Here is a 57,671-nt window from a genome sequence, read left to right on the forward strand (position 1 = left end):
ATCTTTGCTCCGTTTTGCAACGCGAGCGACGAGACTGGCTTTTGGTAAGATTGGCCATGCATCATGCGCCGTTCCTGACCAAAAGGGCAGAAAACGGAAACTGCGATTTCGAGAGCGCGAGTGCGAGCCAAACCAGTGCGGGCAAACAGATAAAGGTCAGCACAGTGGATGCGACAACGGTGCCTGCAACTTGTTCGGGATTGTATTGAAAGCGTTCCGCGAGCACATAGTTGATGATCGCGATTGGCATGGTTGCTAATAAAAAGACGACGCCAGCCGACGCGCCGCGTAGGTCTAAGAGTATTATAACGATGAGCGCACTGACCACACCGAGCAGCAACCGTATCACCGCGATCACCAGCGCTGGGCCCAGATCTGAGGTCTTGAGCGTGGCAAGTGATGTGCCGAGCAGCAAAAGCATCGCGGGGATCATCATGCCGCCTAACATTTCTGTCGTGGTGACGATGACCTGCGGCACGGGAATTGCGAATGCGGTGACGAGTAACACAGCGATTATGGAATATATCAATGGTTGGCGCAGCAGCGTTTGCACGCGGATTGAGCCTGCATAGATCGACAGACCCAAGGAATGTTGCGCAAGTGCGATGATAAAGAAGTAAGCAACGCCGAGCAGTGCACCCTCGTCACCGAATGTCAGGATGACCAGTGGCAAGCCCATATTGCCCGAATTGGGGAACATGAGGGTCGGTAGAAAACTACGTATCGATTTGCCGAGGACCTTGAGCGTTAGAAACCCGATTGCTGCCGAGATTAACAGGCATAGGAATGCCGCTGTTGCCATTGAACCGATCACGTCTAAGGAGACGTTTAGCGAGGTTAATGCGCTAAAGATCAGCGCAGGCGTGGCGACAAGGATCACCAATGCGCTCAACGTTTGTGTTTCTAGGCGCACGGACGAGCGGCCAAAAAGATATCCGATGGCAGTGATGACACTGATCGGGCCGAGGATATTGATCATCTGTAACAACAAAAGAGTTCCTCCCTCAGCTGTGTGTTTCGACATACGATATGAAAGGGGTGGTGAGACCTAAAGCACGTCCTCGCGTTGAAAAACGTCTGAATTTAAGGTGTTAACTGGTGCCATTTTTCGTCCTCCCGGTGTGTCCGCAGGCTCAGAAATGGTTCCCTCTGACCTGCAGTAAGCGTTAACGACATCGCCTCTGATGTTGCTCGACGCGCATCTGGCGAACCCTCCTCGATTCGCCGTCTGTGTTTTATGACCATGGCAAAGAAATGCCATCAGCGGTAATGGCGATTGTTGCTATCCTCTATCAGGTTTTTAGCTAGCTACACCCGTCGGGCGGCTATCTGCTTTGTTGAAGGATGTCATCAGGATACATCACTTGTTTAGATGGGGTGAACGTGGCTAGGCTTTGCAAACGAGGGGCCAGAAAGGCCGATTTTGATCGGAACTTAGGGCCACTCAAAAACCATACCACCATAACGCAAAGCCCAGCGTTGACTACGGAGTAGCCAAAATGACTAATGAAAATCAACCGTTTACTGTCGCGATCGTGGGGTTTGGCTGGTGGGGGCAACATATTGCGAAACGCCTTGCCGGACATGCGACGTTAAAAGTTGCGGGCGTCGTCGAACCGGTCACGGCCAACCATCAAGGTATCGCTGATTTAGGTTTGACGGCATGGACTGATCTGGCCGAACCACTGGCTGTGGCCGAAGTTGATGCAGTCATTCTGACGACACCAAACCCGCTGCACGAAGCGCAGATCACGCAAGCCGCTGCTGCCGGAAAGCACGTGTTTTGCGAGAAACCGCTGGGACTGACCGCAAACAGCGCGCGACGTTCTGTTAAGGCTTGTGAAGATGCGGGCGTCCAACTCGGCATCGGTCACGAGCGTCGCTTTGAACCTGCGATGCTCGCGCTGAAAGAAGCGCTGGATGCGGGCGATCTCGGAACGGTCATGCATGCCGAAGCTGCATTTAGTCATGACAAGCTGATTGGCGTGCCTGCTAACGATTGGCGCACCCGTAAAGAAGTCAGCCCCGCTGCGGGTATGACGGCGATGGGCATTCACCTGTCCGATTTGTTGATTTCGTTCTTTGGTCCGATCCGTGCGCTGCATGCGTTTACGGCGGATCGGTCGCTTGGTTGGGAAACTGGCGATGTGGTCACGGTCCAGATGTCATTCGAGGCGGGCATGACCGCGACTTTCAGCGCCGTCCTGCATACACCGCATTTCATTCGGATGCATGTTTTTGGCACAGATAAATGGGTCGAAGTGCTGAACGACAGCCACCCCGATACGCCGGACGGCATCGTGCGGGTTTTGACTGGCGAAAGCGGCCAGCCCGTCGCCCAACGGAACTACAATTGGGAAGACGCGGTGACATCAAACCTCGAAGCGTTCGCTGCCGCCGCGCAAGGCTGTGCGCCTTATCCGTTCACCACGGAAGAAATGGTGCACAACATTCAGGTGTTAGAGGCCATCGCACTGTCGGCTGAGACTGGCCAAGAAGTGAAATTGGCGGACATCTAAAAAGAAGTTTGGGAGGATTTGTAAATGGGTGAGGTGCTCAAAGCTGAGTGGTTCGATCTAGACGACGATACACGTGCCGTTACTTGGGCGTGGATGCATGAGACGTATCTGCCCGCGTTGCAAGCGGCGCAGGGTGTCAGCTGGGTTGGTCATTACGATATCGTTGAACTGCCAGATCGCCCGTACATTGAGGGCGCGCCAAATAAGAAAGTCACCCAAGATCCATTGGTCCCCACGGGTTGGCAGAACGTGATTTTGACGGCTTCGGCATCGCCAGAGGTTTTCTTTGGACCGAACAACGCGGTTAATGCTTTAGAAGCCGCGCATGCTGACAAATTGTCTGTGCGTCGCAATTACCGCTCTGCTGTGTTCATCGAAGAACAGGTGATCAATTCACCAGAGCAACGCGCGTTTCCGTATGGCATGGGGCCACCGCCTGCGATGCAGCTTGGCAATTATAACGCCGATAAACCGGATGACGAGATCGAACTGGCCCGCTGGTATCGCGCTGAACGCTTTTCGCGGGTGTCTGTGACGCCGGGGATGATCCGTGGGCGCAAGATGATTTCGATGGCGGGTTGGCCCAAGCACGGTGTGTTATGGGAATTTGCTGACATGCCTGAGGGCGACAGCAGTTTTGAACACCGCTTTATCGCGGCTGATCGCGAAGAAAATTGGACGGGCCGTCACGTGCTTGAATATGTGACGCACACTTACGGCGGCCCGCATGCCGGGCGCCGCGTTTGGCCTGCCGTTTAACGACACGACAACGACCCCGCATCAAAACCGTTGATGAGGATCAAGGATGGTTTGATGGGGATTTTTCAGGAGGTGCTGGCGCAAAGGTCGCTGGTGTAAATCAAAGGGAGAAGACAATGTCACAACGTATTTCTGGACTGAGCCATGAAGAGGCCACCGGCACAACAAAGCTGATCTACGAAGGCTCTGACCGGTTTCTGGGCCGGACGGCCAACCTGCAACGCATCTTAGGCACTCATAGCCCGTATATTGCACGTTGGTTTGGCGGGCTTGTCGCGTCGGTGCGCCAGCCTGATCTTGGTGCAACGACAGAGCCGCGCCTGCGCGGGCTTGCCAGCATCAAGACGTCAATGGTGAACGCATGTGCATATTGCACGGCGCATACTTCTGTCTTCGGTCAAGGTTTGGGCGTGTCGGAAGCAGAACTCGAAGCGATGATGGACGATAGCTACAAGACCAGTGATCTGTTCGATGCGCGTGACAAGGCCGTGATCGCATGGAGCGAGGCGATGACCTTGAACAAGGCGCAACGTGATCCCCATGCTTGGCAAGGCATGAAAGATAACTTTAACGACACGGAAATCGTTGAGATTTCAATGGCCTGCGCGATGTTCAACATGATCAACCGCTTGAACGACAGTTTCTGGACCGATCTTGAATCCGAAGAATACAACCAAAAGCAATGGAATGCGGTTAAAGGTCTGTCCGTGGACGAAATCGAAGCCTTTGCTGGCAAGTTTGCCGAAGTTGGTGCCGCTGAACGCACCGCAAAATAAGTGATCATCGCCGTCCGACCGTGGCACCTGCACAGGTCGGACGGCGATAACGATACCCCCACACGCACTTCAAATCTATTTCAGCGCAACTGATGGTCGCGCTGCCCCTAAACGTCACCTTGGAGACACCAATGGCCGAAACGAAACACACCAAAGTTCTGATCATCGGGTCCGGTCCCGCGGGATATACCGCCGCCGTTTACGCCAGCCGCGCATTGCTGGAACCGGTCTTGGTCCAAGGGATTGAACCGGGCGGGCAGTTGACCACGACAACCGAAGTCGAAAACTGGCCCGGCGATTCAGAGGTACAAGGGCCGGATTTGATGATCCGAATGGAGGCCCACGCGCGGGCGATGGGCGCAGAGATCATCGGCGATATCATCAGCAGTCTCGACACCAGCAAACGGCCTTTTGTCGCGCAAAGCGATAGCGGCACGGTTTATACCGCTGACGCCGTCATCTTGGCGACAGGTGCGCGTGCGAAATGGTTGGGCCTGCCGACTGAGGAAAAGTTTAAGGGCTTTGGCGTGTCGGCCTGTGCGACCTGCGACGGATTCTTCTATCGCGGCCAAGAGGTTGTGGTTGTAGGTGGTGGCAACACCGCTGTGGAAGAGGCGCTCTTCCTCACCAACTTTGCATCCAAGGTCACGCTCGTACATCGCCGCGATAAACTGCGTTGCGAGGCTATTTTAGAGAAACGCCTGCTGAATAACCCCAAGATCGAAGTCGTCTGGGATCATGCGCTTGACGAGGTGCTCGGCACCGACGCGCCGCTTGGCGTGGAAGGTATCCGCGTTAAACATACGACATCTGGCGAGATCAAAAGCATTGATTGCAAAGGCGTGTTCATTGCCATCGGCCACGCGCCAAGTAACGAATTGGTCAAAGACGTGCTGGAAACCCATATGGGCGGCTATGTCGTCACGCAGCCTGATAGCACCGCGACGTCGATCCCGGGCATTTTTGCGGCAGGTGATTTGACGGATTTCAAATTCCGCCAAGCTGTGACCTCGGCTGGCATGGGCTGCATGGCCGCACTCGAGGCCGAGCGGTTCTTGTCAGAAGCCGAATGACCGCCGCAGGGCAAGTCGGCGCGGGGTTCTGGCAAATTGCCACCCGCCGACAGGTGATCAAACGGGCGGGCCGCATTGCCCTGATCGTTGGCGTCATTTTGGCGGCGATCAATCATGGCGACCGGATTTTGAATCTGGATATGAACTGGGCGGCATTCGCCCGCATCGCGCTGACATTTTGCGTGCCTTATGCTGTATCAACCTATTCTTCGGTTCTCGCCATTCGCGAATCCGAAGGCTGAGACGAGCCAAGAAAAGGCAGCCCCATTGCGGGCTGTCATTTCGGTGTTAGACTTTGACGATATCGCCTCAATGGTAGCCCATAGGAGAAATCATCATGTCTTTCACACTCAATCGTCGCGGCTTTCTGGCAAGCACTGCAGGTTTTATCGCCCTTCACCCGTATTCCGCAAATGCGGCCACCAATCAGGCCCACTTGCGCATTATGGAAACAACTGACCTGCATGTGCATGTTTTTCCTTATGATTATTATGCGGACCGCCCAAGCGACACTGTTGGTCTGGCCCGTACCGCAAGCCACATCAAAGCAATCCGCGACGAGGCGTCCAATTCGCTGCTGATCGACAACGGTGATTTCCTGCAAGGCAACCCGATGGGCGATTATATCGCCTATGAGCGCGGTATGAAGGACGGTGATGTGCATCCAGTGATTGCCGCGATGAACACGCTTGGCTTTGATGCATCGACGCTGGGTAACCACGAATTTAATTACGGCTTGGACTTCTTGATGAAGTCGCTGGCAGGGGCGAATTTCCCTGTTGTAAACGCAAACGTCGCGCTGGAATTGGGTAGCGACCCGACCAAAGACAAAACGCTGATCCCGCCTTATGTGATCTTGGATCACACGGTGATTGATGGCGCTGGCAACACACATCCAATCAAAGTTGGCCTGATCGGCTTTGTGCCACCACAAGTGATGAACTGGGACCGCCAGCATCTGGAGGGCAAGGTGCAGGCGCGTGATATTATCGAAACCGCAAAGGCGTATTTGCCGCTGATGAAAGAGCAGGGCGCGGATATTATCGTCGCCTTGTCCCACTCTGGTATCGGCGCTGCTGATGCGAGCGACGGGATGGAAAACGCCTCTGTGCCGCTCGCGGGACTTGAGGGCGTGGATGCGATCTTGACCGGTCACAGCCACCTTGTGTTCCCGTCGCCCGGTTATGCCGATTTTGCTGGCGCTGATATTGATGCGGGCACGTTGATGGGGACGCCGGCGACGATGGGCGGATTCTGGGGCAGCCACATGGGGCTGATTGATCTGTTGATCGAAAAGGACGGCAACGCGTGGCGTGTTGTGTCCGCTGAATCCGAAGCCCGCCCGATTTCGCAACGCAACGAAGATCGCAGCGTGACCGCGCTGGTCGAAGACGACGCCGAGGTGATCGCCTCAGTCCAGCAAGAACACGACGAAACGCTGACATATGTACGCCGCGCAGTTGGGAAAACCGACGCGCCGTTGCACAGCTATTTCGCGCTGGTCGCGGATGATCCGTCTGTGCAAATCGTGTCGATTGCCCAAATTTGGTATATCGAGCAGATGATGAAAGGCACTGAACACGAAGGCTTGCCAATTCTGTCCGCTGCCGCGCCGTTCAAGGCGGGTGGCCGTGGTGGTCCTGAGTATTACACCGACGTTCCCGAAGGCGATGTGGCGATCAAAAACGTGTCTGATCTGTACCTCTACCCGAACACAGCACGCGCTGTGCGTGTGACAGGGCAACAGGTTAAAGACTGGCTGGAACGCTCTGCGGGCATGTTTAATCAGGTCGAAGCGGGCGCGCAGGATGTCGTGCTGCTGAATCCTGAATTCCCAAGCTATAACTTTGATATCATTGATGGCGTCAACTATCAGGTCGATCTGTCACAACCGTCAAAATACGATCCTTCGACGGGTGATGTGCTGAATGCTGATGCGAACCGGATTGTGAACTTGACGCACAACGGCGAGCCGCTTGATATGGCTGCGGAATTCATCATCGCGACAAATAATTATCGTGCAGGTGGCGGCGGGAACTTCCCCGGTGCGACTGAGGAAACAACCGTGTTTGAGGGTCCAGACACCAACCGCGACGTGATCGTGCGCTACATCGTCGAAAAGGGCACCATCAGCCCGCGAGCCGATAACAACTGGTCGTTTGCGCCTTTGGAAGGCACGACGGTTCTGTTCGATACGGGACCAGCGGCAAGCGCTTATCTTGATCAGGTTAACTTAGATATCGAGCCAGCAGGCGACGGCCCTGACGGGTTTGCGCGCTACCGCATAGCACTTTAACACAATCGTGAATTGAGCATTGCTGCTTGGCCGTTATTGGTGGCCAAGCAGCGCCACGTCGGGGCTGGTAAAGAGTAGATATATCATATTTTGAAACGTATCCTGAAAATCGCGCTGGGCGTTGTGGCCATTCTGGTCACGGCTGTTGGCTGTCAACTTGTTCGAAATTCAGGCGATACGCCTTTGCCTGACACGTCGCAGGACACGCTGCGTGTCGCGACGTACAACGTTCACTACATCAACATGCGTAAAGAAACGGGCGCTTGGTCGCGTGGTGATTGGGAGCGTCGTAAAGGTCCGATGGACCTTGCGTTCAAGGAAATTGGTGCCGATGTGATCGCTTTTCAGGAAATGGAGAGCTTTGGTGGGCGAAACGTCGATGCTGGCAATCTGACGTTGGATTGGCTTCTGGCGAACAACTCTGATTACGCGGCAGCGGCTGTCGGCGAACGGGCTACGTTCCCGTCTACACAACCAATTTTGTACCGCAAAGATCGGCTCGAAATGCTGGATCAGGGTTGGTTCTTTTTCTCCGAAACGCCTGACGTAATTTACTCGCCGACGTTCAACGGGTCGTTTCCCGCCTTTGCATCATGGGCGGTTTTTCGTGATCAGCAAAGCGATGACGTGTTCCGTGTCGTGAATATCCACACGGACTACGCGAGCCGGACCAATCGGCTGCGGTCTGTCGAATTGGTAGCAGAACGCATAACGCCTTGGGCCGATGCGGGTGAGGCGTTGTTCATCGTCGGTGATCTGAACGCGCGATTTGGCGACCAGACGGTAGAAATTCTTCAAAACGCTGGTGTTAACTTTGCTCCTGTCACGGGGACGACTTATCACCTGAACCACGGGATAAATCTGTTCAGCGCGATTGATCATATCGGGGTGATGGGGAGCCCGACAGTTGTGGGCGATCCGATCGTCCTGCGACGTCAGTTTGATGGTGAATGGCCGACGGATCATTATCCGGTGATCGTGGATTTTGATCTGCAATAACGTGCCGCATCACGGCGGATTTGCATCCTGCTGAAAACAAGGCCACCATTCTGAATGTACGCCACGCCTCAGATTTGGATTTGATATGACCGCATTCAACGCCTCTCCACGCGAGTTCCTTAGTGATCTTTTCAAAGAGGCGGTCGCGGTTGCGGACCCGATGCGGGTGGTTGCCGCACATTTGCCGGGACGTCCCAAAGGGCGGCTAATGATCATCGGGGCTGGCAAGGCCAGCGCACGGATGGCCGAGGCCGCAGAGGCGCATTACGGCCCTAGCGAAGGGCTGGTCATCACGCGCTACGGATATGAACGCCCCACCCAAGGCATTGAAATCGCACAGGCGTCGCATCCGGTGCCAGATGTGGCTGGCGAGGTAGCGACCAAACGACTGCTTGATTTGGTCTCGGGTCTGGGCGCGGATGACATGGTTGTTGCGCTGATTTCTGGCGGCGGCTCTGCCTTGCTTTGCGCACCAGTTGAGGGCGTGTCGCTGGACGATAAAATGGCGGTGAACCGTGCGCTATTGGCGTCGGGCGCGCCGATCGCTGAAATGAATGTCGTCCGTAAACATCTTAGCCGCGTGAAGGGCGGGCAGCTTGCCGCTGCCTGTTATCCGGCGCGGTTGCTGACGCTTTTGATTTCCGATGTGCCGGGCGACAATCCGGCCGATATCGCGTCCGGTCCGACTGTTGGCGAAAGCAGCACTCCGCAAGATGCTATCGACATTCTTGAGCGACGGAGAATCGCGCTGCCAGATCATCTGCGCCGTGCGATTTGCGACGCTTCGTCGGTTGTACCGCCGAGCGATGCGCGCTTAAGCCACGCCGAGACACGGATCATCGCGGCACCGTCTCATTCTCTTGCTGCGGCGACGCAGATCGCGAAAGCTGCAGCTGTTGACGTGCGTGATCTTGGCGATGCACTGGAAGGTGAGGCGCGTGATCTGGGCGCAGAACAAGCGCGGCAGGCAATGTCGTTGCAAGCGGCTATGACACCGACCGACAAACCTATTTTGTTGCTATCAGGTGGTGAGTGCACGGTTACGCGGCGCGGCGATGGTGTCGGTGGGCCGAACGCGGAATACGTGCTGGCGGCGGCGATTGCGTTGAACGGGCAATCGGGCATTCACGTCCTTGCTTGCGATACGGACGGCGTGGATGGTGCCGCCGAAGTGGCCGGAGCATACGCGGGGCCAGACGTTTTGAGCGACGCGGTGAGCAACGGAATTGACGCGAATGCAGCATTGGCGATCAACGACGCTCACAGCTTTTTCGACGCCGTGGGCGGTCAGATTGTGACGGGACCGACGCTGACCAATGTGAATGATTTTCGGGCGATCTTGATTTTGCCAGCGTCCGCCTAGCCAAGTCTCTATCGCAAATCATCCTACTCCAGCGGCAAATCTTCGCCTGAATTATCGCAATCTTACCGATCTTGATCTTTTGTTTAATTAAGTTTGAACATACTGTAGTGCGCAAGAACGCCATACAGGCGCATACGTTGGGGTGATTGCACATGACGCAAAGCATTGAAGAAACACGCAGTGAATTCATCGAAAAGATCGGGGTCATGGCGCAGACGGACGGCTTGCCTCGTATCGCAGGGCGGATGCTGGGTTTGTTCGTGTGGGACGTCGAAGCGATTGCTTTTGGTGATTTGGCCGAACAATTGCAGGTGAGCCGTGGCAGCATCAGTACGGCCACGCGGATTTTGGAAGAACGGCGTCTTATCAAAAGGGTAGCAAAGCCGGGCGATCGGCAAGACTATTTTCAACTCGCCGAGAACCCATATGCGAAAATGCTAGACTATTACGCCGAGACGCTCGGGCATACGCAGGCAGAAATCACCGACACAATTGAAAAAATTCCTGCTGATGAAGCGGTCATTCGGGCGCGAGTGACGGCCTATGCTGATTTCTACAAATCAATGGCCGCGGCGCTTACCAAGATCTCCAAGGACCTTGATCGCACTTAGTTACCTTTCAGTGCTGGGAACGCGATTTCAGCAAGCGACGGCGCGGTGCGCGTCGGGTTGTTTGCAAATGACGAATTCCGCAAGCCGCGCAGCAACGAAATTGCGGACGGCGATGACGCGGCGGTGATGTGGTGGGTTTCCCCCGTGTCATCGAAATCCGACAGATCAATGACGTTCACACCCAAAGCTTGCAGGCGGCCAATTTCTGTCGTGCTGCCCAATCGGTCTGTGTCCCCGCTGAGCAGGCTCGACAATTGCAACGCACGATCCGCCGTGGAAATCATCACGGTGAAAGGGTCTGGCAGCACGCCGATGCGTGTGACTTGGCGCTCAAACAGGTCCATGTCGATGTCGGGCGCGATCAATACAACGCTGGAAAACGCGGGAAATCCTGCGTGATCGTGCTTAATCGCCATTTGCCGTAGTGTTTCCATCAACAACAGGCACCCCATAGAGTGGGCGAAAATACTGATCTTGCGGGTGTTGTTTTGTGACAAGGCCGTCAGCAGGTTTTCGAGCCCATCGCGCGAAATCAAGACGCTGTCGCGGTCAGACAAGTATCCGAAAGAACTACCCGCCGAAGGCCAAGCATAACTGATCTGCGGTCCCTCAAGGTCATAGTCATGGGCGATTTGGGCGTGCCGATAGATGCCTTCAGCCATGGTGTTGTTGTAGCCATGTATAAAGACCTGCACGTCTGCGCCTGTGTTCTCAGTGTCATTGATTGCGGCGATCAGGCTTGCTTGAGTATCGTAACGCTGGGTCTGCGTGATGCCAAAGGTGGCAGCATTGTCGTTGTCGTCTGGATCGGGGTATTCGACTTGTCCGACGACATGACTGGCCGGAACACGCACGTCGAAGCGTCCGAATGACGTGGTTAGGCGGCCACCGTCAATAGGGCGGAAATCGGGGTCGACCATCCGATCTGTCACTACAAAGATCGGGCGGATGGTATCGTTCGGGGCAGGCACCACAGGCGTTAGCGTGCCCCGAGCGGCGCAGGCGGATACCATAGATGCCGAGGATAGCAGGACAAACCGACGTCTGTTCAAAAGGGAGGAAGATGTCATGTGTAAGCCCTGTGCGTGAAGCCCATTGGTAGGATCAATTGCAAAACTGCGCAACTCGATGGTGCCGCGATATGAGACGAACGCCGCCCCGAACGCCAAAGGCTTATAAGTGTGTTAAGAAAGTATTCTGGAAATGCGATTAACCGCATAGGCCGCTGATTGAACCGACATATAACGTGCCGCCCTTTCCTTTGCGAAAGTGTGACACATATAACGGTGAGCGTTTGTCACGTATACGTTATGTTTAGTCGCGACAAAACAAACTTGACGCAACGCCTGTGACAAACTAGATGCCGTCAAGATCAGAAAACAGAACTACAGATGGTCGTGCTCACCGCAGAGTTTCGCGCCGCTTGCCTCAGAGGACAAAAGCACATGACCAAAGACGTAATCGCGATCAAGCCGCCAGTGTCGGATGACGCCGCGCCGTCTGAAAACGTGCAGACCGGCAAATTGGTCAACCCAGCGCCGACAGATGCCGAAAAGGCCCAAACGTTAACGTTCACCAATGACAAGGGTGCGTCGCGCTCGACGTGGGTTGCAGCAGTTTTGGTGATCGGCATTGTCGGCTGGATGGGCAGCGGTTTCATCATTCCATCCGACACCGAAGATGAAGTGGTCACCCGCGAGGACCCGAAACCGCTGGCCGTCGGTGTCAGCGCATCGGCGTCTGAAACGGTGACGCAGTTCTACGAGGCCGAAGGTCAGGCGCTGCCAGATCGCGACACGATGATGCGGGCCGAGACGACTGGCGACATCTCGGAAGTCGTTGTGAAAAAAGGCCAAAATGTCGAAGCGGGCGATGTAATTGCGCGGTTCGATCCAACCGGAAATAACGCGGAGATCGCGCGCGCGAACGAAGAATTGGCACGCACCTTGCGCGATTTTGAGAACGCCAAGCAATTGCGTGAACGTGGGGTCGGGACTGCAGATCGTGTGTCGGAAACCCAAGCCGCTTATGTGACCGCCCAAGCCCAAGTCACCAGCGTCGAAGAAGCCGCAAAGTCGCTTGTGATTACCGCACCTTTCGCGGGCCGGATCGAAACGCTTAACCTTGATGCAGGCGAATTTGTCTCGGCTGGCACCGAAGTTGGCCGTTTGGTCGACATCACGCCGCTGACCGTCGCCATTCAGGTGCCGCAACAATCCCTCACGCTATTGTCCGTAGGCCAACCCGCGACTGTGAACTTCATCACGGGCGAAGAACGTGAAGGCATCGTCACCTTTGTTGGCAGCTCTGCCGCCGCTGAGACGCGCACGTTCCTGACCGAGGTTGAAGTGGAAAACGCAGATGGTGCAATCCCTGCGGGTATCTCGGCTGAGGTCGTGATCCCGACGGGTGAAATCACGGCGCATTTCTTGTCACCGTCGATTGTCTCGCTGAACACCGCAGGTGATCTCGGCGTCAAAACGGTGAACGCAGACAACGTCGTCGAATTCTACCCAATTCAAGTTGTCAAAGCGCAGATCGATGGCATCTGGGTCACGGGGCTGCCCGAAGCGGTCGATGTGATCACTGTCGGTCAAGGCTTTGTAAATGAAGGCGAAACCGTTGCACCTGCGACTGAGGTCACAGAATAATGGACAGCATAATCTCAGCCGCATTTTCGCGGTCTCGCGTCGTTATCATGACCTTGTTCATGGTGTTGATCGTCGGCGCTTATGCCTATGTTGCGATCCCGAAAGAAGCCAACCCAGAAATTCCGCTGCCATTCTTCTACATCTCGACCGGCCTCGACGGGATCAGCCCATCGGACGCCGAGCGCTTGCTTCTTGAGCCCATGGAAACCGAATTTGCGTCGATTGCGGGCCTCGACAGCATCAAGTCAGACGCAAGCGAAGGGTTCGCGAGCATCCAGCTTGAATTCGCCCCAGGCGGTGACAACCAAGAGGCGTTAGACAAGGTCCGCGTTGCCGCAGACCGTGCGCAAAGTGAACTGCCGGACGACGCATACGAGATCACAATTACAGAGATTAACACGGCCCTGTTCCCGATCATCACGGCGATCCTGTCGGGTCCAGTGCCTGAGCGGACATTGAATGAATTGGCCGAAGATCTGCAAGAAGGTGTCGAGGGACTGAGTGGCGTTCTAGAGGTCGATATTGGCGGGCAACGGTTTGAATTCCTTGAGGTTCTGATCGATCCGACGGTGTTTCAGACCTACAACCTTTCCTTTGACGAATTGATCGGTCAAATCCAACGTAACAACCGCCTGATTGCGGCGGGTGCGATTGAAACCGGTTCTGGTCGGATCGTTCTTAAAGTCCCCGGATTGATTGAAGATCTTGATGACGTGATGGCGATGCCGGTCAAAGTTCGCGGCGATGCCGTCGTGACATTTGGCGACGTTGCGACCATCCGGCGTGTGTTCGAGGACCCGACGTCTTTTGCGCGGATCAACGGGCAGCCGGCCTTGGCGCTTGAGATCACAAAACGGTCTGGTGCGAACATCATCGACACCGTGGCCGAGGTGAAGGCCATGGTCGAAGAACTGCGCGTCGATTGGCCCGAAAGCGTCGAAATGACCTATCTGCAAGATCAGAGTAAACAGGTCGAAGACATGCTGAGCGATCTTGAGGCGAACGTCATCGCTGCGGTCATTCTCGTGATGATCGTGATTGTATTCGCGCTGGGCACACGATCTGCGATCCTTGTCGGCCTGTCGATTCCTGGTGCATTTCTGGCGGGTGTGATCGCGCTATGGGTAATGGGGTATTCGATGAATATCATCGTGCTCTTTGCTCTGATCCTCGTAGTCGGCATGTTGGTGGACGGTGCGATTGTGACCACCGAATTGGCGGACCGAAAACTGCAAGAAGGCCTGCCACCCAAAGAAGCTTACGCTTTCGCGGCCAAGCGGATGGCGTGGCCAATTGTTGCCTCGACTGCGACGACCTTGAGCGTGTTTTTCCCACTACTGTTCTGGAGCGGGATGGTCGGTGAATTTATGAAATTCCTGCCCATCACTGTGATCCTGACGCTATCGGCTTCGCTGTTTATGGCGCTGATTTTCATTCCAGTCATGGGCGGGATCATCGGCAAATGCCCACCACAAACGGCGAAAGCCAAAGCTGCACTGCACGCTGCCGAAATTGGCGATCCACGTGATATGGGCGGCTTTACGGGGGCTTACGTGCGTTTGCTCGAATGGGCTGTGCTGCGGCCTGCGGCGACATTGCTGTTCGCGATCGCGCTGCTACTGGGTGGCTTTAGCCTGTATGGTCAATTCGGCAAAGGGGTGACTTTTTTCCCAGCCGTCGAGCCTGACTTTATGCAGGTTCAGGTCCGCGCGCGTGATAACTTTTCGATCTTCGAGCGTGATGCAATGGTTCGCGCTGTCGAAGATCGCATTCTCGGTTACGACGAAATTGCCAGCATTTACGCCCGTTCAATGATGAGCGCGGGGCAGGGCGACGAAGAAACCATCGGGACGCTGCAGCTGGAACTGATCGATTGGGATAAACGCCGGACTGCTGCCGAAATTGGCGTCGATATCCGGCAAAGCGTCTCGGATATTTCGGGCATCGACGTGCAGGTGCAGACCGAAAGCGGCGGCCCGACGTCGGGCAAGCCGGTCAACCTGCAAATCACAGCACGTAATCCTGATGTTCAGGCCGAGGCGGTACAGCAAATTCGCGATATTATGGACGGTCAGGGCGGCTATACTGATGTCACCGATACGCGTCCGGTGCCGGGTGTCGAGGTTTCGATCCTCGTCAATCGTGCCGAAGCTGCGCGGTATGGTGCTGACGTCAGTTTGCTGGGACAAGCCGTGCAATTGCTGACCCAAGGGATCACCGTTGCGGATTACCGTCCTGATGACATTGACGGTTCTCTCGACATCCGTGTTCGGTTCCCGCGCGAAGAACGGTCCTTGGCCGAGCTTAGCGGTCTGCGGGTGCCGACGACGGCAGGGTTGGTTCCGATCTCGAACTTCGTGACTTTCGCCCCGTCAGAACGTACGGGCATCATCCGCCGGATTGATGAAAAACGCGTTAACACGATTGAGGCAAACGTCGCACCGGGCGTATTGGTAAACGATCAAGTGATTGCGCTGACCGAAGCGTTGAACAACGCGGATTTACCCGACGGCGTCGAGTTCAGCTTTGCGGGCGAAGCCGAAGACCAGCAAGAAAGCATGATCTTTTTGGTGGGTGCATTCCTATCGGCGATCTTCTTGATGTTTGTGATCCTTGTGCTGCAATTCAACAGCTTTTTCCAAGCCTTCGTGGTGATGAGCGCAATCGTCTTTTCAATCGCGGGTGTGCTCTTGGGGCTGATCGTTACGGGCCGCCCATTTGGTGTGGTTATGGGCGGGATCGGTGTGATCGCCTTGGCGGGTATCGTTGTAAACAACAACATCGTGCTGATCGATACCTACAATGATCTCAAACGGTTAGGTCAATCGCCATTGGAAGCAGCATTGCGGACAGGCGCACAACGCTTGCGGCCTGTGGTCCTGACGTCTGTCACAACGGCGCTGGGATTGATGCCAATGGTGATCGGGTTGAACTTGAACTTTTTCACCCGTGAAATCGTCTACGGTGCGCCGTCAACGCAGTGGTGGACCGAACTATCGTCGGCCATCGCAGGCGGTTTGGTGATTGCGACGATCCTGACGTTGGTCGTGACACCCGCGATGCTGATGCTCGGTGAACGCAAATCAAAGCGGGCTGAACCGACGATGCAACCCGCAGAGTAAGTGTGAATGAACGGTTTGCCCATCGACCATTTGGTGGATGGGCAAACCTGTTTTTTGTTTACACGAACCGCAAATCAATCGTCCAAAACTGATGCTTGTTCGCGCGAGGTGCAATTGGATTGTAGCTCATCGGGGTATGCTGTCCGGGGACGAACCGCACGCGTCTGCGCCCTTCGGCCTCTAGGTCGTTAACGGGTCGCGTTTCATGCGAACGCCCGCCGACATGAGATACGAAATACGTCAGACCGCCAACAGAACGACCAACGGTTTTATCATATATATCAAAGACAAGCGGCGCATGAGACGGGATTGTCGGGTGCAATGAAGACCATGGTTGCCAGCTGCGGAAACGCACACCCGCGCCCTTCAAGTTCGGGCCATAATCGCGCAACGGGACTTCGACTTGGTTGCAGGTCAGGACGTAGCGATCTGACCATTCGCCTTCGATTGTCGCTTCGACACGTTCGAGCGAGCTGTCGACGTAGCGGGATGTCCCGCCGCCGCTGTTTTCTTCGCCCAGCACTAACCATGGTTCGATCGCGTTGCGCAGGCGTAAGGTCATGCCTTCGACCTGCACCGATCCGACTTCCGGGAACCGGAATTCGAACTGTGCGTCGTACCAATCGGGACGGAACGGGAAGCCGTGGGCTGATGATAGGTCTGACAAGACCTCTTTAAAGTCGGTCCAAACGTGGTGCGGCAACAGATGTTTGTCGTGTAGTTCGCTTTCCCACGGGATCAGTGGCTCGGTATAGGGCTTGTCCCAGAACCATGCGAGCAACGACCGGATTACGAGCGCTTGCGCCATCGACATTTGCCAATGCGGAGGCATTTCAAAGCCGCGGAATTCGACGAGACCTAGCCTGCCAGTTGCGCTATCCGGTGAGAACATCTTGTCGATGCAAATCTCGGCGCGATGTGTGTTTCCGGTCAGATCGGTCAACAGATGCCGCAGAATGCGATCAGCGAGCCAAGGTGCCGATTGGCCGGTTTCCTGCATGCGTGCGAGTTCGCGCAGCGCGATTTCCATCTCGTAAACGTTGCCAGAGCGACCTTCGTCAAAGCGCGGAGCTTGCGACGTTGGTCCAATAAACGTGCCGGAAAACAGATATGACAACGACGGATGCCGCTGCCAATAGCGGATGACAGAGGCGGCCAAATCGGGGCGCCGCAGGAACGGGCTATCGGCAGGCGTTTCACCGCCAACGACGATGTGGTTCCCGCCACCAGAGCCAGTTAACCGCCCGTCTACCATAAAAGTAAAGCTATCGAGGCCGGATTGCCGTGCCTCTTCGTATAGCGCTTCGGTGATTTGGCGCAGGGCGTTCCAATCGGCGGCGGGGTGGATGTTAATTTCAATCACGCCAGGATCAGGGGTGACGCGGATCACGTTCAAGGACGGATCGCGCGGCGGTTCGTACCCTTCTACGCGGATCGCAAGGTCCATATCGCGCGCGGCCTCTTCGGCGGCTTCGATCAGGTCGAGATACTCGTCGGCTGATCCAGTTGGCGGCATGAAGACGTGCAAAATGCCGTCGCGGGCTTCGACTGTCAGGGCGGTGCGGATCGGCATGCCTTCTTCCCAGAAGGTAGCACCACCATCGACCCAATCGTCTGAATTGATGTCGCTGCGCAGATACTGATCGGAATTGTAGTCTTGCGCAGGGCCCGACGCGCCGTCGCCGTTTTGCAAGACGTGTTTTGGCGGAGCAGGCGGGCGGTGCCGCGTCATCGGATCGCGGGTAAACGGTTTTTCAATCCGCATACGTTTGCCCCGTTTATCCTTGTCGCCCTTACGTAGCGTCGCGAGCGGCAGACGCAGACCAGCAGGGCTATCACCCGGCGTCAGGAACAGTTTGCCTCGGCGCGTTGTCCAGCGCTCGGACGCCCATTTGAAGCGGCGTTGACCCGTTGCTTTGGCCTGCGCGAGCTGAAGTGGGATTGCGTAGCTCGACGCTACTTTCAGCCCGTTATTCATCATGCGAATAAGGCGCGCACGTTCCTGCGGATCGTCGAGTTCGCTGTCTTCGGGGGTGACATCTTCGGGCAGTAGCGCCTCTGTCCCCATAAAGTGCATGGGGTCCTCGTAGACATCGTGAACGTAATCTTCGCCAAGGCCTAGATTGTCCGACAGTTTCGTCGCAAATGTGGCGGCGTCTTTGGCGTCCGCTTTGCCTGTGCCCTCTTTGGCGATCAGATCGACGTCGGACCACAACGGAAGGCCGTCGCCACGCCAGATGATCGAATAGGCCCACCGCGGCAAAGGCTCGCCCGGATACCACTTGCCTTGGCCGTGATGTAGGATGCCGTGGGGCGCAAAGCGTTCGTGTAAGCGGCGCAGCAGGTCGTCTGCATAGGCACGTTTCGTCGGACCAACGGCGTCGGTGGTCCATTCGGCACCGTCGCGATCATCGGCGGAGATGAACGTCGGCTCACCGCCCATTGTCAGGCGCATGTCTTGTTTTTTGAGTTTATTCTCAATGGACTGACCCGCGCGGTCAATCTCGGCCCATTGTTCGGGCGACAGGGGCCGTGTGACGCGGGGCGGTTCTGCGATCCGTGTGACCGACATCTCAAAGCCGAATGTGACTTCGGCGCGGTCATGTGCGCCAGAAATCGCAGCAGCAGAGCTGGGTTCTGGGGTTGCGGCCAGTGGGATGTGCCCTTCGCCCGCGAACAAGCCAGACGTGGGGTCCATGCCGACCCAACCCGCGCCGGGCAGGTAGACCTCGGTCCATGCGTGCAGGTCGGTGAAGTCTTCGGTTGGGCCTTCGGGGCCTGTGATGGGTTTTTGGTCTGCCGTCAGCTGAATAAGATAGCCGGATACGAACCGCGCCGCGTAGCCTAATTGACGGAACAGGGCGACCATCAGCCATGCGCTATCGCGGCATGATCCCAACGCTTTACGAATGGTTTCGGTCGGTTTTTGGACGCCCGGTTCCATGCGAATTGTGTAATCAATGGCGTCAGCGACATATTGATTTAATGCTACGAGCCAATCGTTTGTCGTACCGTTTTGAGCGGGGGCATTGGCGACGAAATCGTCGAACAAATCGCCACGCGCGACTTTTTTCAGATAGGGACGCAGATCCTTCAATAATGCTTTGTCGTAGCTGAAAGGGACGTTTTCGGCGGACGCATCCAAAAAGAAATCGAATGGGTTAATCGCGACCAAATCCACCACCAAATCGACAGTGACGGATAGCTCGCGTGCAGGCTCAGGAAACACGAGCCGTGCTTGCCAATTTGAATAGGCGTCTTGCTGCCAATTCAGATAATGGTTTTTGGGTTCAACCTTGAGGCTATAACTCTGAATTGTTGAGCGTGCGTGCGGGGCTGGCCTAAGTCGGACAATGTGCGGCGCTAGCGTCACTGATCTATCGTATGAGTACGTTGTCTTGTGCGAAAGTGCCACTTTTATCGACATTGGTGTGTTTTTTCCCTAAAGTTTCATCAACTCGTAGTTGTTGGTTTTAACATGGGTTGACGATGAGCATATTGTTAACAGATCATCATTTAGTGCGTCCGCACAAGAAGAATACCGCCAAGAGACAGGATTATGAATGTATAACGAGATGTTTCGCCAATCTGATTTGCGCAAAGAGTATTCTGTCATCGACGCTTGGCTTCGAAAGCATGGTCCTGAGGCACTTTTAGAACGACAGGCTGAAGCAGAGGCGCTTTTTCGCAAGATCGGGATCACTTTTGCTGTTTATTCTGAAGGGGATGACACAGATCGCTTGATCCCGTTTGATATGGTGCCGCGCGTGTTTAACAACGCGGAATGGTCCATCGTGGAGACGGGATCAGTCCAGCGGGCCAAGGCATTGAATTGTTTTATCGCTGACATTTATGGCGACCGAAAAATTATTAACGAAGGCATCGTGCCTGCTGAAATTCTTGAAAATAATCCGGCATATCTGAAAGAAATGAACGGGTATCGTCCGCCAAATGATATTTGGTCACACATTATCGGCGTCGATATCGTACGGACTGACGAAGACACGTTTTTTGTGCTCGAAGATAACTGTCGCACCCCGTCAGGCATTTCATATGTACTGCAAAACCGCGAAGTGATGACGCGGATTTTCCCTGAATTGTTCGAAGGTGGTTTGGTCCGTCCTGTTGATGGATACGGCGAGCATCTCGCCACAGCGATGCAAGAATCTGCACCGGTCAATTGCAAAGGCGAGCCGACGCTTGCCTTGTTGACGCCAGGTCAGTTCAACTCTGCTTACTACGAGCATTACTTTTTGGCGGATTTGATGGGGATCGAATTGGTCGAAGGGTCCGATTTGTTTGTGGCCGATGACAAAGTGTTCATGCGGACCACAAAAGGGCCGAAGCAAATCGACGTTTTGTATCGCCGGATTGATGACGAATTCCTCGACCCCGAAGTGTTCCAAAAAGACAGCGTTTTGGGCGTCGCAGGGCTTATGCGGGCGATGAAGGCTGGCAATGTGACCGTTATTAACGCACCCGGCACAGGGATTGCGGACGACAAGTCGATCTATACCTATGTGCCTGATATGATACGATTTTACCTCGATGAAGAACCAATCATTCCCAACGTGCCGACCTATTGTTGTGAACGCGAAGAAGACTACGCTTACGTGCGGGCGAACCTCGCTGATCTTGTGGTAAAAGAGGTCCACGGATCGGGCGGTTATGGCATGCTTGTCGGTCCGACATCGACACAACAAGAGATCGATGACTTCGCGCTAAAGCTCGCGGCTAACCCTCGAAATTACATCGCGCAGCCGACGCTTGCCTTGTCCACGTCGCCAATTTTGACCACGGACGGCATGTCGCCAAGGCACGTTGACCTGCGTCCCTATGTGATTTCCGGCAAAACCACGTCGTTGATCCCGAGCGGGTTGTCGCGTGTTGCCTTGCGAGAGGGGTCGCTGATCGTGAACTCTAGCCAAGGTGGCGGCGTCAAAGATACGTGGGTTCTAACCGAGGGGAATTCCAATGCTTAGTCGTACCGCTGAAGGCCTGTTTTGGATGTCACGCTATGTTGAGCGGATGGATTTCATGGCGCGTTTGCTGGACGCAGGGCGCCGTTTGGATTCACTGCCGCGCCGAGATGGCATTCCGTTGAATGAATGGACGTCTATTGTAGTGGCGTCAGGGTCGTCTGACACGTTTCCGAGTGATCCCAAATCAGCCGATGCGTTGTCGGTTTGCGAACATTTGATCCGCGACACGTCCAATCCGTCGTCGATCGTGTCATGTATCGATGCGGCTCGGTTTAACGCCAAAGCTGTGCGTACATCGCTGACGGCAGAAGTGTGGGAAGCGATCAACCAGACGCAAGCCGAGTTGAAGCAAGACCTCGCGAATGGCTTGGACCGCAAGCATCTGACCCAGTTTCTGGACAAAGTACGCAGCCGCACGATCTTGATTGGCGGGGCAATCACCGAAACCATGTTGCGCAATGATCGTCACGGGTTTGTGCAGCTTGGCAAATGGTTCGAACGTGCTGATTCCACCGCGCGTCTGTTGGACGTCAAGTACCATATCCTACTGCCGCGTGTATCCGATGTCGGTGGTGGTCTGGACTACCTACAATGGCTGCAAATCCTGCGTGCTGCGAATTCTGCGGGGGCATTCCGCCAGATCTACGGACGTAATCTGGATGCCGAAGGTGTCGTGGACCTGCTTGTGCTGAATAGTGACAGCCCACGGTCACTGCGCACTGCACTATCACATGTTTACGGTGAAATCCTGACGCTGGCCTCGGACCACGATCACCGACACAGGGACTTGGTGCACCGTTTGCGAGCGAACTATACACAGTTGATGGACCTTTCGGTTCCCGACATTTTCGCGGAAGGCCTGCACGAATGGCTGACCAAGTTTATCGTTGAATTGAATGGCACCGCGATCGAGACGGCCAATGTCTTTGGCTTTGGTGCCAAAGAAGTGTCCGAAAGTTTGTAAAATATTTAACATTTTGCCGTATCCAGCCCTTCGGTAACTTGCGGGGAATGGCTGCTTGCCTCATAGATCAGCGCTTAGTGCACCTTTTGGATGGATCGACAGATGACGTATTGTGTGGCAATCAAACTGGACGAAGGTTTGGTTTTTTTATCTGACACGCGCACGAACGCGGGTATGGATAATATTGCCAAGTTCAAAAAGATGTTCTCGTGGGAAATTCCCGGTGACCGCTGCATCACGATGATGACGGCTGGCAACCTTGCGATTACTCAGGCGGTGATTTCGCTGTTGCAGGAAAATATTGATCGTCCCGACAATGGGCTTGAAACCATTTTGTCTGCGCCATCAATGTTCCGGATTGTCGAACTGGTCGGCGATGCGATGCAAGTTGTTCAAAACCGCTATGGCCCAGGTCTGTCGCAATCCGGCGAAAGTACTGCAAGCTCAATTTTGGTTGGTGGACAGCGTAGTGGCGGCGAGCATCGCTTGTTCCACGTCTACTCGGCAGGCAATTTCATCGAGGCGACGACTGAAACACCCTATTTCCAGATCGGTGAACATAAGTATGGCAAGCCGATTCTGGACCGGATTATAGCGCCTGATACGCCGTTAAACGTCTGCGTCACTGCGGCGCTTCTGTCGATGGATTCGACGCTGCGCTCTAATCTTTCGGTGGGGATGCCGTTGGATTTGACGGTGCTGGAAACAGACAAGTTGGTGTTTTCGCAAAATCGTCGCATCGAAGAATTCGATCCGGATTTTCAGCGGTTGTCGCAGGAATGGTCCGGTGCATTACGTAAAGCATTCGACGAGATGATTCATCTGACAGTTTAGACACTCTAAACGCCGCATATCTGTGCGGTCTATTTGCTTGCCAATCCTAGCTGACACTGTGATCAATTCATGGACCGTAAGGTTCATTGATCAGGTTTCGAGCTGGGAAAAGTAGATGCAGATTATCGTGGCAGGTGCTGGAATCGTTGGCGTATCTTGCGCGATTTGGCTGCAACGTGCTGGGCACGATGTAACAATCGTGGATCGGGCTGGACCTGCAAGCGGGACGAGCCACGGCAATGCCGGTGTTCTGGCCGCTGCCGCGATTGTGCCGGTGACAACGCCGGGGCTGATCTGGAAAGCGCCGGGAATGCTCTTGAACAAAGACGCGCCGTTGTTTCTGAAATGGTCATATTTGCCCAAACTGATCCCATTTTTGGCGAAATACCTGACATACACCACTGATAAGCACGTTGATTACTATTCTTTGGCGATGGCGACATTGCTTCAGGATTCTGCGGATCAACACATCGCTTTGGCAAAGGGCACGCCTGCTAAGGCATTTATCGGGACCGAAGACTACTGCTTTGGCTACGCGACAAAGGCGGATTTCGAGGCGGACAGCTATGGCTGGTCGAAACGCAAAAACGCTGGTTACGTTTACGATGTTGTCGATGCCAAAACCTATGCGGCATATGATCCAACCTATGGGGATGCTTTTGAGGTCGTCGTGCGCTGCAAGCATCATGGCCGCATCTCTGATCCGGGAAAATATGTCCAAGCGCTTGCCGATCATTTCGTTGACCAAGGCGGCAAACTGCAAATTCAGGAAATCACCGATATCGATGTGACGGATGGCGCAATCACGGCACTGAAAACCAAAGACGGTGATCTAACGGCGGACCGCATCGTCTTTGCATTAGGTCCTTGGTCAAAAAAGATCGCGCATAAACTCGGCGTCAAAGTCCCGTTAGAAAGCGAACGTGGCTATCATATCGAATTTACAAACCCGTCGCAGATGCCAAAATCCCCGATGATGGTCGCGAGCGGTAAGTTCGTGATTACACCGATGGACGGACGCTTGCGGGCGGCGGGCGTTGTCGAATTTGGCGGTTTGGAAAAAGGCCCGAGCCGTGCGCCTTTCGATCTGTTGAAACGGCAGGTGAACAAAGTGCTGCCTGATCTGGAATACGACGATATCGTCGAATGGATGGGGCATCGCCCTGCGCCTGCGGACAGTTTGCCATTGATCGGTGCGAATGATGCAGGCGGAAAAAGCTACAGTGCGTTTGGCCATCAACACGTTGGCCTGACGGGTGGTCCGAAAACAGGGCGCATCATCGCGGACCTGGTCAGCGGGACAAAGCCAAACATTGATCTGGCCCCCTTTGATCCACGAAAATACGCGGTGCGTTAGGGCTTATTCTATTGGCAAGTTCTTAAGCGCATCGGCGTTGACGCGGCGATAATTCACGAAAGCATTCGCGCTGAGCACGACAAAGAAACTATCCATATCAACCAAGACATAGCCTTCTTCCAAGAGACAGCGTGTGAGTGCAGTAATATCGTCAGGATACAGCCGACGTGTTCCTAATAGCTCGCGTATTTGCTTGCTTGCGACACGGTAGCGTCCTGTATTTTTGCCACCAAATGACATTGTATAAAGTGCGGCTAGCTGGCGGGCTGTCTGTACGTATTTATCCATGCGTCCACTCTAATGTGTACATTAATTTTGTCTATAGACAAAAATATTTTACCTATATAAGAAATTCTTGAAGTTACGATGGAGTGCTGCGAGGGTGGTAACGATATGATTGGCTTGGACATGAATTTGGAATTGAAGCCTAAAAAGCAAAAGGCGGACCTGCTGGTCGTTGGTTGGATGGAGCATTTGGATCTGCCTGATCTCGACATCTTGCAGCTCAAGGCGAAAATCGACACTGGCGCACGAACGTCTGCGTTGCACGCGACAAACATCGAAGTCTTTGATCGTAATGGTGTTGAATGGGTGCGGTTTCAGACGCAAATCGCTGACGATGCACCTGTCCATTGGGCTGAATGTCCAATCTACGACCGTCGCCAGATCAAGAACACAAGCGGCATTCCGGACGAACGGATTGTGATCCGCACGCGGTTGAAATTGACGGAACGGTCGTGGCTGATTTCAGTCTCACTTGCTGATCGGACCAACATGACGTTCCCGATGATCATCGGGCGTACCGCTTTGAAAAAACATAATATTGCGGTGCATACACGTCGCTCAAACTTGACCAGAGATTTAGGTCATTCAAGCCGGAAGGCAGAAAGGGTTTTCGAATGAAAATTGCTATGATGGCGCGAAACGCCCAACTTTATTCTCATAAACGTCTTAAGGAAGCCGCTGAAGAACGCGGGCATGAATTCCACATCATCAACACGCTGCGATGCTACATGAACATCGCATCCCGTCGTCCGGAAATGTATTATAACGGCGAAAAACTCGAAGGTTTTGACGCGGTGATCCCTCGGATTGGCACATCGATTACGTTCTATGGTCTCGCCGTTTTGCGTCAGTTTGAAATGATGGGCGTTTATCCCGTCAACGAAAGCGTCGCGATTGGACGTAGCCGTGACAAATTGCGCTCCATGCAATTGTTGGCGCGGGACGGCATTGGCCTACCTGTGACGACCTTTGCGCACGATCCCAAGCAAACCGACGAAGTGTTGGAATTGGCGGGCGGTGCACCTGTTGTGATTAAATTGCTCGAAGGTACGCAGGGCATCGGGGTTGTTTTGGCGGACACAAAACGGTCCGCGACCTCTGTGGTCGAGGCATTCCGTGGCGCTGGCGTGAACATCTTGCTGCAAGAATTCATCAAAGAAGCAGGCGGCACAGACATTCGTGCCATCGTCGTTGGCGGCAAAGTGATCGCTGCGATGAAGCGCACCGGGGCAGAGGGCGATTTCCGCTCGAACTTGCACCGTGGTGGCTCGGCTCAGTTGATCAAACTGTCACCGGAAGAACGGTCAACCGCTGTGCGCGCTGCTAAATCCATGGGCTTGAACGTCTGTGGCGTAGATATGCTGCGTGCAAACCACGGCCCAGTCGTCATGGAAGTGAACTCTTCTCCAGGCTTGGAGGGCGTGGAAAAAGCGACCGGTCTCGATGTTGCAGGTAAAATTATCGAATACATCGAAAAGAACGCCGTACCGGGCAAAACAAAGACCAAGGGCAAAGGTTAATGCCGCGCCGCGCACCGTTCGAAATTGGTGGCTTTAGCGTCCCGGCTGGTAATCGGGAAACGCTAGGCTTGCCTGTCAGTGTTCTGTCGGATCACACTCCGGTTAGCATGTCCGTGCACGTCGTGCATGGTAAGCAGGAAGGGCCAACCGTTTTTGTCAGCGCAGGGATACATGGGGACGAAGTGATCGGCGTCGAAATCGTTCGTCGTCTGCTGCGTGCCCCAAACCTTGCAACGATGCGCGGCACACTTATCGTGGTTCCGGTTGTGAATGCCTTTGGTTTGATAAACCATTCCAGATACTTACCTGATCGGCGCGACCTAAATCGGATGTTTCCGGGTAGTCCGAGCGGATCGCTTGCGTCGCGTTTGGCTAATATTTTTCTAACCGAAGTCGTCGCAAAATCTGATCTCGGGATTGATCTGCACTCTGCCGCCATACACCGCACGAACTTGCCACAGGTGCGGATTTCGCCCGACAATCAGTATACTGCCCAGCTCGCAGACATTTTTGGGGCACCTGTCGTGTTACAATCGCCGCTGCGGGACGGATCGTTGCGCGGCGCTGCAAAAGAGCTTGGTAAAGATGTGCTGCTCTTTGAAGCTGGCGAAGGTCTACGCTTTGACGAGACGTCAATCCGCGCGGGCGTGATGGGGATTTTGCGCGTGCTGCGGCACCTTGGCATGGTGAATAGCAAAGGGATCGCAAAGCCGAAAGCAACGCCGCAATATTGTAGTTCTAGCAAATGGTTACGTGCGCCTGTTGGCGGCCTGCTACGGACGTTTCGCGCCGACGGCGATGTTGTGGCAACTGGCGACGTGATGGGCGCTGTGTCTGATCCGTTCGGCGAAGTTGAAGAAGAAATCATCGCCCCGTTTAACGGCATTATTATCGGTCGTGCCGTGTTGCCGATTGTGAACGAAGGCGACGCAGTGTTCCATCTGGCCCGCGTCAAATCAATGTCAAAGGCCGAAGGCGTGATGGAAGAATTGAACGACCACCTCTCGGATGATCCGCTTTTTGACGAAGACGAAATCATTTAACTGCCGGTCTCAACCCATCGTGTTGAAGTCCGCCGCAGTTCTGCCATACCCGTCCTGAAATTTACTCCTTTGACGTATTTGGACGGATCAGCGCATGACAAAAGTTGCAATCATCACCGGCGGCCTTTCTGGCATGGGTCTCGCCATTGCGAAACGTCTTCATCAAGAGGGGACTGTGGTCTGTATCGGTGCGCGACGCGGCGCTGATCCGCAGGCTATTGCCAAGCTGCATGCTGATGTTGGCGCACCGATTTACGTGGCTGCCTTGGATGTACGTGATAGCGAAAACGTCGCGGGTTTTGTGCAAAATGTCATCACCGCGCACGGTCGGGTTGATATCCTGGTGAACACCGCTGGCGTTTACGAAGAAGAAGCCGTGATTGGCCATTCGGACAAGCTGTGGGATGATACAATCGACACCAATCTGACCGGCACGTTCAAGATGATCCGCGCCGTGTTGCCGAGCATGACAGCGCAGAAATGGGGACGGATTGTCAATCTAGCCTCCGTCGCGGCTCATAACGGCATGATCAATAATGCAGCCTATTGCGCGTCAAAAGCGGGTCTCTTGGGTCTTGGCCGCTGTGTCAGTCTCGAAGGTGCGGCGCATGGCGTGACCTGCACCAGCATTAGCCCGACGTGGGTCGAGACCGAAATGCTCAAGCAGTTTGTCGATCAGGAGATCGCTGACACAGGTGCTAGTCGCGCCGAGGTTCAGGCAAAATACGAAGCGTCAAATCCGCAAGGTGCGTTGGTCCAACCTGCTGAAATCGCTGATCTTGTGGCGTTTTTGGTCAGCGATGCTGGCCGCGCGATCACGATGGAAGACATTCAGGTCAACGCAAGTTCGATGTGGTAGTGTAGGTCTCAGTGACCAAACCGGTGGGCCAACAGGGCCGCCGGATCGCTTATGTCTTCAAACGACAAGTCCGATATTTCGCCCCAAGCCGCTGCCGCAGCTGCATGGCCAAAACGTGAATCAGCAAGCAGAACGCGCATGTCGGCGGCAATCAAACCACGTTCTGTGGGCGACAATGGCGCTTGATCCAGCCAGTCTTGGACAGTCAGCACATTCAACGTGTTTTGGGGCAGATCGGCGGCAGTGATCCAGCGATCCGGCGCAAGATTGAAATAGCGGGTACCGGCCTCTGCGGGGACGTCGGCAAGGAACTGCGCGGCGCACCTCACATCAATCATCCGAAATGTTAGGTCTTCAGGGATCGCACCCATCTTGGCGCAGGCCGACATGATCGTTTCATAGATGTCGTTCGGGTTCGGTGCCTCGATTTGATAGAGCGACGGCAACCGCACAATCGCAGATGCGACACCGGAGGTGGCGATCATGTGTTCCGCCGCAATTTTCGCCGCGCCGTACCCGCCGCAATTGTCGTACAGAGTTGTCGCGTCTTCGGGGTAGGGACCGCCCGTGTCGGGGAAAACGGCAGACGTGGACGAGAACCGCAAGTCCGCGTCGGCATCCCGACAGAACTGTAAAATGTTGGATATACCGACCTTGGACCAATCGACCATTGTGGTCGGGTCCACGGCCAAGTTTACCATCGCGGCGCAGTGGATCACGCTGCGGGTCGCGGCACAAAATGCCTTGTATTGTGCGTTATTCAGGCCAAATCGGGAGTCTTCTAATGCCGCGGGCACCAAGATGATGCGCTGTGGATCGACGCCATGCGCATTCGCGATTTCGCTGATCCGATCCCATGCGTCACGCCGTTTCGCGCGGACTAGGCAGTAGATCACGTGATCGTCTGGCAAGTTTTTCGCAACAGCTGCCAGCACGTGCTGGCCTAGAAATCCGGTTGCACCTGTAATCAAAACACCGGGACGGTCAAAGTCGCCGTCGACTTGCGACACAGTGAAAGTTTCGGTCAAAATGTTGTGCAACCGGTCCAGTGGCACGTTTAAGGCAAAATCAAAATCAACACGGCGATTGTAGGCATCCTCTAACGCCAGAACCAAATTCACGGCCATCAGGGAATCCCCGCCGTGGTCGTGGAACGAAAGGCTTGGATCGATCATGGTGACTGGGTAGCCGAGCACCTTGGCGCTTTCGGTTACGGATGGGCGCATGTCTGCGTCGGACGGTGCGTCGTCCACGATTGCGGAAACTTTCGGCAGGGATTTAAAGTCGCATTTGCCAGATACCGCGTTGATCGGAATTTCGTCCAACGCGATGAAATAGCTGGGAATACAATAGGCGGGTAGTTCCGCACGCAAGGCTTTAGCCAATGCCGCAGGTACGCGGTTCTCGCCGTGATGTAGCCCCCAGCGCGACAGGTTTGCGGCGGTCTGATCGGCGTTGGCGCAATAGTAGAACACAAGCGCATTGCCTTGGCCTGCGACGTCTTGAATCCACGGTACGGCCTGCAAAAAACCCATGTGACCGTTCATTGATTCCGTCAACTCGCGGGTCTGGATACTATGCCCGCGCAGCTTGAGCATATGGGCGATGCGGCCCATCACATGGATCATCCCGTCGGGTGTGACGTAGCCTTGATCGCCTGTATCATAGAGCCGCGTGTCCTGTCCGTTCAGCGTGATTTCACGAAACCGCAGCGCAGTTTCTTCGGCTCGATTAACGTAGCCGGGCCCCAACATGCGCGGCCCTTCAAAATGCAACAAGCCGGGCTCGCCGACTTCGCATTCGATGTCTTGATCGTTCAATACAACGGCCCGCAGGTGCGGCATTGCGATCCCAACGGCACCCGTATTTCGGCCGGATGCAGCGGACACATCTGTCATCGCAATGTCGTGAGTTTCACAGATGCTATAAAGATTCCACAGCACCGCGTTTGGTAATTTTTCGCGGGCGGCCGCGATCAGCGCGTCGCTGACAACTTCACCGTTCAAAATGATGCGTTTCAGCGGTACGTCTTTGGTCATCGCAACAGTTGAGGCTTGCAGCGTCTTCTCCAACGCGGACGGCGTGAACAACATCTCGGTGACATCGTAGTCGATCAGAAACGCCGCCAAATCGCTTGGGTTTAAAAGTTGCTGAAAGCTTGGGAAACAGATACGCGCGCCATTGCGCAAAGGCCGGAACATTTCCCAGATCGCAAAGATATAAGAGCCGATGGTCTGGCTGCTATCGTAAGGCGTGTAGGCGTCGCGCCATTCGTAGGACAGAAACGCTGCTTCTTGGGTGACGGGAATGCACTTTGGTTTGCCCGTCGTGCCAGAGGTCGCGACGATATAGATCGCATCGTTAGCGGCGACATTTGCGGCCTCAATCGGGGCCGACGGTGCATCGTCAGGGCTGGCGATCACATCCAGTACATCCACGATGGTCTTGTTTTGGGGCAACTGGCCGTCTTTTGCGGGTTGGCACTGGAAAATCACGTCGATATCGAGTTCGGCCAAGATGTTAGTTAGCACATCGGTTGGCATTGCAGGATCCAGATGCACAAACGGGCGGCCCAAGACCAAACAAGCGGTCGTCGCGGTGGCAAACACCGTCGACGGCTTTCCAAAAATCGCGACCGATTCTGTCGTTGGCAAGTGTTGCTCTAACCGTTCAATGCAGCATCCAACTTGCCCATATGTCAGTGCAATATCCGCATCGATAAACGCGGTGTGCGCCGTAAATTCACGCAACGCTTGCGCGAGTTGCTTGGGAACAGAGGCAGTGTCAGTTGCGAAGTGGGTCAAGGCGAATAGTACTCCGAATGCGTCGGTTAGCGATACATTAACGACATATAGGTGCTACGCCTTCCATCACCAATACCACTGGAAATGGCAATGCAAAAACGACCCAACCCGTCGCGGTGATCTGATCGCCGTCAGACGGTCCATTCGCGTCAGGATGTCTTAGGAAAGGTTTCCAAGGTTTTCAAAATCGGACAATCGGGGCGATGATCTCCGGCGCAATCGTGCACCAACTGGGACAGGGTGCTATGGATCGCTTGCAGGTCCGTGATCTTGTTTTCGATTTGGGACAGGTGGTCCTTTGCGATGGCGCGCACGTCAGCACTGGCACGCGTTTGATCATCCCAAAGCGCCAGTAAATTCCGGCAATCTTCAATCGTAAAGCCAAGTGCCCGAGATCGCGCGAGAAACACCAGTTTGTGGATGTCGCGATCGCGGAAACTGCGGTAGCCATTGGCGTCACGCAAAGGTTTGATCAATCCAATGTCTTCATAATAGCGGATGGTTTTGGGCGGCAGATTTGACTGCTTTGATGCGTCACCGATGTTCATGTCGTCTCCTATACGCTCATCTGCGGTTTGATCCAGCGCAACCGCAACGCGTTTGTGACGACAAAGACGCTCGACAATGCCATAGCACCCGCAGCAAGCGCTGGCGACAGAAGCAGCCCGAACAACGGATAGAACACGCCCGCCGCCACAGGGATTAACAAAGCGTTATAGCCAAAAGCCCAGAACAGGTTTTGCCGGATATTGCGCATGGTCATCTGGCTGACGTGCAACGCATTCACCACGCCATTCAGTTCGCCCGACATCAGTACGACGTCAGCGGCTTCAATCGCCACATCGGTTCCCGTACCGATCGCGACGCCGACATCTGCGCGGGCAAGTGCGGGGGCGTCATTGATCCCGTCGCCGACAAAAGCGACCTTTTGGCCGTTAGATTGCAGGGCTTCAATTGCAGTGACTTTGCCTTCGGGCAGGACTTCGGCGACGACGGTGTCGATACCGAGTTGTGCTGCGATTGCATCTGCAGTGCCTTGGTTATCGCCAGTGATCATCGCGACTTTCAGGCCAAGCTGATGTAGCGCGGCGATGGCGGCACCCGTGCTCTGCTTGATCGGATCAGACACCGCAATCACAGCCGCGAGTTGTCCGTCGATTGCGGTAAATAGCGGTGTTTTGCCTTGTTTCGCAAGGTCATCGCGTAAGTCGCTGAAGGCATCCAATGCGATACCTTCGCGGGTCATTAATCGATCTGCACCAATCAAAATCGTGCGATCAGAAACTGTGGCGCTGACGCCAAATCCCGTTTCCGCCGTGAACTGATCGACCTCGACGAGTTGTAAACCATCCTGCTCGGCACGGCGCACAATCGCTTTGGCGATGGGGTGTTCCGACATGACTTCGACAGATGCAACGAGGCGGAGGACGTCGGCCTGATCGAATCCGGTGCTGACTGTCAGGTCTGTTAACTCTGGACGACCTTCGGTCAAAGTGCCGGTTTTGTCCAAGGCAACCGTCTGCACGCTGCTCAATGTTTGCAACGCTTCGCCGCGCCGGAACAACACGCCCAATTCAGCAGCGCGGCCTGTCCCGACCATGATCGACGTCGGCGTGGCTAAGCCCATCGCGCAGGGGCAGGCGATAATCAGAACCGCGACACCAGCAATCATGGCAAAGCTCAGCGCGGGATCAGGGCCGAACACAAGCCACGCAACCACTGTCACAAGGGCAATCACAAGGACAGCTGGCACGAACCATAGCGTGATCCGGTTAACCACGTCTTGGATCGGAAGTTTCGCGCCTTGCGCGTCTTCAACCATACGGATGATCTGCGCCAGCATCGTGTCGCGGCCAACTTTTGTAGCGCGGATAGTCAACGCCCCGTTGCCGTTCACCGTCCCGCCGACAACCGTCGCATCGGAGGATTTCTCAACGGGGATTGGTTCGCCCGTGATCATGCTCTCGTCGACGTAGGACGTGCCTTTGGTCACAACCCCATCGACCGCAATTTTATCGCCGGGACGGACGAGCAACAGATCATCAGCGACAATTTTGTCGACGTCCAGCGCGATCAACTCACCGTCGCGGTAAACTTGGGCGGTCTTGGGGCTGAGGTTAACCAATTTGCGGATCGCGTCGCCCGTGCGACCCTTTGCACGCGCCTCCAGGTAGCGGCCCAGCAAAATCAACGTGACAATGACCGCCGCCGCTTCAAAGTACACAACCCGCGTGCCATCCGGCAGCAGCGACGGTGCAAACAGCGCAACGCAAGAGAAAACCCATGCCGCTCCGGACCCAAGGGCCACCAGCGAATTCATGTCAGGGGCCGCTTTGAACAGCGCGGGCAGTCCTTTGATGTAGAATTGGCGACCGGGCCACACCATCACGATTGTCGTCAGGACAAATTGGATCGTCCAACTGGTCCGCATCCCGACTGTATTCATGATCCAGTCGTGGACGGCAGGGATCATATGTCCGCCCATTTCCGCAATAAAGACGGGCAGGGTCAGCAGCAGAGCAACCAATGTCATTTGCTTGAGGTGAGCAGCCTCTTCGGCTTTCTTATCGCTGGCAGGAGCAGCCCCACCTTCATCGGGAATCAGCGTCGCTGGATAACCTGCGGCAGTAGCGGTTTGCGCAATATCCGACGCTCGCAACGACGTGCCAAGCACCTGAACAACCATGTTTTCTTTGGCAAGGTTTACCGCCACAGATACCACTGCGGGCAATGCCAAAACGGTCTTCTCGACGCGACCAACACAAGACGCACATGACATGTTTTCGAGACCAAACCGATAGGACTGCACAGCCGCGGGATAGCCCGCGACATCCAAAGCCGCGGTGGCGTGATCAGCGGTGAAATCCTGATCAACGTGTAATGTCGCCGTCTCGGACGCGAAGTTAACCCGCGCATCCGACACACCATCCACGGCCTGTAATGCCTTTTCGACACGACCAACGCAGGACGCGCAATTCATCGCATTCACGCTAAATGTCAGCGTAGTTTGGGTCGTCATTACGTCACCTCGGCATGGATTAAGTTGTTGTTACCTTCCACATAGGGATTCCAGTCACTGGAGGGTCAAGGGCTTTCCCTGATTTATCTACACAACTTTAAAACGAGTGATGACAGGGCGGCGTGGCTTCTAGTATGCTAGATTTGTGGTTGTTCGACTCGGCCTGATGCCTTTCGCGATCACATAGTTGAGTGCAGTGTGGAAGGTGTCGAAAAATGGACCGTAAATTGAAAGTTCTGATCGCTGGAACCGGTTTCGCAGGGCAAGGTCACGCCGACGCATTTCGTGGGGCAGGGGCCGAGGTCGTAGGTATGGTGGGGCGCACTGACACGGTTGTGCGCGATGTGGCCGCGAAAATGAACATCCCCTACGCAGGCACCGATTGGCAGGCCGCATTAGAGGTGTGTCAGCCGGATATAGTGACAATTGCCACGCCAGGCGGAGCGCATGTCGCGCCGATCAAGCAGGCCATTGCGTTTGGCTGCCACGTTTTCTGCGACAAACCGATGACCCATAGCGGCGAAACGGCGATTGAATTGTACCAGCTTGCCCAGCAAAAAGGTGTCAAAACGGCCTATGCCGCCAGCTTTCGCTATTCGCCCAGCGTGCTCCACGCAAAGCGGCTCGTGTCTGAGGGCGCGATTGGCGAGCCGACTGAGGTCGAAAGCATTTCGCACTTTAACCTTGATCGGAATATCCCCTTTGGTTGGTCGCACAGCAAGGCCGCTGGCGGGGGGCGGTTGAACAACAACTTCACCCATTCGTTGTCTATCGTGTCATCCGTGATCGGTGGTGAAATTCGAAAAGTTGTGGGCGATGTGCGCGATGATATGGGCCGCGCGCCTATTGTTGAGGGTGTGCATAACTTCATGACGCGCCGTGATTTTATTCCCAAAGACCTGAGCGATCCGGCGTTGAAATGGGGCCGCAGCGACGTGGAATGGTCGTATACCGTGCTTGCGCACTTCCAAAGCAACGTCACCGCAAAACCCGTTTCGGTGTTGTTCAAACATGGCGGTCTGGTGCCGCGCTTCGCCGATGACCACATCGTTTTCTACGGGACCACAGGCGCGATCTATCTCAAGGGGCATTATGGTTCCGGCCAGTTATCGCATTTCGGCGCAGATCAGAAATGGACCGATTTACCGCTGCCGCAAGATATCATTGACGCGAATCCAGATGTGCAGGGCGAGACGGAGCAATGCTGGCACTACCTCGTGCGTGAGTTTGTAAAAGACATCAACGGGGAAACCGTGGCGCCCTATCCGACCTTTGCCGAGGGCAGTCAGTACCAACAAATTATTGACCTGATCCGGTCATCGGACTGCTGGACTGACGTGCCTTCAATCGGAAGGTTGCGCAAATGAAGATCACTGGCGCAAAAGTATTCGTCGGTGGCCCCGGCAAGAACTACGTCACGCTCAAGATTATGACCGATCAAGGTGTGTACGGGCTGGGTGATGCGACGCTGAATAATCGCGAAACGCTCCCGGCGGCCTATCTGAACGACTATTTAATCCCCAATCTGATTGGCATGGACCCCCGCAATAGCGAAGACATTTGGCAGTTTTTCTATCGCGGGGCCTATTTCCGGCGCGGGCCGATTGCGATGGCGGCATTTGCCGCGATTGATATGGCGCTTTGGGACATTAAAGGCAAATTGGCGAACATGCCGCTTTATCAGCTTTTTGGTGGCAAAAGCCGTGATGGCGCACTGGTTTACGCGCATGCAACAGGGTCTGACCTGAGCGATCTGAAGGATTCGATCCGCTATTATATCGACCAAGGCTACAAGGCTGTGCGCGTGCAATGCGGCATTCCGGGGATGCCAACTGCGGGTTACGGTGTGGCCGAAACCAAGGGCGATGTGGCAAATTACATTACTGATTTCAGCGGCATAAAGCCCAAAGTCGAGATTTGGGATACAGACCGATACATGCGTTACATGCCCGATGCGCTGATGGACATTCGCGATCATTTTGGACCAGACCTGAAAATCCTGCACGATGTGCACCATAGACTGACCCCGCGCGAGGCGGCTGCTTTTGCGAAATCGGTTGAACCTGTCGGGTTATACTGGCTTGAAGATCCGACCCCCGCCGAAGACCAAGACGCGCTGAAAATGTTGCGCCAACATTCGACCGTGCCTGTGGCCATCGGCGAAGTCTTTAACTCGGTTTGGGACTGTAACAAGCTGATAGAACAGAACCTTATCGACTTTATCCGCGTCAGTGTGACCTATGCGGGCGGGATCACGCACGTAAAACGGATCGTTGATCTTGCAGGTCTGCATAACGTGCGTACCGGATTTCATGGCGCGCCCAGCCATTCGCCGATTAGCATGGCGGCGCAGGCGCATCTGAATGCTTGGGCGCCGAACTTTGGTATTCAGGAATATCTTGTTCTGGGCACGCCGGAATGCGACGCGCTATTTCCCTCCGATCACAAGCTGCAAAACGGCATGTTTCAGGTCAGCGATGGGGCAGGGCTGGGCGTTGATTTCGACGAAAGCGAAGCCGAACGCTATCATTTCAAGGCGGGCAGCCACCCAATCGTGCGGCTCGAAGACGGGACAATGTGGGATTATTAACCGCGTTTCTCGCGGGATAGCCAGCCCAAGAGCGCTAACACGACGTTGGGGCAACGCGGAGTATTTACAAGGATTCAGGAATCTGGTCTACTAGTCTTCAACATGATCGTTTTGCAGCTTGCAGACGATAAAGTTCTGGGAGGAAACTTGTGTTTAATTTCAAATCAATAAAATTCTTGGCCATTGGTGCCGTATCCGCAGCCGCTTTTGTGGCGACATCTGCTGCGGCTGAAACTGCCCTGCGTGGGGCCAGCATGTTTGACGAAGAACATGCCTACACAAAAACATTGCGCGAATTTGAAAGGCTTGTAGCCGATAAATACGATGGCGACGTCACATTCGACATGAGCTTGAACGGCGAACTTGGCGACGAAAGCGATTTCGTCACGTTCTTGCAACAAGGTGTGGCGATTGATTATGCGGTCATGGCACCGTCGAACATGGCGACCTTTGCGCCGTCTATCCCATTGATGGATATGCCATTTTTATTCCGTGACCTCGATCACTGGAACACAGTGCTGTCCAGCGACGTCATGGCGCCGCTAGAAGCGGAGCTATTGGAAAAGGCAAACATCCGCGTGATTGGATATGCCGGCGGCGGTGTTCGTAACCTTGCCTCTGCTGATCCAATTACCAGCATGGACGAGCTGACTGGCCACAAAATGCGCGTGATGGGTGCACCTATTCAGGCGCAAATCTTCGCGGCGATCAAAGCGACACCATCCGCGATTGCCTATAACGAAGTCTATAACGCGATCCAGACTGGCGTGATCGGCGGCTTTGAAAACGAAGCGGCGTCTATCCAAAATCTCAAGTTCTACGAAGTTGCGCCGAACATCACGCTCACCAAACACGCGATCACTGTGCGCCCATTGGTGATGTCCGAAAGCACATTCAGCGCATTGCCTGACGATCTAAAAGCGGTCGTCTTGGAAGCTGGTGCCGAAGCTGGTGCTTACGGTCGCGACTTGGAAAGCACGCAAGACGGTGAGAAAATGCAGCAAATGCTCGATGCTGGTCAGATCGTTGTGCAGGAATTCGAAGGCCGCGACGCGCTGCTCGAAATGGTTGTACCTGTGCAAGACGCTTACGCTGAAGAACTCGGCGCGACTGAACTGCTGCAAGCGATCCGCAACAAGTAATCGCCACCTATATGTCTTTGCTACCGGCGTGCGATGTGCGCCGGTAGCCTTTTATTTATTGAACGGGCCCCCGTCATGATCGGACGTATATTAGACAGCTTTTGCAACGGCCTGCGGGTTTTGCTGGGACTACTTATTGCAGCGCTCGCCATTCCCGTGGGGATGCAGGTGCTCGCGCGGTATACAGGTTTCATTCCGGTCTATTTGTGGACTGAAGAACTGGCGACATTCATCTTTGTCTGGGCCGTGATGATCGGCGCGATGGTCGCTGTTTGGGACGGGACACATTTTGATGTGCGCGTGATCCCCGATGCAAAGCACCCTTTGTTGAAATTGCTCCAAGACGGCTTTGTACTGCTGATGACCTTTGCTTTTGCACTGATTTTCGCATGGTACGGCATTGAATATGCTGAATTTGGCTACATCCAGAATTCTGTGATGATGCGGGCGAACATGTTGATCACATACATTTCGGTCCCGATCACGGGCGTCGTTTGGACGATCTTCACGGGCTACCGCCTGTACGAAGCCTTCGAGACTTATAAAAATTCAAAGAAAGCACTGGCATGATCATTTCCACCGGGCTTGCCTGCGCCATCCTTGTTGGCGGTTTTCTACTTCTGGTCGCCATGCGCGTACCTGTCGCATTTTCACTGGCGATCGCAACGGTTCCGATTGTCGTGTTGGAACTGCGCTTGACGCCGTTCATCGTTTTGGACCGCATGTTCCAGTCCTATAACTCGTTCATCCTGTTAGCCGTGCCGTTCTTTTTACTGGCCGCAAACCTGATGAACTCTGGCAAAGTCACCGACAAGCTGATCGACCTTGCAAAGGTCTTAACTGGTTGGATGCCGGGCGGTTTAGGCCATGTGAACGTTGCGGTTTCTATGCTGTTCGCGGGCATATCCGGATCATCCACGGCAGATGCTGCGGGATGCGGTAAAATCCTGATCCCCGCGATGATTAAAGAAGGCTACGACCGCCGCTTTGCCATCGCGATCACAGCTTGTTCGTCGGTGATGGGCGTCATTATTCCGCCGTCTATCCTGATGATCGTCTGGGGCGGCGTCATGCAAACATCTGTCGGGGCGTTGTTTTTAGCCGGTGCTATTCCGGGCATCATGATCGGGCTGGCGCTGATGGCGACGGTGTACGGCTACGCCAAAGTCTATAATTATCCGATCATTGGCCGCCCGACCTTTGCCGAGATTGTCACCGCTTTCAAAGGCGCGTTCTTGGCGATGCTCACGCCCATTCTCGTGATCGGCGGGATCGTCGGTGGCATCGTGACGCCCACGGAGAGCGCGATCATCGCGGCTGGTTATTCCTTGATCTTAGGGATGTTCGTCTACCGGACCGTGACGGTCAAAGACCTAGGTCACATCTTTTACGACACCGGACGTTTTGCCTCGATTTCGCTTTTTGCAATCGGATCGGCGTCCGCATTTGGCTGGCTGCTCGCATTTTACCACGTCCCGCAATTGGTTGTCGATACGATGACCGCATGGCAGTTCGGTGCCTTTGGCACGGCTCTTGTGATCGCTGGTCTGTTTTTATTCTTCGGACTGTTCATCGACGCGATCCCGACAATCATCATCCTCGGCACTGTGTTGTTGCCAGTTGCAACCGCCGCAGACATTCACCCTGTTGTCTTTGCAATCATCGGGATTGTGTCGCTCGCATTCGGGCTTGTGACGCCGCCATACGGATTATGTTTGCTTATATCAGCCTCAATCGGCGGAATGAACGTTGTGCAGGTCATGCGCGAAGTGGTCATCATCTTGCTACCGATGTTGGCGATCTTGTTGCTGATCATCCTGTTCCCTGAAATCTCGCTTTGGCTTCCGCGCCAATGGATGCCCGAAGCCGTCAATTAAGGTCTTCGTAATGATGACAGATACGTCGCGTCGTGATGCTCAGGTCTGGGCGAAATGGTTCTGGGCTGAGTATTTCGGGCATTGGCTATCGCAGGTCCGCGACGGCGATGCTGGAGTGTTTGATGCGTTGGACGAAAATGGCGCGCCAGACGTGGCCGCAACCAAATCCGTCCTCGCCCAAGCGCGAACGCTATTTACGGTGTCGCACGCCGCGTTGTTGTCGCAAGTTCCTGCGTTGATTGCGGCTGCAAACACACAGGCCGCGTTCCTTGACCGCTATCGCAAGGCACCCGGTCTGTACCGAACTGCTGCAAATCGTGACGGAAGCCCAACCGGCGACGCCGTGCATGAGGCGGCACGCAGCTACGATCAGACCTTTGTGATCCTAAGCCTCGTGACGTTGAACAAGATCGCGCCGTCCAGCGATACGGTCAAGCTGATCGAGGAATGCTGGACCGCTTTGCAAACGCACCTTACCGATCCGGACACCGGATTATTGCTGAATGACGATATCGGGGCCAACACTAATCCAGCCCAAAACCCGCATATGCACCTATACGAAGCCTGCCTACAGGCCTACCGCATGACCCGGGAGCCGCTTTGGCTGGACCGCGCGGCTGAATTGCGGCGCATCGGTTTGCAGTATTTTATGGATCAAGAGAGCGGTAGTATTGCCGAGTTTTTGACCCCTGACTTAAAACCATTGCCAGCCAACGACGGGTTGCGGCGCGAAACCGGACACCAATGCGAATGGGCGTGGTTGCTTCTGGAAGAAGCAGATCTGGCCGACAGTCCGGACCTAGAGTTACCTGCGAAACAATTGCTCGCCTTTGCCGACACACATGGATTTGCACATGACGGTCCACTCGCTGGGGCTGCGTTGGATGCTGTCCTCAGCAATGGCGCGATCCATGAACATAGTTTCCTGCTTTGGCCCCAAACCGAAGCAATCAAGGCGCTTGCTCTGCGTCACACGGCTGGCGATCCACATGTGGGGGAGCGTGCATGCGCTTTGCTGTGTCTGATGTTCGAACACTGGTTCAAAGATCGGCCCACCTATATCAACCAACTCGACCCTTCCGGCACAACGATCTGGCCCGAGGCATTGACGCGCCTGATGTACCACGTTGTTCTCGCCATGACCGAAGGCGCGCGCGCAGGGCTCTGGCCCGATATTCCACGCCATGACAGCACTTGAGCCAAACAAAACGACGCAAAGGATTCCCGCATGAGCACCTCACTCTTTGACCTGACTGGCAAGCGGGCCTTAATCACCGGATCGTCGCAGGGAATCGGATTTGCCTTGGCCAAAGGTTTGGCTGCCGCAGGTGCCGCTATTGTTTTGAATGGTCGCGATGTTGGAAAGCTTGAGCAAGCGGCGGTGAAACTGCGCGAGGCAGGGGGCAGTGTCGATGGGCTGCCATTCGATGTGACCGATCACGCAGCTGTCAAAGCTGCTGTCGATGGTTTCGAGACAACAACGGGTTCAATCGATATCCTGGTGAACAATGCTGGCATGCAACACCGCACCGCGCTTGAAGATTTCCCCGCTGACGCCTTTGAACGGTTGTTACAGACCAATATCGCGTCGGTCTTTCATGTTGGCCAAGCCTGCGCGAAGCATATGATTAAACGCAAAGCGGGCAAAATCGTCAACATCGCCTCGGTGCAAACGGCGCTCGCTCGCCCCGGCATCGCGCCCTACACCGCGACCAAGGGCGCGGTCGCGAACCTGACCAAAGGCATGGCGACCGACTGGGCACAGTATGGTTTGAACTGCAACGCACTTGCACCGGGCTACTTTGACACACCACTCAACGCGGCCCTCGTCGCGGACCCTGAATTCAGCACATGGCTCGCGAAACGCACACCAGCAGGGCGGTGGGGCAACGTCGAGGAACTCGTCGGGGCGTGTATTTTCCTAAGCTCTGCTGCGTCGACATTTGTGAACGGGCATTGCCTGTACGTGGATGGCGGCATCACGGCGTCGCTGTGATGAAGTATGTTGTAATGGGCGTGTCCGGATGCGGTAAATCGGCAATTGGGGCAGGGTTTGCTGATGCGATTGATGGCATTTTTATTGACGGCGACGACCTGCACCCCGCGAGTAATATCGCAAAAATGGCAGCGGGAACGCCCCTAACTGACGAAGATCGGGCGCCTTGGTTACATGACGTCGGGCAGACCCTCGCCGCACATAACGGCGATGTCGTGATCGGCTGTTCTGCGTTGAAACGCGCCTATCGCGACATGATTCGACAGAACGCTGGTGGGCCTGTGATGTTCATGCATTTGCACGGGGACAAAGCGGTGATCGCTAAGCGTATGTCGGAACGCGAAGGGCACTTTATGCCGTCCGCTCTTTTGGACAGTCAGTTCGCCACACTGGAATTGCCGCAAGTCGATGAGGATGCAATTACCGTAGATATCGATCAAACACCTAGCGATATCATCTCGGAATTACTGGCAAATCGGATACAAAAAGCCCCGCCAAAGTGAACTCTAGCGGGGCTAAATATCGTGAATGTTCAGCCGCTTTTATTCGCGGTTGCCCAGCAATTGCAGCAAGAACATGAACATGTTGATAAAGTCGAGGTACAGGTTCAATGCACCCATAATTGCAGACTTTGCCAACCATTCTTGGTCGCTGTTTGCAGCGTGAGCGATATAGTCAGTCTTGATCTTCTGCGTGTCGTAGGCTGTGAGGCCCGCGAAAATCAACACACCGAGGATGGAAACCGCAAACTGGATCGCGCCAGATTGGAACCACAGGTTTGCGATGGACGCGACGATCAGGCCGATAACACCCATGATGAGGAAGCTACCCCATGCAGAGATGTCTTTTTTCGTGGTGTAGCCCCAGAGGGACAGACCTGCGAACGAGATCGAGGTGATCAAGAACACTTGCGCGATGGACATGCCCGTGAAGGCTGCGAAAATCCAAGAGATGGACAGACCCATGACCGCTGCGAAGGCGTAGAAGAACAACTGCGCGCCAGCGGCGGACAATTTATTGATCGCTGCACCAAATGCAAACACCATACCAAGCGGGGCGAACATCGCGATCCAGCCAAGAATGTTTGGCTGCAACGTGTTAGGGTCGCGGAAAATGCTCAACAAAGCGGGGCTAGAGCCGATAGCCCATGCCACTGCGAAAGTGACCAACATGCCTACAGACATAGTGCTGTAGACTTTATTCATGTGGGCACGGAGCCCTTCGTCAATCGCCGCCGTGCGGACCCCGCCCGCCGTCTGGATTGTTTGATATTCAGCCATGGATACCTCCAAAAATAAACTGCGGACGCCAAGTGCGGCGTCTTAGTAGCAATATTGGCAGGGAACCCGCGTAATTCAAGGGGTAAGTCGCCGGATTCGCGCTATTATAGGCGAACTGCGCCGGAAAGCCGCACCATGGTAAACAAAGCCCTAAAATTGTATGTATTAGCCGTCATTTTTGCAGCTACGGGGTCACGACGACTTTGCCCGTTGATTTGCGTGTGCGGAGTAAATCTAGCGCCTCTTCGGATTGTTCTAGCGGCAAAACGTGGCTCACATGTGGCTTTAGTTTTCCGTCGGAATATAAATCGAAAAGATCTGACATGCTGGTAAGAAGAGCCTCTGCATTAAAGCTCAAATACCCGCCCCAGTAGAATCCGATCACGGTAATGTTTTTGACCAAAATGATGTTCGCGGGGATTTGCGGGACTTCTCCGCTTGCGAAACCGATGGTGACGACGCGGGCTTCTCGATTGCAGGTTCGCAACGCCGCGTTAAACAAATCACCTCCAACAGGGTCGTAAATGACATCGGCCCCACCGAGCGCTTTCACCTCTGTTTTGACGTCTTGCGTGTCGCTGTCGATCACGTGATCTGCGCCCGCAGTTTTGGCGATGGCCAGTTTTTCAGCACCTCGCGCAACGGCGATAACTTTTGCACCCAATGCCTTGCCAATTTCAACGGCAGTCAGGCCAACGCCACCAGCAGCGCCCAAGACCAACAGCGTTTCGCCTGATTGCAGATTCGCGCGTCGGGTGAGTGCTAAATGTGATGTTCCGTAGGCGACCATAAAGCCAGCCGCGACCGATGATTCCATGTTTTCAGGGACTTCACGACATAATGCGGCCGGAAATACGCCTTTTTCCGCCAATCCGCCAGAGCCGCCAAAGACCGCCACACGGGTGCCGATGGGCGGGGTCGTCACACCTTCACCGTGTGCAATTACGGTGCCGCAAACTTCCATGCCTAAGGTGAAAGGCAGTGATGGCGTTTCTTGATACGTGCCCTTTGCCATCAATAAATCCGCAAAGTTTAACCCGCATGCCGCGATATCCAACAGCAGCTCTCCCGCAGCGGGTACAGGAACTGGAACGTTGATCAGGGTAGGGGGCGTTTCGAAATCGATGACATGAAATGCGCGCATATAAGAGAATCCATCGTGGTTTTTCTAAAGATCATGTTAACCTATATCCGGTAGCTCAGAAGGTGAAGCATCACCTAGGCGACATTAAATGCGCCCGAAATGATGCTGAATCGATCTTGAACCTGTCCTTAAGGTCAGGTCCTGTGCTGCAACCGTTGCGTGTTTAGCGGGATAAGGTGATTGCACTCAAGTACGCGGCGATCCGGGACAGGATTGCCGAGATATAACAATTTAGTCGTAGCGTATTTTAGCGCGTAAGACGTGACAGTTAGGAATATTAAGATGAGCCATCCAGTAGACGTACATGTCGGGAAACGTATTCGCCACCGCCGGTGGATGAATGGAACGACACAACAACAACTGGCTGAAAAAGTTGGTATTAAATTTCAACAGATTCAAAAGTACGAAACCGGAATGAACCGCGTAAGTGCGTCGCGCCTTTGGGATATCGCGAACGTCTTGGGTGTGCCTGTGTCCTTCTTTTTCGAAGGTATCGAGGCCGCGACGAACAATGCAGAACTGACAGCCGATATGCCGTCAGATATTCTGACAGACAAAGAAGCACTCGAATTGCTGCGTTCTTACTATGCAATTCCTGAGAATCAGCGCCGTCGTTTGTTCGACCTTGCGCGTGTCCTCAGCGAAGCTGCTTAAACGATTCTTGACCTGACGCGCTCTGGCAGGCTACCGCTTGCGAGATCGCGTCAGGAGGAAACACGTGCAACAGCTTGATATTCAGACCCAAGATGAACTTTTGCGCGTGGCTCATCTGCTCGCCGATGCGGCCCGCCCCGAGACGTTGAAATACTTCCGGCAAGCCAATCTCAGCACTGATAATAAAGACGCGTCTGGATATGATCCTGTCACCGTGGCTGACAAAGCTGCGGAAAAGGTCATGCGCGCAATTCTCGCACGCGAACGCCCCGACGACGGTATTCTGGGTGAAGAATTCGGAACCACATCTGGCACATCCGGCCTGACGTGGGTTCTTGATCCGATTGACGGCACGCGCGGATATGTCAGCGGTACGCCGACTTGGGGCATCCTGATTTCTGTTGCGGATCAATCTGGGCCCTTAATGGGCCTAATTGACCAGCCCTATATCAATGAACGTTTTGTCGGCGGTTTCGGCCGTGCATTTATGACTGGCCCGCTTGGTGAAAAGCCGTTGGTGACCAGAACGGCGATGCCCATTGGTGAGGCGCGATTGTTAACCACATTCCCTGAAGTCGGCAGCTTGACCGAAGGGCAGGCGTTTCACAAAGTCGCCGAGCAGGTTCAATTGACCCGTTATGGCATGGATTGCTACGGCTACGCTTTGCTCGCATCGGGGCAGGTCGATTTGGTGATCGAGGCAGGGCTAAAGCCCTACGACATCCACGCGCCGATTGCGGTAATCAAAGCGGCGGGTGGTATCGTTTCCAACTGGCAGGGCGGTGCCGCGCACCACGGCGGGCGCATCGTTGCCGCCGCAAACGCGGAAATTCACGCGGCCGCATTGGCGATTTTGCAAGACAGTATCAATGACTGATACCCTAATTAAACAGGCGCAGATTGTCCTCACGATGGATGATGCGCGCTCTGAACTGTCGGATTGCGACATTCTGATATCTGGTGGTGTGATCGCTGCAATTGGTCCAGATCTGATCGCCGACGGTGCCACAATTTTGCATGCCAATGGCTGCGTCGTGACGCCCGGCCTCGTGAACACGCATCACCATCTTTACCAGACTTTAACGCGGGCAGTGCCGGGCGGGCAGGATGCGTTGCTGTTCGGTTGGCTAAAGACGCTCTACCCGATTTGGTCGAAATTCGGGCCTGAAGAAATGTTCATCTCGGCGCAGATTGGTCTCGCCGAACTGGCGCTGTCCGGCTGTACGATGACCTCTGATCACTTGTACCTGTATCCCAATGGGTCGCGTTTAGACGACACCATAGCGGCGGCCCAAGAGGTAGGGATGCGTTTTCATCCGACTCGTGGCGCAATGAGCATCGGGGAAAGTGCGGGTGGCTTGCCGCCTGACCGCTTGGTCGAAGATGAGGCCGCGATTCTTAACGATAGTATCCGCGTCATCGACACATTTCACGACGCACAGCCTGGTGCCATGGTCCGTGTCGGCGTTGCACCGTGTTCGCCGTTCTCGGTCAGTCGTGAGTTGATGCGCGACGCCGCAATTCTTGCGCGAGACAAAGGTGTTATGATGCATACGCATCTGGCGGAAAACGACGAAGACGTTGCTTATTCTCTGGCTCAATTTGGCTGCCGCCCCGGTCAATACGCTGAAGGCCTCGGTTGGACTGGCGATGACGTATGGCATGCGCATTGCGTGAAGTTGGACGTGCAAGAGATTGATCTATTTGCGAAAAGTAGAACGGGCGTCGCTCATTGCCCCTGTTCGAATTGTCGCCTTGGCTCTGGTATTTCGCCTGTCCGTGCGATGCGCGATGCGGGCGTGCGTGTCGGGTTGGGCGTTGACGGCTCTGCCAGCAATGACGTCGGCAACGTGATGTCCGAAGCGCGCCAGACGATGCTTCTACAACGGGTGGCAAACGGGGCCGACGCGATGAGCGCACGTGAAGCGCTTGAGATCGCGACTCGCGGTGGGGCGCAGGTGCTTGGCCGCGACGATTGCGGTCAAATCGCAATCGGAAAACGCGCCGATATCGCAATTTGGGACGCAACTGGCGTGGAAAGCGCGGGTAGTTGGGACCCAGCAGCGCTCGTATTGGCCGGACCAGCGAAAGTACGCGATTTATTCGTCGAAGGTAGGCAAATCGTCGCCGGCGCGAGAATAGTTTCATTTTGCCTTAATGAAGCCATCGTAAAACAGAATAAGTTAGCGCGGAAGCTAGCGGAACTCTGACTTACAAGGCCGAATAATGCGCATTTTGATGATGGTGGGGCTTTGCGCCTCTTTGATGGGCTGCATCGTAGTCCCAATTCCTGTGACTGTATCGTCAGAATCATTCCGGCCAAGCGAGGCACCGTTGCCCGCAACCTCGCCTGCAATTCAAAAATTTGACAGCCAGTTTGCAGCCTTGCGCCGTGAAAAAGGCCTAGCACCGTTGCAGTCGAATTCTCGCTTGGATGCCGTTGCACAATCACACAGCGCGGACATGCTAGCCCACGGATACATCGCGCATGAGGATCGCAATGGGCAGCGTGCCCAAGCACGTGTGCGTCGTGCGGGCATCACGCGATGCGGCATTGGCGAGAATATCGCAAAAGGGCAGGGCAGCGTGGAAGAAGTGATCGCGGCTTGGATGACGTCGTCTGGCCACCGCCGCAATATGCTTAAAAGCGACTACGCGAGCTACGGCATTGGCCGCGTAGAAGATTATTGGACCATCGTTTTTGCGTTGTCGTGTTAAGCGACGCGCTGACCTGCAACCCAAACATCTTTAATTGCGCGGTCATCACCCATCATGATGGTCGGGAACAGCTGATCCCAAAAGCTTTCTGCGGATCGGGTGCGCTGTGCTATCGCGGGGGTCGCTGCGAGGTCTAGCACGGTGATATCCGCCATTGCCCCTGCGCCAAGATGGCCAATTTGGCCCTGCTGATGCAAAGTGGCTGCTGACCCTTCAGTCGCCAGCCACATCAATTGCGCCGCATGTAAAACGTCACCGCGCAGTTGGCCGATCTCGTAGGCGGCGGCCATCGTGCGCAACATCGAAAACGACGATCCGCCACCGGTATCCGTCGCTAAACCCATCGCAACACCAGCACGCGCAAGGCCAAGAACATCACACATACCTGATCCAATAAACGTGTTCGAGGTCGGGCAGTGAACGACGGCAGCACCCACCTCTGCTAGCCGCGAAATCTCGCGCGGTTCAAGGTGGATCGCATGACCATACAGGCCCTTAGCCCCCAATAAACCATGCGCTTCGTAGGTGTCCAAGTAATCGCGAGACGTCGGATACAAATCCTTTACCCATGCAATTTCGGGATGCTGTTCACTGAGGTGCGTTTGCATCAAGCAATCTGGATTTTCAGCCCACAAAGCCCCCAACGCGCTAAGTTGATTCTGCGTGGATGTCGGCGAGAATCGCGGTGTAATCGCATAGGCCGCACGCCCGTTACCGTGCCATTTTTCGAGCAACGCTTTGCTATCATCATAGGCCGTCTGGGCCGTATCCACCAACGTATCTGGCGCATTCCGATCCATACAGGTCTTGCCCGCGACGACGGCCATATTGCGCTGGGCGGCGGCTGTGAAAAACGCATCAACGCTTTCGGGATGGATGGTGCAAAAGCTGGTCAGCGTGGTTGTGCCATGCGCCAATGCCAGATCAAGCGTATCGGCGGCGACGGCATCGGCATAAGCGCGGTCACCGAACTTGGATTCTTCGGGGAATGTATAGGTGTTCAGCCAGTCAATCAGTTGCTTGCCCCAACTCGCAATCATACGCGTTTGCGGGTAATGCATATGCGCGTCGACAAAGCCCGCATGGATCAGCCCATCGCCATAATCGACGATTTTGGCTTGCAGATGCGCGCGCTTTAGCGCGTCGGCGTCATCCACTGCCAGAATGCGCGACCCTTCGATAAGCACAGCGCCGCGACTATTGTGATGCGTCACGTCCTGCCAATCCGAAAGCAAAGGATTACCAGAAAAATGAAGCGTTTGACCGAGAAGAAGATGTTGTTCCATGTGACAGACTTACGTGCGAATTCCAGCTACGTAAATCCGTGAAACCCATTGTGAACAAGTTGCATTCCACTATGTTACTGCGAATTGCAGGAGGTGGGCATGACAGACTCCAACCAGATTTCTCTCGACGCTGAAGACGAAGCATTCGGCATCAACGACCGTTTTGTTGATGAGGTGCTTGAGGCCGTCGAGAACGGCGATTCGGTAGCGCTAAGTACAATGTTCGACGCGGTTCACCCCGCTGACATCGCCCATCTTCTCGAAGTGATTGATGGGCGTAGCCGGAAAGAGCTGCTTTCGCTTTGGAAAGGCGGACTTGACGGCGAAGTTCTATCTGAACTTGACGAAAACCTGCGCGAAGAGGTCATTAACAGCCTCGCGCCGTCCGAATTGGTCGACGCTGTGCGCGAACTCGACAGTGATGACGTAGTCAATCTGGTCGAAGATCTGGGGTCCGAGCAGCAAGAAGCTGTTCTCGATGCGCTGGACGCTTCGGACCGTGTCGCCGTTGAAAAGGCGTTGGCCTATCCAGAAGAATCCGCTGGTCGGCATATGCAGGTCGAATTGGTCCGTGCGCCGCAGCACTGGACCGTTGGCGAGGCGATAGATTTCTTGCGGTCTGACGATAACACGTTGCCTGACCAGTTTTATCATCTGATCCTCGTAGATCCGCGCATGAAAGCAGTTGGGTACGTGACGCTCGGGCGCATTTTGTCTACACGCCGCGATGTGCCGCTGAATGATATTAGCGAAGACAGCTTTCGCACCTTTAACGTGAACCAAGACGTTGAAGAGGTCGCGAACGCGATTAACCACTATCACATGATCACCGCACCAGTCGTTGACGACGATGACCGGATCGTGGGTGTAATTACAATCGATGACGCAATGGCGTTTATCGAAGAAGAAGCCGAAGAAGACTTGATGCGTCTTGCCGGGGTTGGCGAAGGCAGCCTATCTGACAAGGTCGTAGATACCACGCGGCAGCGGTTCCCGTGGCTCGCGGTCAACCTAGTGACTGCGATCTGCGCGTCGCTGGTGATCTCAATGTTCGAGAGCACGATCACAGAGTTGGTCGCCCTCGCTGTGTTGATGCCAATTGTGGCCTCGATGGGCGGGAACGCAGGCACGCAGTCGTTGACGGTTGCTGTGCGTGCGCTTGCGACCCGCGATTTGACCAGCTCTAACGTGTGGCGCGTCATCCGACGCGAGGCGCTTGTTGGCTTGATCAATGGTGCGATATTTGCGGTCGTCATGGGCTTGATCGGTGCGGTCTGGTTCGGCCAACCGATGCTGGGCGTCGTGATTGCTGTTGCGATGGTCATTAACCTTGTGGTTGCTGGGCTTGCCGGAACGATGGTGCCTGTTGTGCTTGAAAAAATCGGGGTTGATCCGGCATTGGCGTCTGGGGCGTTCGTGACGACCGTCACCGACGTGGTTGGTTTCTTTGCGTTTCTCGGCTTGGCCGCGGCGTGGTTACTGTAGTGGATTTGACCGCGATTAAGACTGCGGCACGCAAAGCCGCATTCGCACGGCGCAAGCAAGCGCACGAACGCGGGCAGGGGACAGCGGGCTATTTATCCGAAGTTCTGGCAGGATATCGCGGCGTTTCAGTCGCTGGTTATATGGCGATGCGATCCGAAATCGATCCAGCCGCTGCGATGGCCGAATCTGCGGCGCATGGGGAGGTCGGCGTACCTGTGATTATCGGCGCTGGGCAGCCGCTTAAGTTCCGGCAGTGGGCGCCTGATAGCGTCATGGTGTCTGGTGAATTCGGGGCGAATATCCCTGAAACGGGCGCATGGATGACGCCAGAAATCGTGATCGTGCCGCTGGTTGCGTTTGACCGTAAAGGCGGGCGTTTAGGCTATGGCGGCGGGTTCTATGACCGCACGCTTGAGCAACTTAGGGCTATTCGCCCCACGCTTGCCATTGGCTTTGCCTATTCGGATCAAGAGGCGGAAGAGTTACCGTTAGAACCAACGGATCAACCACTTGATTTGATCGTCACCGAATACGGCGTTATCCAACCTGCGCCCTAGGCTCCGATTTTTCGCGAAAAATCTTACGAATTTTCTAGAAAATTCGATCCCCGCCCCATAAGGACGTGTTATGAAAATACTCTTTCTTGGCGACGTCATGGGACGCGCGGGCCGTGCGGCCATCACCGAACATTTACCACGTCTGCGCACCGAATGGGCGCTGGATTTTGTTGTTGTGAATGGCGAAAATGCAACCTCAGGCATGGGCCTGTCCGGACTACATGCGGACCTGATCTTTGCAGCGGGTGCTGATGTTGTGACCTTGGGCGATCATGCCTTCGATCAAAAAGACATGCTTACCTATATCGACAAAGAACCACGCATGATCCGGCCTTTGAACTTTTCGAAGAACGCACCGGGCATCGGTGCGCGCGTGTTCGAGGCAACGCGCGGACGCAAGGTTCTGGTCACGCAAGTCTTGGGTCAAGTATTCATGAAGCGACCCTTCGACGATCCATTCTCCGCACTTGATGCGGTCTTGCGGCAATATCCCATCGGCGGGCAGGTGCAAGCCAGCCTTGTTGATATCCACTGTGAAGCAACGTCAGAGAAAATGGCCACCGGACATTTCTGCGACGGTCGAGCCAGTATTGTCGTCGGTACACACACGCATGTCCCAACCAGCGACGCGATGATCCTGCCGCGCGGCACGGCGTATCTGTCGGACGCGGGCATGTGCGGTGACTATAATTCCGTCATTGGCATGGAAAAAGAAGAACCTCTGCGCCGTTTCATCACTGGAATGCCCAAAGCGCGATTTACCCCCGCTGCTGGCGAGGCCACGTTGAGCGGGTTTTATGTTGAAACCGATGATCTCACTGGCAAGGCTGTGCGTATCGAGATGGTGCGTCAGGGTGGCAGACTTACGCAAGCTGGACCACTCTGACCGCTTGCAAGCCAGCCCACAAAGCGCAACAGTAACATGCGGCTATAGGGCAAACGAATGAACGATTTTTCTTTTTTCTCCGACACGCAAGCGGCACTGTTGACGCTTGCGGTTGTTGTCGGAATGTTTGGTATGTTCCTCAAGGAAATCTACCCTACCGAAGTTGTGGCGATGATCGGGGTTTCGATCCTGCTGATTGCCGGCGTATTGCCCTACTCAGAGGCGGTCGCGGCGCTATCAAATCCGGCTCCTTGGACCATCGCTGCGATGTTTATCATCGTAGGCGCGTTGGTGCGCACGGGTGCGTTGAATGCCCTGACGGAAATCGCCGAACGACAAGCCAAGATCAATCCCGCACGTGCCATCGGCGGATCGTTGATCTTTGTTGCGTTCGCGAGCGCGATTATGAACAACACGCCGCTAGTCGTCGTCATGATCCCCGTCTTTATTCAGCTTGCGCGTACATTAGGGACATCGGCGTCTAAGTTGTTGATCCCGCTAAGCTATGCCGCGATTGTTGGCGGTACGATGACGCTGCTTGGGACATCGACAAACCTGCTGGTCGACGGTGTGGCGCGGTCCTCTGGTATGGCGCCATTCAGCATTCTGGAGATCACACCTATCGGCCTTGTCGTGGTGGCGTGGACGTTCATGTACCTTTATTTTGCGGGACCAAGGTTGTTGCCCGACCGCGCATCCATGGGGCAAATGCTATCGGACAGATCGAAAATGCGGTTCTTTTCCGAGGCAGTGATCCCGCCGGACAGCAACTTGATCGGTCGTCAGGCGACCGACGTGAAATTATTCCAGCGCGACGGTGTGCGCTTGATCGATATCGTGCGCGGTGACGCATCGCTACGGCGCAATATGGATGCGGTAGAGTTGCAGGTCGGGGACCGCGTGGTTCTGCGGACGGCGATGTCGGAATTACTGTCATTGCAGGCGACCAAAGACCTGCGGCGCGTCGATCAGATTTCTGCCGTCGAAACCACAACCGTCGAAGTTCTGATCACACCGAACTGTCGCATGATTGGGCGTACCTTAGCGTCGTTGCGACTGCGGCGTCGCTATGCGGTTTATACCCTCGCGGTGCATCGCCGTGACGCGAATATTAACCGCCAAATAGATGAAATTGTTGTCAAAGTTGGGGACACTCTGCTGCTCGAAGGGTCGCCAGAAGACATTCAACGTCTGTCTGACGACATGAACCTTGGCGATGTCTCAAAACCATCCGCACGGGCGTACCGCCGCGAGAAATCTTGGATCGCGATGGCGGTACTTCTTGGCGTTGTTGTGCTTGCGGCATTGAATGTCGCGCCGATCTTGTTGCTCGCAATACTGGGCGTCACGGTCGTGCTCATGACGGGCTGCATCGACGCTGACGAGGCATTTTCCTACATCGATGGCCGTCTCTTGGCGTTGATTTTCGCGATGCTTGGCGTTGGTGCGGCTTTGCAATCGTCCGGCGCCGTAGCGCTTGTCGCGGATACCTTGTCGCCTGTCATGCTGACATTGCCACCATTTTTTGTGGTGCTCTCGGTCTACTTGCTGTCCAGCATTCTGACCGAATTGGTCAGCAACAATGCGGTTGCCGTCGTCATGACGCCGATTGCAATCGGCTTGGGCTCTGCGTTGGGCGTCGATCCGCGCCCGCTGGTCGTGGCCGTCATGATCGCGGCGTCTGCCAGTTTCGCGACGCCAATCGGGTATCAGACAAACACGCTCGTTTATGGACCCGGCGGCTACAAATTCAGCGATTTCCTAAAGTTTGGAGTGCCGTTGAACCTGTCGCTTGCGCCAATCGTTTCGTTCGTCATTCCGTTCATTTGGCCGCTTTAACAGCCAATCGACATTGCAACGCCCCGCAACGATGCCGTATAGAGACGCAGATTTATTGCATTCAGCCGACACCTAAGACAAAGGGGATTTCCCATGGCAGGCCACTCAAAATGGGCGAATATTCAGCACCGCAAAGGGCGTCAGGATAAAATCCGGGCCAAGGTGTTTTCGAAGATGAGTAAAGAAATCACTGTGGCCGCCAAAATGGGCGACCCTGATCCGGACAAAAACCCGCGTCTGCGGATGGCCGTGAAAGAGGCAAAATCGGTGTCCGTGCCAAAAGACGTGATTGATCGTGCGATCAACAAGGCGACTGGCGGCGACGCCGAAAACTACGACGAAATCCGCTACGAAGGGTACGGCCCGAACGGGGTCGCTGTGATCGTCGAGGCGATGACCGACAACCGCAACCGCACCGCGTCGACTGTGCGCTCGACGTTCACGAAAAACGGCGGAAACTTGGGCGAAACTGGCTCTGTTGGCTTCATGTTCGACCGCAAAGGCATGGTGTCCTATCCGGCTGCTGTTGGCGACGCTGACACCGTTATGATGGCAGCACTCGAAGCCGGTGCAGAAGACGTCGAAAGCGATGAAGACGGCCACGTCATCTACACGGGCGATACCGATTTGCACGAAGTCTCGAATGCGCTCGAAGCCGAATTGGGCGAAAGCGAAAGTTCGAAATTGATCTGGAAACCGAATATCCAGACTGATCTGGATTTGGAAAGCTTGATCAAACTGATGAAGCTTGTTGACGCGCTCGAAGACGATGACGACGTGCAATCGGTCACAACTAACTTCGAGGCGACCGACGAAGTTATGGCCGCTTTCGCCGAGAGCTAAAGCAGGGCTGAAAGCCAATCCCAACTGATAGTTAATTCAAGAGCGCGCCAGCATTAACGCGCTCTTGTTATTTCTTAGACGACCTGTCACCGCTTCAACATGACCAACGCAAGACCAGCAAACGCCATATTTTGGATGGTCGTCACCGGCCTTAATTTTGTAGCCGTGACCGCCATTGTGAAACACATCGGATCAGCCATGCCCGCAGCGCAGGGCGCGTTCCTGCGGTATGTGCTAGGCTTGATTTTTCTGCTGCCAATGATCCGCCCGATCTTGTCAGCGCACCTCACCCGTCGCCAGATCAAGCTTTTCGCGTGGCGCGGTGTCGTGCATACGCTGGCCGTTATCCTGTGGTTTTTCGCGATGGCACGCATTCCCATCGCTGAAGTCACGGCAATGAATTATCTGTCGCCCGTTTATGTCACAATCGGCGCTGCAGTGTTCCTTAAGGAAAAGCTACCACCAAGGCGCATCGCCGCTGTCGTCGTCGCATTGATTGGCGCTTTCATCATCCTGCGGCCTGGTATCAAAGTGATCGAGCCGGGTCATATCGCGATGCTCGGCACTGCCGTGATGTTCGCAGCAGGCTACCTGATCGCAAAGCAATTGTCCGGCGAAGTTTCCCCCGTCGTGATCGTCGGCATGTTGTCCTTGACTGTGACCATCGGGCTGGCCCCATTTGCCTACGCCGTCTGGGTGACGCCGACGCTTGAACAGCTTGGCTGGCTATTCTTGGTCGCGTGTTTTGCCACAGCAGGGCACTACGCGATGACGCTGGCCTTTGCTGCCGCACCGCTGACCGTGACGCAACCTGTGACGTTCCTGCAATTGGTCTGGGCCGTTCTGCTGGGTTATTTTGTATTCTCCGAGCCAATCGACGGATGGGTCGTGATCGGCGGTCTGGTGATCATGGCATCTGTCAGTTTTATCACATGGCGAGAAGCCGTTGCGCGTCGTTCAGTGACGCCGCCGATGGGCGCGACAAAGCTCTAAAAACCCCAGAAAAACCGTTTAACGGCTCTTCCAAAACGACGCTTTGGTTTTTTGTTGATTGACTGGTCAATAAAAAATATGCGAAGGCAGGCGCAAGGGAGATGCTTATGCCGAAAATAGGAATGGAACCAATCCGACGCGCTGCATTGGTCGAAGCGACAATCGCTGAGATTGGGGCGGCAGGGACGCTCGATGTAACAGTTAGCCAAATTGCTAAGCGTGCAGGCATGTCATCGGCTTTGGCTCATCATTATTTCGGCGGCAAAGATCAGATTTTCCTCGCGGCCATGCGTCATATCCTGACCGAATACGGTGCCGAAGTGCGTATCGAATTGTCTCGTGCAACGAATCCCGGCGACCGTGCGCGTGCAATCATCCGTGCCAGCTTTGCGCAATCCTGCTTTGCACCCGCGACGGTCAGCGCGTGGATGACCTTCTACGTTCAGGCACAAACCAACCCCGAAGCATTGCACCTTCTGCGGATTTACCAGCGTCGGTTGCGGTCAAACCTGACCAGCGCCTTGCGCCCGCTCTGTGACAACCCGCAATCCGCAGCCGATATGCTCGCCGCGTTGATTGATGGCCTCTATATCCGCGCAGCCCTGACTGCGCCCGATGCGAACCCCGAAGGGCAGGCCTTTGCATTGCTGTCGTCACTGACCAAGGGTGCAGCATGACAAAGCCAAATATCCTGATTATCATGGTCGATCAGCTAAACGGAACACTGTTCCCTGACGGTCCTGCCGATTGGCTTCATGCACCAAATCTCAAGAAGCTCGCAGCACGTTCAACCCGTTTCCAGCAATGCTACACCGCATCGCCACTATGCGCCCCAGGTCGTGCATCCTTCATGACCGGGCAACTGCCGTCGCGTACCGGTGTCTTTGACAATGCAGCAGAATTCGCGTCTAGCCTACCGACATACGCCCACCATTTGCGCCGCGCTGGCTACCAAACCTGCCTGTCCGGCAAGATGCATTTCGTCGGACCAGACCAATTGCACGGTTTCGAAGAGCGCCTAACGACGGACATTTACCCGCCAGATTTCGGCTGGACCCCAGACTACCGCAAGCCCGGTGAACGCATCGATTGGTGGTATCATAACATGGGCTCCGTGACGGGCGCAGGTGTCGCTGAAATCACCAACCAAATGGAATACGACGACGAAGTTGCCTATCACGCGACCCGCAAGCTCTACGATCTGTCGCGCGGCCACGACGACCGCCCTTGGTGCCTGACCGTCAGTTTCACGCATCCGCACGACCCCTATGTCGCCCGCAAAAAATATTGGGACCTCTACGACGACTGTGACCATCTGATGCCCGACATCGGGCCAATCCCCTACGATGAGCAAGACGCGCATTCGCAACGCATACTCGACGCCAATGATCGCGATAACTTCAATATCACCGAAGACATGATCAAACGGGCAAGACGCGCCTATTTCGCGAATATTTCCTATCTCGATGACAAGGTCGGCGAACTGCTGCAAACGCTAGAAGATACCCGCCAAGAGGCGACGATCCTGTTCGTGTCCGATCACGGTGATATGCTGGGCGAACGCGGTTTGTGGTTCAAAATGTCGTTCTACGACGGCTCCGCGCGTGTCCCGATGATGATTTGCTCGCCGGATATGGCGCCGGGCCTCGTCACAACGCCGGTATCGAATATCGACGTTTGTCCGACGCTTTGCGATCTCGCGAACGTCGATATGTCAGAACTCATGCCATGGACGCAAGGCGAGAGCATCGTGCCGCTTGGCCAAGGTGGCAGTCGCGATACGCCCGTCGCGATGGAATATGCCGCCGAAGCGTCCTATGCGCCCGTCGTTTCCCTGCGCTACGGCAAGTGGAAATTCAACATGTGCAGCCTCGACCCTGATCAACTGTTCGACATGGACAACGATCCGCACGAGTTAACAAACCTCGCGGACCACCCGGCGCACCAAGGCACATTAACCACGATCAAAGCCAAAGCACTGGCGCGTTGGGACCTCGAAAAGTTCGATGCGGACGTGCGTCATTCCCAAGCTGGACGCTGGGTCGTCTACGAATCTTTACGCAACGGGGCCTACTTCCCGTGGGATTTCCAACCGCTGCAAAAAGCGTCCGAACGCTACATGCGCAATCACATGGATCTCAACGTTATCGAGGAAAATCAACGCTTTCCTCGGGGCGAGTAACCCCTTCATTTCGCCACAACAACTCCCGCCGGAGGCACCGACATATGCACCAACAACCCACAGCCAGTCATTTCATTGACGGTCAATACATCGACGACACCGCAGGTGATGCATTCGATGTACTCTATCCGGCCACAGGCGAAGTCATCGCGCGACTACACGCAGCAACCCCCGCGATCATTAACCGTGCTTTAGACGCAGCGCGACGTGCGCAAACAGACTGGGCAGCGCTGACGGGCACAGAACGTGGGCGCGTGTTGCGCCGTGCCGCTGATATCATGCGCGAGCGGAACCACGACCTATCCGTGTTAGAAACCTTTGATACCGGCAAACCCTATCAGGAAACATCCGTCGCAGATGCAA

At 54.9% G+C, this 57,671-nt stretch carries 50 protein-coding genes (1 of these 50 cut by a window edge); 40 read left to right on the top strand and 10 right to left on the bottom strand.

All coding sequences use genetic code 11. The features are described from left to right. Nucleotides 1-61: 61 nt before the first annotated feature. Nucleotides 62-979, bottom strand: coding sequence for an AEC family transporter (locus FHS72_RS02030; RefSeq protein ID WP_246414450.1), 918 nt, complete (start codon nucleotides 977-979; stop codon nucleotides 62-64). A 520-nt stretch (nucleotides 980-1,499) separates the two neighbouring features. On the opposite strand from FHS72_RS02030, the gene FHS72_RS02035 reads away from it, so the two are divergent. The 9 genes from FHS72_RS02035 (at nucleotide 1,500) to FHS72_RS02075 (ending at nucleotide 10,396) form a co-directional block, all read left to right on the top strand. After that, nucleotides 1,500-2,519 (top strand): Gfo/Idh/MocA family protein, encoded by a 1,020-nt coding sequence (locus tag FHS72_RS02035; RefSeq protein ID WP_183524774.1) that lies wholly within the window; start codon nucleotides 1,500-1,502, stop codon nucleotides 2,517-2,519. A 24-nt stretch (nucleotides 2,520-2,543) separates the two neighbouring features. Beyond that, entirely contained in the window at nucleotides 2,544-3,278 is a 735-nt protein-coding gene (locus FHS72_RS02040) for a hypothetical protein (RefSeq protein ID WP_183524777.1), read from the top strand. 116 nt (nucleotides 3,279-3,394) lie between these two features. Continuing rightward, nucleotides 3,395-4,054 carry a carboxymuconolactone decarboxylase family protein gene (locus FHS72_RS02045; RefSeq protein ID WP_183524779.1) on the top strand — a complete coding sequence of 220 codons (660 nt, stop codon included), beginning with the start codon at nucleotides 3,395-3,397 and terminating at the stop codon, nucleotides 4,052-4,054. A 131-nt stretch (nucleotides 4,055-4,185) separates the two neighbouring features. Beyond that, a complete protein-coding gene (trxB, locus tag FHS72_RS02050; protein WP_183524783.1) occupies nucleotides 4,186-5,127 on the top strand; it encodes a thioredoxin-disulfide reductase in 942 nt (313 codons plus the stop codon). Then, nucleotides 5,124-5,369, top strand: coding sequence for a nitrate/nitrite transporter NrtS (gene nrtS / locus FHS72_RS02055; RefSeq protein WP_183524786.1), 246 nt, complete (start codon nucleotides 5,124-5,126; stop codon nucleotides 5,367-5,369). The genes trxB and nrtS overlap by 4 nt, the downstream gene beginning before the upstream one ends. A 95-nt stretch (nucleotides 5,370-5,464) precedes the next feature. Then, entirely contained in the window at nucleotides 5,465-7,423 is a 1,959-nt protein-coding gene (locus FHS72_RS02060) for a bifunctional 2',3'-cyclic-nucleotide 2'-phosphodiesterase/3'-nucleotidase (protein WP_183524789.1), read from the top strand. Nucleotides 7,424-7,513: 90 nt separating this feature from the next. Continuing rightward, on the top strand, nucleotides 7,514-8,422 hold the full coding sequence (locus FHS72_RS02065; protein WP_221235308.1) for an endonuclease/exonuclease/phosphatase family protein: 909 nt from the start codon (nucleotides 7,514-7,516) through the stop codon (nucleotides 8,420-8,422). A gap of 85 nt (nucleotides 8,423-8,507) precedes the next feature. Next, nucleotides 8,508-9,785: a glycerate kinase type-2 family protein gene (locus FHS72_RS02070; protein ID WP_183524791.1), complete on the top strand. Its 1,278-nt coding sequence runs from the start codon at nucleotides 8,508-8,510 to the stop codon at nucleotides 9,783-9,785. Nucleotides 9,786-9,937: 152 nt separating this feature from the next. Next, complete coding sequence (locus tag FHS72_RS02075; protein ID WP_183524794.1) at nucleotides 9,938-10,396, top strand: GbsR/MarR family transcriptional regulator; 459 nt, start codon at nucleotides 9,938-9,940, stop codon at nucleotides 10,394-10,396. Here FHS72_RS02075 and FHS72_RS02080 read toward each other — a convergent pair. Beyond that, nucleotides 10,393-11,466 (bottom strand): alpha/beta hydrolase, encoded by a 1,074-nt coding sequence (locus FHS72_RS02080; protein WP_183524797.1) that lies wholly within the window; start codon nucleotides 11,464-11,466, stop codon nucleotides 10,393-10,395. The two genes, FHS72_RS02075 and FHS72_RS02080, sit on opposite strands and share 4 nt — an antisense overlap. A 375-nt stretch (nucleotides 11,467-11,841) precedes the next feature. On the opposite strand from FHS72_RS02080, the gene FHS72_RS02085 reads away from it, so the two are divergent. Both FHS72_RS02085 and FHS72_RS02090 read left to right on the top strand, forming a co-directional pair. Next, the gene (locus FHS72_RS02085; RefSeq protein WP_183524800.1) at nucleotides 11,842-13,047 is read left to right on the top strand and encodes an efflux RND transporter periplasmic adaptor subunit; all 1,206 of its coding nucleotides are present in this window, start codon (nucleotides 11,842-11,844) and stop codon (nucleotides 13,045-13,047) included. After that, complete coding sequence (locus FHS72_RS02090) at nucleotides 13,047-16,169, top strand: efflux RND transporter permease subunit (protein ID WP_183524803.1); 3,123 nt, start codon at nucleotides 13,047-13,049, stop codon at nucleotides 16,167-16,169. The genes FHS72_RS02085 and FHS72_RS02090 overlap by 1 nt, the downstream gene beginning before the upstream one ends. Before the next feature lie 58 nt (nucleotides 16,170-16,227). Here FHS72_RS02090 and FHS72_RS02095 read toward each other — a convergent pair whose 3' ends face one another. Beyond that, the gene (locus FHS72_RS02095; RefSeq protein WP_183524806.1) at nucleotides 16,228-19,596 is read right to left on the bottom strand and encodes a transglutaminase family protein; all 3,369 of its coding nucleotides are present in this window, start codon (nucleotides 19,594-19,596) and stop codon (nucleotides 16,228-16,230) included. A 136-nt stretch (nucleotides 19,597-19,732) separates the two neighbouring features. Here FHS72_RS02095 and FHS72_RS02100 point away from each other — a divergent pair, with 136 nt between their 5' ends. The 4 genes from FHS72_RS02100 (at nucleotide 19,733) to FHS72_RS02115 (ending at nucleotide 24,306) form a co-directional block, all read left to right on the top strand. Further along, nucleotides 19,733-21,151 carry a circularly permuted type 2 ATP-grasp protein gene (locus FHS72_RS02100; RefSeq protein ID WP_183524809.1) on the top strand — a complete coding sequence of 473 codons (1,419 nt, stop codon included), beginning with the start codon at nucleotides 19,733-19,735 and terminating at the stop codon, nucleotides 21,149-21,151. Continuing rightward, the gene (locus tag FHS72_RS02105) at nucleotides 21,144-22,115 is read left to right on the top strand and encodes an alpha-E domain-containing protein (protein WP_183524812.1); all 972 of its coding nucleotides are present in this window, start codon (nucleotides 21,144-21,146) and stop codon (nucleotides 22,113-22,115) included. The genes FHS72_RS02100 and FHS72_RS02105 overlap by 8 nt, the downstream gene beginning before the upstream one ends. Nucleotides 22,116-22,217: 102 nt before the next feature. Continuing rightward, on the top strand, nucleotides 22,218-22,949 hold the full coding sequence (locus FHS72_RS02110; protein ID WP_183524815.1) for a proteasome-type protease: 732 nt from the start codon (nucleotides 22,218-22,220) through the stop codon (nucleotides 22,947-22,949). A 115-nt stretch (nucleotides 22,950-23,064) separates the two neighbouring features. Further along, a complete protein-coding gene (locus FHS72_RS02115; protein ID WP_183524818.1) occupies nucleotides 23,065-24,306 on the top strand; it encodes an NAD(P)/FAD-dependent oxidoreductase in 1,242 nt (413 codons plus the stop codon). Nucleotides 24,307-24,309: 3 nt separating this feature from the next. On the opposite strand, the gene FHS72_RS02120 is transcribed toward FHS72_RS02115, so the two are convergent. Then, the gene (locus FHS72_RS02120) at nucleotides 24,310-24,594 is read right to left on the bottom strand and encodes a hypothetical protein (protein WP_183524820.1); all 285 of its coding nucleotides are present in this window, start codon (nucleotides 24,592-24,594) and stop codon (nucleotides 24,310-24,312) included. 105 nt (nucleotides 24,595-24,699) lie between these two features. Between FHS72_RS02120 and FHS72_RS02125 the strand changes: the two genes are divergently transcribed. The 4 genes from FHS72_RS02125 to FHS72_RS02140 all read left to right on the top strand — a co-directional run bounded on the left by FHS72_RS02125 (nucleotide 24,700) and on the right by FHS72_RS02140 (nucleotide 28,013). After that, entirely contained in the window at nucleotides 24,700-25,209 is a 510-nt protein-coding gene (locus tag FHS72_RS02125) for an ATP-dependent zinc protease family protein (protein WP_183524824.1), read from the top strand. Next, nucleotides 25,206-26,111 carry a 30S ribosomal protein S6--L-glutamate ligase gene (gene rimK / locus FHS72_RS02130; RefSeq protein ID WP_183524827.1) on the top strand — a complete coding sequence of 302 codons (906 nt, stop codon included), beginning with the start codon at nucleotides 25,206-25,208 and terminating at the stop codon, nucleotides 26,109-26,111. The genes FHS72_RS02125 and rimK overlap by 4 nt, the downstream gene beginning before the upstream one ends. Continuing rightward, nucleotides 26,111-27,154, top strand: a complete 1,044-nt coding sequence (locus FHS72_RS02135; protein WP_183524831.1) for a succinylglutamate desuccinylase/aspartoacylase family protein — start codon at nucleotides 26,111-26,113, stop codon at nucleotides 27,152-27,154. The genes rimK and FHS72_RS02135 overlap by 1 nt, the downstream gene beginning before the upstream one ends. 94 nt (nucleotides 27,155-27,248) lie before the next feature. Continuing rightward, complete coding sequence (locus FHS72_RS02140; protein ID WP_183524834.1) at nucleotides 27,249-28,013, top strand: SDR family NAD(P)-dependent oxidoreductase; 765 nt, start codon at nucleotides 27,249-27,251, stop codon at nucleotides 28,011-28,013. Between the two features lie 8 nt (nucleotides 28,014-28,021). Here FHS72_RS02140 and FHS72_RS02145 read toward each other — a convergent pair whose 3' ends face one another. From FHS72_RS02145 to FHS72_RS02155, 3 genes are all read right to left on the bottom strand, one after another. Then, nucleotides 28,022-30,817, bottom strand: coding sequence for an AMP-binding protein (locus tag FHS72_RS02145; protein WP_183524837.1), 2,796 nt, complete (start codon nucleotides 30,815-30,817; stop codon nucleotides 28,022-28,024). 149 nt (nucleotides 30,818-30,966) lie between these two features. Further along, the gene (gene cueR / locus FHS72_RS02150) at nucleotides 30,967-31,365 is read right to left on the bottom strand and encodes a Cu(I)-responsive transcriptional regulator (protein ID WP_183524839.1); all 399 of its coding nucleotides are present in this window, start codon (nucleotides 31,363-31,365) and stop codon (nucleotides 30,967-30,969) included. Nucleotides 31,366-31,373: 8 nt separating this feature from the next. Then, entirely contained in the window at nucleotides 31,374-33,836 is a 2,463-nt protein-coding gene (locus FHS72_RS02155) for a heavy metal translocating P-type ATPase (protein WP_183524842.1), read from the bottom strand. Nucleotides 33,837-34,051: 215 nt separating this feature from the next. Between FHS72_RS02155 and FHS72_RS02160 the strand changes: the two genes are divergently transcribed. The 8 genes from FHS72_RS02160 to FHS72_RS02195 all read left to right on the top strand — a co-directional run bounded on the left by FHS72_RS02160 (nucleotide 34,052) and on the right by FHS72_RS02195 (nucleotide 41,944). Continuing rightward, nucleotides 34,052-35,203, top strand: coding sequence for a Gfo/Idh/MocA family protein (locus FHS72_RS02160; RefSeq protein WP_183524844.1), 1,152 nt, complete (start codon nucleotides 34,052-34,054; stop codon nucleotides 35,201-35,203). Beyond that, complete coding sequence (gene manD, locus FHS72_RS02165) at nucleotides 35,200-36,426, top strand: D-mannonate dehydratase ManD (RefSeq protein ID WP_183524847.1); 1,227 nt, start codon at nucleotides 35,200-35,202, stop codon at nucleotides 36,424-36,426. Before FHS72_RS02160 ends, manD begins: the two co-directional genes overlap by 4 nt. Before the next feature lie 149 nt (nucleotides 36,427-36,575). Further along, nucleotides 36,576-37,568: a TRAP transporter substrate-binding protein gene (locus FHS72_RS02170; RefSeq protein ID WP_343042632.1), complete on the top strand. Its 993-nt coding sequence runs from the start codon at nucleotides 36,576-36,578 to the stop codon at nucleotides 37,566-37,568. Between the two features lie 75 nt (nucleotides 37,569-37,643). After that, the gene (locus FHS72_RS02175) at nucleotides 37,644-38,138 is read left to right on the top strand and encodes a TRAP transporter small permease (protein ID WP_183524850.1); all 495 of its coding nucleotides are present in this window, start codon (nucleotides 37,644-37,646) and stop codon (nucleotides 38,136-38,138) included. Next, a complete protein-coding gene (locus tag FHS72_RS02180) occupies nucleotides 38,135-39,445 on the top strand; it encodes a TRAP transporter large permease (protein ID WP_183524853.1) in 1,311 nt (436 codons plus the stop codon). The genes FHS72_RS02175 and FHS72_RS02180 overlap by 4 nt, the downstream gene beginning before the upstream one ends. 10 nt (nucleotides 39,446-39,455) lie before the next feature. Next, on the top strand, nucleotides 39,456-40,643 hold the full coding sequence (locus tag FHS72_RS02185; RefSeq protein ID WP_183524855.1) for an AGE family epimerase/isomerase: 1,188 nt from the start codon (nucleotides 39,456-39,458) through the stop codon (nucleotides 40,641-40,643). A 30-nt stretch (nucleotides 40,644-40,673) separates the two neighbouring features. Beyond that, complete coding sequence (locus tag FHS72_RS02190; protein ID WP_183524857.1) at nucleotides 40,674-41,441, top strand: SDR family oxidoreductase; 768 nt, start codon at nucleotides 40,674-40,676, stop codon at nucleotides 41,439-41,441. Continuing rightward, on the top strand, nucleotides 41,441-41,944 hold the full coding sequence (locus FHS72_RS02195) for a gluconokinase (RefSeq protein WP_221235310.1): 504 nt from the start codon (nucleotides 41,441-41,443) through the stop codon (nucleotides 41,942-41,944). Before FHS72_RS02190 ends, FHS72_RS02195 begins: the two co-directional genes overlap by 1 nt. Before the next feature lie 39 nt (nucleotides 41,945-41,983). On the opposite strand, the gene FHS72_RS02200 is transcribed toward FHS72_RS02195, so the two are convergent. Both FHS72_RS02200 and FHS72_RS02205 read right to left on the bottom strand, forming a co-directional pair. Beyond that, complete coding sequence (locus FHS72_RS02200; RefSeq protein WP_183524859.1) at nucleotides 41,984-42,721, bottom strand: Bax inhibitor-1/YccA family protein; 738 nt, start codon at nucleotides 42,719-42,721, stop codon at nucleotides 41,984-41,986. A 184-nt stretch (nucleotides 42,722-42,905) separates the two neighbouring features. Further along, a complete protein-coding gene (locus FHS72_RS02205) occupies nucleotides 42,906-43,865 on the bottom strand; it encodes an NADPH:quinone oxidoreductase family protein (RefSeq protein WP_183524861.1) in 960 nt (319 codons plus the stop codon). Between the two features lie 282 nt (nucleotides 43,866-44,147). Between FHS72_RS02205 and FHS72_RS02210 the strand changes: the two genes are divergently transcribed. From FHS72_RS02210 to FHS72_RS02225, 4 genes are all read left to right on the top strand, one after another. Continuing rightward, a complete protein-coding gene (locus FHS72_RS02210) occupies nucleotides 44,148-44,519 on the top strand; it encodes a helix-turn-helix domain-containing protein (RefSeq protein WP_183524863.1) in 372 nt (123 codons plus the stop codon). Between the two features lie 64 nt (nucleotides 44,520-44,583). Continuing rightward, nucleotides 44,584-45,396, top strand: coding sequence for an inositol monophosphatase family protein (locus FHS72_RS02215; protein ID WP_343042633.1), 813 nt, complete (start codon nucleotides 44,584-44,586; stop codon nucleotides 45,394-45,396). After that, nucleotides 45,389-46,729, top strand: coding sequence for an 8-oxoguanine deaminase (locus FHS72_RS02220; protein ID WP_183524865.1), 1,341 nt, complete (start codon nucleotides 45,389-45,391; stop codon nucleotides 46,727-46,729). The genes FHS72_RS02215 and FHS72_RS02220 overlap by 8 nt, the downstream gene beginning before the upstream one ends. 16 nt (nucleotides 46,730-46,745) lie before the next feature. Beyond that, nucleotides 46,746-47,237, top strand: a complete 492-nt coding sequence (locus tag FHS72_RS02225) for a CAP domain-containing protein (protein WP_183524867.1) — start codon at nucleotides 46,746-46,748, stop codon at nucleotides 47,235-47,237. Here the strand turns inward: FHS72_RS02225 and guaD are convergent. Continuing rightward, nucleotides 47,234-48,523 carry a guanine deaminase gene (guaD, locus tag FHS72_RS02230; RefSeq protein ID WP_183524870.1) on the bottom strand — a complete coding sequence of 430 codons (1,290 nt, stop codon included), beginning with the start codon at nucleotides 48,521-48,523 and terminating at the stop codon, nucleotides 47,234-47,236. The genes FHS72_RS02225 and guaD overlap by 4 nt on opposite strands. A gap of 99 nt (nucleotides 48,524-48,622) precedes the next feature. Here guaD and mgtE point away from each other — a divergent pair, with 99 nt between their 5' ends. The 9 genes from mgtE to betB form a co-directional block, all read left to right on the top strand. After that, nucleotides 48,623-50,008, top strand: a complete 1,386-nt coding sequence (gene mgtE, locus FHS72_RS02235) for a magnesium transporter (protein ID WP_183524873.1) — start codon at nucleotides 48,623-48,625, stop codon at nucleotides 50,006-50,008. Next, a complete protein-coding gene (locus tag FHS72_RS02240) occupies nucleotides 49,996-50,565 on the top strand; it encodes a 5-formyltetrahydrofolate cyclo-ligase (RefSeq protein WP_343042634.1) in 570 nt (189 codons plus the stop codon). The genes mgtE and FHS72_RS02240 overlap by 13 nt, the downstream gene beginning before the upstream one ends. Nucleotides 50,566-50,635: 70 nt before the next feature. After that, nucleotides 50,636-51,451, top strand: a complete 816-nt coding sequence (locus FHS72_RS02245; RefSeq protein ID WP_183524876.1) for a TIGR00282 family metallophosphoesterase — start codon at nucleotides 50,636-50,638, stop codon at nucleotides 51,449-51,451. A gap of 57 nt (nucleotides 51,452-51,508) precedes the next feature. Further along, on the top strand, nucleotides 51,509-53,290 hold the full coding sequence (locus tag FHS72_RS02250; protein ID WP_183524878.1) for an SLC13 family permease: 1,782 nt from the start codon (nucleotides 51,509-51,511) through the stop codon (nucleotides 53,288-53,290). A gap of 93 nt (nucleotides 53,291-53,383) precedes the next feature. Beyond that, a complete protein-coding gene (locus tag FHS72_RS02255; protein ID WP_183524881.1) occupies nucleotides 53,384-54,133 on the top strand; it encodes a YebC/PmpR family DNA-binding transcriptional regulator in 750 nt (249 codons plus the stop codon). 99 nt (nucleotides 54,134-54,232) lie between these two features. Beyond that, entirely contained in the window at nucleotides 54,233-55,126 is an 894-nt protein-coding gene (locus FHS72_RS02260; RefSeq protein ID WP_246414419.1) for a DMT family transporter, read from the top strand. A gap of 107 nt (nucleotides 55,127-55,233) precedes the next feature. Then, the gene (betI, locus tag FHS72_RS02265; RefSeq protein ID WP_183524883.1) at nucleotides 55,234-55,803 is read left to right on the top strand and encodes a choline-binding transcriptional repressor BetI; all 570 of its coding nucleotides are present in this window, start codon (nucleotides 55,234-55,236) and stop codon (nucleotides 55,801-55,803) included. Next, entirely contained in the window at nucleotides 55,800-57,308 is a 1,509-nt protein-coding gene (betC, locus tag FHS72_RS02270; protein WP_183524886.1) for a choline-sulfatase, read from the top strand. Before betI ends, betC begins: the two co-directional genes overlap by 4 nt. A gap of 44 nt (nucleotides 57,309-57,352) precedes the next feature. Beyond that, a protein-coding gene (gene betB / locus FHS72_RS02275) for a betaine-aldehyde dehydrogenase (protein WP_183524889.1) crosses the window boundary here: on the top strand, nucleotides 57,353-57,671 show its start. 1,133 nt of this gene lie beyond the right edge of the window; only the first 319 of its 1,452 coding nucleotides appear in the window; its start codon is at nucleotides 57,353-57,355; its stop codon lies beyond the right edge, outside the window.

It is taken from the genome of Yoonia ponticola, from assembly GCF_014199395.1.
Lineage (GTDB): Bacteria > Pseudomonadota > Alphaproteobacteria > Rhodobacterales > Rhodobacteraceae > Yoonia > Yoonia ponticola.

Excerpts from the sequence above, each read along its gene's own strand:
- FHS72_RS02190 (WP_183524857.1), top strand. The coding sequence starts at position 40,674 with ATGAGCACCTCACTCTTTGACCTGACTGGCAAGCGGGCCTTAATCACC.
- manD (WP_183524847.1), top strand. The coding sequence starts at position 35,200 with ATGAAGATCACTGGCGCAAAAGTATTCGTCGGTGGCCCCGGCAAGAAC.
- FHS72_RS02060 (WP_183524789.1), top strand. The coding sequence starts at position 5,465 with ATGTCTTTCACACTCAATCGTCGCGGCTTTCTGGCAAGCACTGCAGGT.
- FHS72_RS02225 (WP_183524867.1), top strand. The coding sequence starts at position 46,746 with ATGCGCATTTTGATGATGGTGGGGCTTTGCGCCTCTTTGATGGGCTGC.
- FHS72_RS02120 (WP_183524820.1), bottom strand. The coding sequence starts at position 24,594 with ATGGATAAATACGTACAGACAGCCCGCCAGCTAGCCGCACTTTATACA.
- FHS72_RS02095 (WP_183524806.1), bottom strand. The coding sequence starts at position 19,596 with ATGTCGATAAAAGTGGCACTTTCGCACAAGACAACGTACTCATACGAT.
- guaD (WP_183524870.1), bottom strand. The coding sequence starts at position 48,523 with ATGGAACAACATCTTCTTCTCGGTCAAACGCTTCATTTTTCTGGTAAT.
- FHS72_RS02205 (WP_183524861.1), bottom strand. The coding sequence starts at position 43,865 with ATGCGCGCATTTCATGTCATCGATTTCGAAACGCCCCCTACCCTGATC.
- FHS72_RS02045 (WP_183524779.1), top strand. The coding sequence starts at position 3,395 with ATGTCACAACGTATTTCTGGACTGAGCCATGAAGAGGCCACCGGCACA.
- mgtE (WP_183524873.1), top strand. The coding sequence starts at position 48,623 with ATGACAGACTCCAACCAGATTTCTCTCGACGCTGAAGACGAAGCATTC.
- FHS72_RS02125 (WP_183524824.1), top strand. The coding sequence starts at position 24,700 with ATGATTGGCTTGGACATGAATTTGGAATTGAAGCCTAAAAAGCAAAAG.
- rimK (WP_183524827.1), top strand. The coding sequence starts at position 25,206 with ATGAAAATTGCTATGATGGCGCGAAACGCCCAACTTTATTCTCATAAA.
- FHS72_RS02180 (WP_183524853.1), top strand. The coding sequence starts at position 38,135 with ATGATCATTTCCACCGGGCTTGCCTGCGCCATCCTTGTTGGCGGTTTT.
- FHS72_RS02220 (WP_183524865.1), top strand. The coding sequence starts at position 45,389 with ATGACTGATACCCTAATTAAACAGGCGCAGATTGTCCTCACGATGGAT.
- FHS72_RS02160 (WP_183524844.1), top strand. The coding sequence starts at position 34,052 with ATGGACCGTAAATTGAAAGTTCTGATCGCTGGAACCGGTTTCGCAGGG.
- nrtS (WP_183524786.1), top strand. The coding sequence starts at position 5,124 with ATGACCGCCGCAGGGCAAGTCGGCGCGGGGTTCTGGCAAATTGCCACC.
- FHS72_RS02260 (WP_246414419.1), top strand. The coding sequence starts at position 54,233 with ATGACCAACGCAAGACCAGCAAACGCCATATTTTGGATGGTCGTCACC.
- FHS72_RS02210 (WP_183524863.1), top strand. The coding sequence starts at position 44,148 with ATGAGCCATCCAGTAGACGTACATGTCGGGAAACGTATTCGCCACCGC.
- FHS72_RS02250 (WP_183524878.1), top strand. The coding sequence starts at position 51,509 with ATGAACGATTTTTCTTTTTTCTCCGACACGCAAGCGGCACTGTTGACG.
- FHS72_RS02090 (WP_183524803.1), top strand. The coding sequence starts at position 13,047 with ATGGACAGCATAATCTCAGCCGCATTTTCGCGGTCTCGCGTCGTTATC.
- FHS72_RS02155 (WP_183524842.1), bottom strand. The coding sequence starts at position 33,836 with ATGACGACCCAAACTACGCTGACATTTAGCGTGAATGCGATGAATTGC.
- FHS72_RS02070 (WP_183524791.1), top strand. The coding sequence starts at position 8,508 with ATGACCGCATTCAACGCCTCTCCACGCGAGTTCCTTAGTGATCTTTTC.
- cueR (WP_183524839.1), bottom strand. The coding sequence starts at position 31,365 with ATGAACATCGGTGACGCATCAAAGCAGTCAAATCTGCCGCCCAAAACC.
- FHS72_RS02030 (WP_246414450.1), bottom strand. The coding sequence starts at position 979 with ATGATCAATATCCTCGGCCCGATCAGTGTCATCACTGCCATCGGATAT.
- FHS72_RS02135 (WP_183524831.1), top strand. The coding sequence starts at position 26,111 with ATGCCGCGCCGCGCACCGTTCGAAATTGGTGGCTTTAGCGTCCCGGCT.
- FHS72_RS02040 (WP_183524777.1), top strand. The coding sequence starts at position 2,544 with ATGGGTGAGGTGCTCAAAGCTGAGTGGTTCGATCTAGACGACGATACA.
- FHS72_RS02080 (WP_183524797.1), bottom strand. The coding sequence starts at position 11,466 with ATGACATCTTCCTCCCTTTTGAACAGACGTCGGTTTGTCCTGCTATCC.
- FHS72_RS02255 (WP_183524881.1), top strand. The coding sequence starts at position 53,384 with ATGGCAGGCCACTCAAAATGGGCGAATATTCAGCACCGCAAAGGGCGT.
- FHS72_RS02175 (WP_183524850.1), top strand. The coding sequence starts at position 37,644 with ATGATCGGACGTATATTAGACAGCTTTTGCAACGGCCTGCGGGTTTTG.
- FHS72_RS02115 (WP_183524818.1), top strand. The coding sequence starts at position 23,065 with ATGCAGATTATCGTGGCAGGTGCTGGAATCGTTGGCGTATCTTGCGCG.
- FHS72_RS02200 (WP_183524859.1), bottom strand. The coding sequence starts at position 42,721 with ATGGCTGAATATCAAACAATCCAGACGGCGGGCGGGGTCCGCACGGCG.
- betC (WP_183524886.1), top strand. The coding sequence starts at position 55,800 with ATGACAAAGCCAAATATCCTGATTATCATGGTCGATCAGCTAAACGGA.
- FHS72_RS02185 (WP_183524855.1), top strand. The coding sequence starts at position 39,456 with ATGATGACAGATACGTCGCGTCGTGATGCTCAGGTCTGGGCGAAATGG.
- FHS72_RS02100 (WP_183524809.1), top strand. The coding sequence starts at position 19,733 with ATGTATAACGAGATGTTTCGCCAATCTGATTTGCGCAAAGAGTATTCT.
- betI (WP_183524883.1), top strand. The coding sequence starts at position 55,234 with ATGCCGAAAATAGGAATGGAACCAATCCGACGCGCTGCATTGGTCGAA.
- FHS72_RS02110 (WP_183524815.1), top strand. The coding sequence starts at position 22,218 with ATGACGTATTGTGTGGCAATCAAACTGGACGAAGGTTTGGTTTTTTTA.
- FHS72_RS02075 (WP_183524794.1), top strand. The coding sequence starts at position 9,938 with ATGACGCAAAGCATTGAAGAAACACGCAGTGAATTCATCGAAAAGATC.
- FHS72_RS02105 (WP_183524812.1), top strand. The coding sequence starts at position 21,144 with ATGCTTAGTCGTACCGCTGAAGGCCTGTTTTGGATGTCACGCTATGTT.
- trxB (WP_183524783.1), top strand. The coding sequence starts at position 4,186 with ATGGCCGAAACGAAACACACCAAAGTTCTGATCATCGGGTCCGGTCCC.
- FHS72_RS02035 (WP_183524774.1), top strand. The coding sequence starts at position 1,500 with ATGACTAATGAAAATCAACCGTTTACTGTCGCGATCGTGGGGTTTGGC.
- FHS72_RS02245 (WP_183524876.1), top strand. The coding sequence starts at position 50,636 with ATGAAAATACTCTTTCTTGGCGACGTCATGGGACGCGCGGGCCGTGCG.
- FHS72_RS02085 (WP_183524800.1), top strand. The coding sequence starts at position 11,842 with ATGACCAAAGACGTAATCGCGATCAAGCCGCCAGTGTCGGATGACGCC.
- FHS72_RS02195 (WP_221235310.1), top strand. The coding sequence starts at position 41,441 with ATGAAGTATGTTGTAATGGGCGTGTCCGGATGCGGTAAATCGGCAATT.
- FHS72_RS02140 (WP_183524834.1), top strand. The coding sequence starts at position 27,249 with ATGACAAAAGTTGCAATCATCACCGGCGGCCTTTCTGGCATGGGTCTC.